We start from the raw sequence: 55532 nt of genomic DNA, 5'->3' as shown, positions 1-55532 counted from the left end.
ATGGAAACCCTGCTGGTGGACGCGGCCGTGGCCGCCGACTTCCTGCCGGCCATGGCTGCCCAGTTCGCCGAGAAGGGCGTGGAGCTGCGCGGCTGCGAGCGCACCCGCGACATCATCCAGGCGCTGCCGGCCACCGAGGCCGACTGGCACACCGAATACCTGGCGGCGATCCTGTCGATTCGCGTGGTCGACGGCCTGGACCAGGCCATCGAGCACATCAATCACTACGGCTCGCACCACACCGATTCCATCGCCACCGAGAACCTGGCAGAGGCCCGGCGGTTCACCGCCGAAGTCGACTCCGCCTCGGTGATGATCAACACCCCGACCTGCTTCGCCGACGGCTTCGAGTATGGCCTGGGTGCGGAAATCGGCATTTCCACGGACAAGATCCACGCCCGTGGCCCGGTAGGCCTGGAAGGCCTGACCTGCGAGAAATACATCGTGGTCGGCGACGGCCAGCTGCGCGGCCAGGAGCCTGCCTGACTTGGGCGACCTGAGCCAGCCAGGCAGCAAACCCGCGCCACGCCGTATCGGCGTGCTGGGGGGCACCTTCGACCCGGTGCACATCGGCCACCTGCGCAGCGCGCTGGAAGTGGCCGATGCGCTGCGCCTGGACGAACTGCGCCTGACGCCCAACGCCCGGCCGCCGCACCGCGGCACCCCGCAGGTGACGCCGCAGGACCGCCTGGCGATGGTGCAGTGCGCGGTGCAGGGCGTGGCGCCCTTGACGGTGGATGCCCGGGAGCTGCAACGGGACAAGCCGTCCTACACCATTGATACGCTGGAGCTGATGCGCGCGGAACTCGCCGCCGATGACCAGCTGTTCCTGCTGCTGGGCTGGGATGCCTTTTGTGGCCTGCCTTCCTGGCACCGCTGGGAAGAACTGCTGCAGCACTGCCATATCCTGGTATTGCAGCGGCCTGACGCCGACAGCGAGCCGCCGGATGCCTTGCGCAACCTGCTGGCCGCGCGGTCGGTCAGCGACCCGCTGGCCCTTGAAGGGCCTGGCGGGAATATTACTTTCGTCTGGCAGACCCCCCTCGCGGTGTCGGCCACCCAGATCCGTCAACTGCTGGCCAGCGGGAAGTCGGTACGTTTCCTGGTGCCTGACGCGGTACTGGCCTACATCGAGGCGCACGGGCTGTACCGTGCGTCCAATTGAACTGAACGAGTTTTATATGACTAAGCAAAAAATCAGCGTATCCGGCGAAGAGCTGGTCGAACTGGCCAAGGCCGCACTGGAAGACGTCAAGGCCCAGGACATCCTGGTCATCGACGTGAAGGACAAGCACAGCCTGACCGACTACATGGTCATCGCCACCGGTACCTCCAGCCGCCAGATCAACGCCATGCTGGACAAGGTTCGCGAGAACGTGAAAGCCAAGGGCGCGCAGCCACTGGGCGAAGAAGGCAAGGGCGAAAGCGACTGGGTGCTGCTGGACCTGGGCGACGTCATCGTGCACATGATGACCGCCGCTGCCCGCCAGTTCTACGACCTGGAACGCCTGTGGCAGGGCGCCGAGCAGAGCCGTGCCGCCAGCGGCGCGCACCACACCCCGGGCAACGAATAAGGCCGGGCCATGCGTCTGCGTCTGATTGCGGTCGGCTCGCGCATGCCGAAGTGGGTGGAAGACGGTTGGCAGGAATACGCCAAGCGTCTGCCGTCCGAGCTTGCCCTGGACCTGGTGGAAATTCCGCTCAACACCCGCGGCAAGAACGCCGACGTGGCGCGCTTCATCCGTCAGGAAGGCGAAGCCATGTTGGCCAAGGTTCAGCCGGGGGAGCGTATCGTCACGCTCGAAGTGCACGGCAAGCCGTGGAGCACCGAGCAGCTGGCGGTAGAGCTGGACAAGTGGCGGCTGGACTCGCGCACCGTCAACTTCATGGTGGGCGGCCCCGAGGGGCTGGCGCCTGAAGTGTGCGCGCGCGCCGACCAGCGCTGGTCGCTGTCGCCCCTGACCTTGCCGCACCCGCTGGTACGCATCCTGATCGGCGAGCAGTTGTATCGCGCCTGGACAGTCCTGTCCGGGCACCCTTACCACAAATAAGCGTACAAGCCGCCTTTCATGTCCCAGCCGATTCGCCTCAAGGATCACGAGAAAGACGCACGCCTGGTGCGTAGCCGCGTCGTGGTCGGCGCAATCGTGGTGATGGTGATGGTGTGTGCGCTGGTGGCTCGCCTGTATTACCTGCAGGTCATCCAGTACGAATATCACTCCACGCTGTCGGAGAACAATCGGGTGCATGTGCAGCCGATTCCGCCGTCGCGGGGGCTGATCTACGACCGTAACGGGGTGATCATCGCCGATAACCGGCCCAGCTTCAGCCTGAGCATGACCCGTGAGCGGGCCGGGGACTGGGCGCAGGTGTTGGACAGCATCGTCCAGATCCTCGACCTGGGCCCTGACGAACGCGCCATGTTCGAAAAGCGCATGAAGCAGGGCCGCCGGCCGTTCGAGCCGGTACCGATACTGTTCGAGCTCAACGAAGAACAGATCGCCCGAATTGCCGTGAACCAGTTCCGCCTGCCTGGGGTGGAAGTGGTCGCGCAGCTGGTGCGCCACTACCCCCAGGGGCCGCATTTCGCCCATTCGGTGGGCTACATGGGGCGCATCAACGAGAAAGAGCTGAAGAGCCTCGACGCCGTGGCCTACAGCGGCACCCACCATATCGGCAAGACTGGCATCGAACGCTTCTACGAGCCGCAGTTGCACGGCCAGGTGGGTTATGAAGAAGTCGAGACCAACGCCCGTGGCCGCGTGCTGCGGGTGCTCAAGCGCACCGACCCGGTGCCCGGCAAGGACATCGTCCTGAGCCTGGACATCAACCTGCAGGAAGCCGCCGAGGCCGCGCTGGCCGGCCGTCGTGGCGCCATCGTCGCCCTCGACCCGCAGACCGGCGAGGTGCTGGCCATGGTCAGCCAGCCGAGCTTCGACCCCAACCTGTTTGTCACCGGCATCAGCTTCAAGGCCTACGCCGACCTGCGCGACTCCATCGACCGGCCGCTGTTCAACCGCGTGCTGCGCGGCCTGTACCCGCCGGGCTCGACCATCAAGCCGGCGGTCGCCATCGCCGGCCTCGACACTGGCGTGGTCACTGCCAGCACCCGGGTGTTCGACCCCGGCTACTACCAATTGCCCAACTTCGACCACAAGTACCGCAACTGGAACCGCAGCGGCGACGGCTGGGTGGACCTGGACACGGCGATCATGCGGTCCAACGACACCTACTTCTACGACCTAGCGCACAAGATGGGCATCGACCGCCTGTCCAGTTACCTCAACCGTTTCGGCATCGGCCAGAAGGTCGCCCTGGACATGTTCGAGGAGTCCCCGGGCCTGATGCCGTCGCGGGACTGGAAGCGCGCTACCCGGCGCCAGGCATGGTTCCCGGGTGAAACCCTGATCCTGGGGATCGGCCAGGGCTACATGCAGGCCACCCCGCTGCAACTGGCCCAGGCCACCGCGCTGGTGGCCAACAAGGGCAAGTGGAACCGTCCGCACCTGGCGCGCACCATCGAAGGTGAACCGCCGGTGGACGAGAACCCCATGGAAGACATTGTGCTGCGCGACCCCAACGACTGGGACCGCGTCAACCACGGCATGCAGCAAGTGATGCACGGTGCCCGTGGTACCGCCCGCAAGGCTTCGGTCGGCGCCCAATACCGCATTGCCGGCAAGAGCGGCACTGCCCAGGTGGTGGCCATCAAGCAGGGCGAAAAATACGACCGCTCCAAACTTCAGGAACGCCATCGCGACCACGCCCTGTTCGTGGGTTTCGCGCCGGCTGACAATCCCAAAATTGTAGTTGCGGTGATGGTGGAGAACGGCGAGTCCGGTTCCGGCGTCGCGGCGCCCGTGGTGCGCCAGGTGATGGACGCCTGGCTGTTGGGCCCCGATGGCCGGCTCAAGCCCGAGTACGCCAGCAATACCGCAACGGAGATCACCGCACGTGAAGAGTAATTTCGATCGCATGCTCTCCAGCGAGGACGTGATGCGCCGCCGCGCCACCTTGCTGCAGCGCATCCACATCGACGGCCCGCTGTTGATCCTGCTGCTGACCCTGGCGGCCGGCAGCCTGTTCGTGCTGTATTCGGCCAGCGGCAAGAGCTGGGACCTGCTGATCAAGCAGGCGACCTCGTTCGGCATCGGCCTGGTGTCCATGCTGCTGATCGCCCAACTGGAACCGCGCTTCATGGCCCGCTGGGTGCCGCTGGCCTACTGCCTGGGGGTGATCCTGCTGGTGGCCGTGGACGTCATGGGCCACAACGCCATGGGCGCCACGCGCTGGATCAACATCCCGGGGGTGATCAAGTTCCAGCCCTCGGAATTCATGAAGATCATCATGCCGGCCACCATCGCCTGGTACCTGGCCAAGCGCACGCTGCCGCCCACGCTCAAGCATGTAGGGGCGAGCCTGATGATGATCGGCATCCCGTTCATTCTCATCGTGCGACAGCCGGACCTGGGCACCTCGCTGCTGATCCTGGCCTCGGGTACATTTGTACTCTTCATGGCCGGCCTGCGCTGGCGCTGGATCATCAGCGTGATCGCCGCGGCGGTGCCGGTGGCGGTGGCGATGTGGTTCTTCATCATGCACGACTACCAGAAGCAGCGAATCCTGACCTTCCTCGACCCCGAGAGCGACCCGCTGGGCACCGGCTGGAACATCATCCAGTCCAAGGCCGCCATCGGTTCGGGCGGGGTGTTTGGCAAGGGCTGGCTGCTGGGCACCCAGTCGCACCTGGACTTCCTGCCCGAAAGCCACACCGACTTCATCATCGCCGTGCTGGGCGAGGAGTTCGGCCTGGTGGGCATCTGCGCCTTGCTGCTGCTGTACCTGGCGCTGATTGGCCGTGGCCTGGTGATTACCGCCCAGGCGCAGACGCTGTTCGGCAAGCTCCTGGCCGGCAGCCTGACCATGACGTTTTTTGTTTACGTTTTCGTCAATATCGGTATGGTCAGCGGCCTATTGCCCGTCGTAGGCGTGCCGCTGCCCTTCATTAGCTACGGCGGAACTTCGCTGGTGACGCTGATGTCAGCGTTTGGGGTTTTGATGTCGATCCATACCCATCGCAAGTGGATCGCGCAGGTTTGATTAAGGTGAAGAATTTCATGCAAGCAGTATGCAACTGGGCCGCTCGGTGCATTCCCTGGGTCGGCCTGGTGGGCATCCTCGGGTCGTCGCAACAGGCGACGGCCGGCGACTACGACGGCACCCCGCAACTGGCCAAGTTCGTTGGCGAGATGACCCGTGACTACGGCTTCGCCGGCGAGCAGGTGATTGGCGTGTTCGAGGAGGTGCAGCGCAAGCAGGCGATCCTCGACGCCATCTCCAAGCCGGCCGAACGGGTGAAACCGTGGAAGGAATACCGCCCGCTGTTCATCACCGACGCGCGCATTGCCCGCGGCGTGGACTTCTGGCGCCAGCACGAGGTAGCGCTCAAGCGTGCCGAACAGGAATACGGCGTGCCGGCGCAGATAATCGTGTCTATTATTGGTGTCGAAACGTTTTTCGGCAGAAATACCGGCAACTACCGGGTGATCGACGCGCTTTCCACCTTGGCGTTCGACTACCCGCCACGGGCCGACTTCTTCCGCAAGGAGCTGCGCGAGTTCCTGCTGCTGTCGCGTGAGCAGCAGGTCGACCCGCTGAGCATCAAGGGTTCGTACGCCGGCGCCATGGGCCTGCCGCAGTTCATGCCCAGCAGTTTCCGCGCCTATGCCGTCGATTTCGACGGCGATGGCCACATCAACATCTGGAGTGACCCCGATGACGCCATCGGCAGTGTCGCCAACTACTTCAAGCAGCACGGCTGGGTGATGGGCCAGCCGGTGGTGAGCCGCGCCTCGGTGCGCGGCGAACACGTGGACGAAGGCCTGAGCCCGGGCATTGATCCGGTCAAGAACGTTGGACAGTTGCGAGCACTGGGCTGGTCGAGTCATGATGCGCTGCGCGACGATATGCCAGTGACTGCTTTCCGCTTCGACGGTGAGTTCGGTCCGGAATATTGGATGGGGCTTGGCAACTTCTACGCCATCACTCGCTATAATCGCAGCGCCATGTATGCCATGGCCGTCTATCAACTGTCGCAAGCACTGGTTCAAGCACGGGGCGTCAAGTAATGCGGACTACGCCGATTCGCACACCACTGAAGCTGATGGGCTACGCAGCCCTGGCCCTGCTCGTCGTCAGCTGCTCGTCGACCAGCCGTGCCCCGCAAAGCGGCGGTTATACCGTGCGCTCGCAGCCTGGCCTGGACATCAACCGGGCCCACAAGGACGGCGCGCCGTGGTGGGACGTGGACGTCTCGCGCATCCCTGACGCCGTGCCCACGCTGCACAGCGGCCCGTACAAGGCCAACCCCTACACGGTGCTGGGCAAGACCTACTTCCCGCTCAACGATGCCAGTAGCTACGTGGCCACCGGCACGGCGTCCTGGTACGGCACCAAGTTCCACGGCCAGAACACCGCCAACGGCGAGGTCTACGACCTGTACGGCATGAGTGCCGCGCACAAGACCCTGCCGCTGCCCAGCTACGTGCGCGTCACCAACCTGGACAACAACCGCAGCGTGATCCTGCGCGTGAATGACCGCGGGCCGTTCTACTCCGACCGCATCATCGACCTGTCCTACGCCGCCGCCAAGAAGCTGGGCTATGCCGAGATCGGCACCGCGCGCGTGAAGGTCGAGGGTATCGACCCGGCCCAGTACTGGGCCCAGCGCGGCCGCCCGGCGCCGCTGATGCTGGACCAGCCGCAGGTGGCGCAGGTGCCGCAGAAACCGGCCATCACCGCGTCGGCCGGCACCATCGAGCAATGGACGCCGCCGCCACAACAGCATGCCGCCGCCGTCCTGCCCGCGCAGATCGACGCAAAAAAAAACGCTTCTGTTCCAGTCTCTGGCCAGTTTCTCCAGGTGGGAGCGTTCGCCAATCCGGACGCTGCGGAGCTGCTGAGGTCGAAGCTGAGTTCGATGGTACGAGCCCCGGTGTTCGTCAGCTCGATCGTGCGCAACCAGCAGACACTGTATCGAGTGCGGATGGGGCCGATCGGCACGCCGGGTGAGGTGCAGCAGACCCAGGACAGCGTGCGCCTGGCCAACCTGGGTTCGCCCAGCGTGGTCACCGCCGAATGACTTTTCCGGCCTGGCAACAGGCCGGACCACGGCTGGCGCCTGTCCTTGGGGGCGGGTGCCAGCCGTTTGATTAACGGCCCGCAGAACGGCTGAGCAATAAACGGGGTCATAGGCCCCGACACAAAACAGATTTTGCCCGAGAGGGCATGTGCCCATTAGCAATTTCGAGAGACGGATGAACATCACCACCTTTGCCAAACGCCTGTGCCTGCCTGTACTGCTGCTGATCGCCCCAGTTGCCATGTCGGCCGAGCAAATGACGCCTGCGGCGCCGCAACTGGCTGCCAAGGCCTACGTACTGATGGAAGCGTCCAGCGGGCAAGTCCTGGTGGATAGCAACGGCGACCAGCGTCTGCCGCCAGCCAGCCTGACCAAACTGATGAGCGCCTACATCGCCACCCTGGAGATCAAGCGCGGCCAGATCGGTGAAAACGATCCGGTGACCGTCAGCGAGAACGCCTGGCGCACCGGTGGTTCGCGGATGTTCCTGAAAGTCGGCTCGCAAGTGTCGGTCAGCGACCTGCTGCACGGCATCATCATCCAGTCGGGCAACGACGCCACCGTGGCCCTGTCCGAGCACATCGCCGGCAGCGAAGACGCCTTCGCCGACATGATGAACAAGACCGCCGGCGACCTGGGCATGGAGAACAGCCACTTCATGAACCCTACCGGGCTGCCGAACCCGGATCACTACTCCACCCCGCACGACATCGCCAAGCTGGCCCGCGCGATCATCAACATCGACCCGGCCCACTACGCGATCTACTCGCAGAAAGAGTTCTTCTGGAACAACATCAAGCAGCCTAACCGCAACCTGCTGCTGTGGCGCGACAAGACCGTCGACGGCTTGAAAACCGGCCACACCGAAGAAGCCGGCTACTGCATGGCGGCCTCGGCCGTACGTGATGGCATGCGCCTGATCGCGGTCGTATTCGGTACCACCAGCGAAGCCGCTCGTGCCGCCGAGACCCAGAAGCTGCTGACCTACGGTTTCCGCTTCTTCGAAACCCAGACCTTCTACCAGAAGGGCGCCGAGCTGGCTAAAGCACCGGTTTGGAAAGGTGCTACCCACGAAGTGCGCGCCGGCCTTGCCGACGACCTGACCATGACCCTGCCAAAAGGCCAGCTGAAAGGCCTGACCGCCACCATGACCATGAAGCCACAGCTGACCGCGCCTATCGCCAAAGGTGACGTGATCGGTAAAGTGGAAGTCAAAAACGGTGACCAGGTGGTCCACAGCGCCGACCTGATCGCCCTCGACGCGGTCGAGGAAGGTGGCTTCATCCGCCGCATGTGGGATAGCATTCGTCTATTCTTCTACGGCTTGTTCAACTGATTACGTGAACAGCATGCCCCCTGGCTGCGCCGTGCGGCCAGGGGGTTTGTCCGTCTTCACGGCTTAAGAGGCCGTTACTGCTATGACAGACACAGAAGTCAAGGCTCCTAAAATCGAATTCCCTTGCGCCGATTATCCGATCAAAGTAATCGGTGATACCGGCGCGGGCTTCAAAGACAAAGTCATCGAAATTGTCACGCGTCACGCCGACATCGAACATGACAAGACCGCCGAACGCCAGAGCAGCAATGGCAAGTACACCACGCTGCAGCTGCACATCCTGGCCACCGGGCAAGACCAGCTCTACAACATCAACAGCGAACTGCGTGCCACCGGCGTAGTTAAAATGGTGCTCTGATGTCGCGGTGCCTGGGCTTTCGCGAACTGGGCCTTGTGGCCTACGAGCCGGTCTGGCACGCGATGCAACGTTTTACCGACCAGCGCACTCCGGAAACCGGGGACGAGGTCTGGCTGGTGCAGCACCCCGCGGTGTTCACCCAGGGCCAGGCGGGCAAGGCCGAGCACCTGCTGGTACCCGGCGACATCCCGGTGGTGCAGGTGGACCGTGGCGGCCAGGTGACCTACCACGGCCCCGGCCAGTTGGTGGCGTACCTGCTGCTGGACGTGCGACGGCTGGGCTACGGCGTGCGTGACCTGGTCACGCGCATCGAGCAGACCCTCGTCGCGCTGCTGGACGAGTATGGTGTACCGGCGGCGGCCAAGGCCGATGCCCCCGGTGTGTATGTCCAGGGTGCGAAGATCGCCTCGCTGGGCCTGCGGATCCGCAACGGGTGTTCCTTTCATGGCCTGGCCTTGAACGTGGACATGGACCTGGCGCCGTTCCGCCGTATCAACCCCTGCGGATATGCCGGGCTGGCGATGACCCAGTTGTGCGATCATGCAGGCCAGATTGAATATGCCGAGGTTGGTGCCCGGCTGCGCGCGCAGCTCGTCAAGCACCTCGACTACGCTGAGCAGACGACCCTGACGGGCGGAATCGATTGATATGACTACCGCGCAAGACACAGCTGAATCCGTGCAATCCATGATCCCGGTGACCAACGTGACCCCGCCCCGGCCAAAAGTCGAGGCCGGCGTGAAGCTGCGTGGTGCCGAGAAGGTCGCGCGTATTCCGGTGAAGATCATCCCTACCGAAGAACTGCCGAAGAAGCCTGACTGGATCCGCGTACGCATCCCGGTTTCGCCGGAAGTCGACCGCATCAAGCAGCTGCTGCGCAAGCACAAGCTGCACAGCGTGTGCGAGGAAGCGTCCTGCCCGAACCTGGGCGAGTGCTTCTCCGGTGGTACCGCTACCTTCATGATCATGGGTGACATCTGCACCCGTCGCTGCCCGTTCTGCGACGTCGGCCACGGCCGTCCGAAAGCCCTGGATGCCGACGAGCCAATGAACCTGGCCGTGGCCATCGCCGACCTGCGCCTCAAGTACGTGGTCATCACCTCGGTGGACCGCGACGACCTGCGCGACGGCGGTGCCCAGCACTTCGCCGACTGCCTGCGGGAAATCCGCAAGCTGTCGCCGGGCGTGCAGCTGGAAACCCTGGTGCCGGACTACCGCGGCCGCATGGACGTGGCGCTGGCCATCACCGCCGCCGAGCCGCCGGATGTGTTCAACCACAACCTGGAAACCGTGCCGCGCCTGTACAAGGCCGCGCGCCCGGGTTCGGACTACCAGTGGTCGCTGACCCTGCTGCAGAAGTTCAAGGAACTGGTCCCTCACGTGCCGACCAAATCCGGCCTGATGCTGGGCCTGGGCGAGACCGACGAGGAAGTGATCGAAGTGATGCATCGCATGCGCGAGCACAACATCGACATGCTGACCCTGGGCCAGTACCTGCAACCGTCGCGCAGCCACTTGCCGGTGCAGCGTTTCGTGCACCCGGACACCTTCGCCTGGTTTGCCGAGGAAGGCTACAAGATGGGCTTCAAGAACGTCGCCTCCGGCCCGCTGGTACGTTCCTCGTACCACGCCGACCAGCAGGCGCACGAGGCCAAGATCAAGCTCTGATCGACGCCTGAAGCACCCGTGCCGGCCGGCAGTTCACCGAACTGCGGCCGGCATTGTTGTTCATGGGCCATGACATTGGGATACAGGGGGTTACACGGCTATGCTGTTCTGTCACGGGGAACGCTCTAAAGTAGGCGCTTTCGATCCACGCAAGGAGCCCATCGAATGACACACCAAGCCGCTGCCACCCTGCCGCGCAGGGTACCCACCGAGGCGCAGATCGCCCTGATCGCGCCCGCCGGCCCCAAGGATTTCAGTGTCGAGGCCGCCGAACGCTGGGTCACCAGCCGAGGCCACCGGCTCAAGGTCTACCCTGGCGTGCTGCAGCACCAGGGCTACCTGGCCGGCAGCGACCAGACGCGCCTGCAGGACCTGCACGACGCCTTCGCCGACCCCGAGAACGACGCGATCATCTGCCTGCGCGGTGGCTACGGCACCCCGCGGCTGCTGGAACACATCGACTACGAGCTGATCGCCCGCCACGCCAAGCCCTTCATTGGCTACAGCGACATCACCGCCTTGCACCTGGCGTTCGCCCGGCACTGTAATTTCGTCACCTTCCACGGCCCCATGCTCACCTCGGACCTGCTGGCCAACCGCCAGGCGCCCACCGAGGACTCGCTGCGCCGCCTGCTGCGTGGCCAGCTGCGCGCCGGTGACCTGCTGGCGCACCCGGTGGCCCACCCGCTGACGTGCATCGAGCATGGCGTGGCCAGCGGGCGCCTGACCGGCGGCAACCTGTCGATGATCTGCGCCACCCTGGCTACCGACTACGAAATCGACCTGAACGGCGCCATCCTCTTCATCGAGGACGTTGGCGAGCCGCTGTACAGGGTTGACCGGCTGCTCACGCAACTGCGCCTTGCCGGGCGTTTCAAGGGCCTTCGCGGGGTATTGGTGGGGGACTTCTCGGGGTTGGACGTGCCGCGGCTGACGCCGTTGCTCAAGGAGGTCTTCGAGCCGATGGGCATCCCGGTGCTGGCGGGTTGGCGCAGTGGCCATTGCGACCCGAACCTGACCTTGCCGCTAGGCGCCCAGGTGCGCCTGGACGCGGGCCAGAAGACCCTGATGCTGGAGCAGGATGTGGTGCGGTAGAGTCTGGACGCGGCCTTGCGGCCGCTTGCTGCGTGTGCGTTGTGTGCGATTGCTGTAGCCGCTGCCGCCAGGCTGCGCTGGCCCCGGCGTGCACTGAAGATTTTCAGCGTGGCATAGGGCCAGCGCAGCCTTCGGCAGCGGCTACGCCGAACCTGCATAGCAGCTGCCGCCAGGCTGCGTCCGGCCTCTGCGCGGTCTGCCCGCCAATGCGCGGCGCCCGCATCGCGGCCAAGGCCGGCTCCTACCACGTAGGGCGTAGGAGCCGACTTTAGTCGCGATGAAGACGACGCCGTTTCAAAACAGTTGCTGCTACGGGGCGGGTGTAGCAGCGGCCGCAGGCCGCGTCCAGGGCTTACTGACCCCGCAAACTATCCAGCAGCTTGTGGTTGGCATACCCATCCGCCGGCCAGCCCAGCGCCTGCTGCGCCTGGCGGATCGACTTGCGGGTGTTGGCGCCGATGATGCCGTCCGGCGTGCCGGCGTCATACCCCTTGGCGGTCAGCAGCGTCTGCAACTCGATACGCTCGGTGCGGCTCAACGGCAGGTCATCGCGCGGCCATTCGCCGGTCACGTAGCCGCCGCCATCGAAACGCTGGGACAGCAGGCTCACCGCCAGCGCGTACGATGACGAGTTGTTGTACTTGAGGATGGCGCGGAAGTTGTCCAGCACCAGGAACGCCGGGCCACGGTAGCCCGCCGGCAACAGCAGCGACGCCGACAGTTGCTCGCTGCCGGTGGGCAGGCGGGTGCCCGGCGTGACCTTCACGCCCATCTGCAGCCATTCGCCCACCGGCTTGCGCAGGGTGCCGTCGGCCTGGGCGTAGTCGAAGCCTGGCGCCAGTTGCACTTCAAAGCCCCACGGCTGGCCACGCTGCCAGCCGGAGCTTTGCAGGTAGTGGGCGGTGGAGGCGAGGGCGTCCGGCGCACTGTTCCAGATATCCCGGCGGCCATCGCCGTCGAAGTCCACCGCGTGGGTGTTGTAGGTGGACGGGATGAACTGGGTCTGGCCCATGGCGCCCGACCAGGAGCCCAGCATGGCTTCTGGCTGGATATCACCGTTCTGCAGGATCTGCAGCGCGGCAATCAACTGGTCCTGGGCGAAGCTCTGGCGGCGGCCTTCGTAGGCCAGGGTCGCCAGGGAGCGGATCACCGACTTGTCACCCTGGAACTGGCCGAAGCTGCTTTCCATGCCCCACACCGCCACCAGTGCCTGGCGGTCCACCCCATAGCGCTGCTCGATGCGTTGCAGCACGTCGCCGTACTGGCTCATCAGCGCCTGGCCCTTGCGCACACGCACCGGCGAGATGGCGCCATCCAGGTATTCCCACACCGGCCGGGTGAATTCCGGCTGGCTGCGGTCGGCCTTGACCACGCTCGGGTCTGGGGTAACGCCGGCGAAGGCGCGGTCGAACACATCCGGACGAATGCCAGCTTGCAGGGCCTGCTGGCGGAAACCGTCCTCCCACTGCGCAAAGGTCTCGCTGGGCAACACCACGCCATCGGCATCCACCGGCGCGGCCGTGGTCAACGGGGCCTGTGGCGAGGTTTTCTGGGCGGGGACGGGCAGGGCATCGGCGGCGGCGGTCGGCTTTTCAGCGCAAGCGCCCAGCAGAACGAGAACGGAGGCAGCGAGCAGGTGACGCATGTGCACACGCTGGGGACGACGAAGAGGCATTCACAGGTCCAGGTATTTCGGGTTCAGGTGTGGACCATAACATGAGAGCAGGGGGGGAGGGGTAGCGCGGGGCAACGTTCGGGGTGAATGGGCTTTTCAGGCGGCCAGAAAAGGAGAAGCCTCCCAGTTTTTCGACTGGAAGGCTTCGCGTTTGTAGCTGCCCTTGCCCTTGGTGGGACGTTCCTGGCGGCTGCGGAACAGGGGCTGGGCGATGATGGACTTGGCCTTGTTGGGGCGCTTTTTGCTCATGGCGTGTCTCCTTGGTTGGAGCGCCGATCATACGCCTCTGCACACACCATGCAACCGTAGCAGCGGCCGCAGGCCGCGTCCCGGGCACTGCGCTTGTACCGCGTTGCCTGGGACGCAGCCTTCGGCAGCTGCTACGGGTTTCATTACTGGGCGGGGAGCACCGTTCGCTGGCCAGCCATCAACAGCGACAGCCGCGACAGGCTGATCCACACCGAACCCTGGGCCTGGCCCTTGATCTGCGCGTCGATGTGCTGGGCGTCCTGCAGCAGTTCGCCCCAGCGCTTGGCCGAGTGGCGTTGCAGGGCCTTGCTCATCAACGGCCGGCGCTTGTCCCACACCGGCGGCTTGGCGCTACTGAACGCCTTGTCCAGCGGCGTGCCCTGGCTGTATTGCAGCGAGATATTGGCCAGCGTGCGCAACTCCCGGGCCAGGGCCCAGAGGATGACCGGCGGTTCCACGCCTTCGCCACGCAAGCCTTCGAGCATGCGCAGGGCATGGGCGGCCTCGCCGTTGAGCACTGCGTCTACCAGGCCGAAGACGTCGAAACGCGCGCTGTCAGCCACCGCCGATTGCACGGTTTCCAAGGTAACCTGGTTGTTCTCGGCCAGCAGCTTGAGCTTCTCGATTTCCTGGGCGGCAGCCAGCAGGTTGCCTTCCACGCGGGCGGCAATTAGCTCCACCGCGTCCTGCTGCGCAGCCAGGCCGGCCTGGGACAGGCGCTGGCGAATCCATTGCGGCAGCTGGTTGGCGTCCACCGGCCAGATCTGCACGAACTGGGTCTGCTGGCCTTCGACCAGCGCCTTGCCCCACTTGGTCTTCTGCGCGCTGCCATCGAGCTTGGGCAGGCTGATCAGCAGCAGGGTGTCTTCGGCAGGGCGCGAGCAGTACTCGATGAGCGCCGCGGCGCCCTTGTCACCGGGCTTGCCCGAGGGCAGGCGCAGTTCCAGCAGGCGCCGCTGGGCGAACAGCGACAGGCTGGCGCCAGCCTGCAGCAGGGTGCCCCAGTCGAAGTTGGCGTCGGCGCTGAACACCTGGCGCTCGTCGAAACCTTGCTGGCGCGCAGCGGCGCGCACTGCGTCGGCGGCTTCCTGGCACAGCAGCGGGTCGTCGCCACTGATCACGTAGATCGGCGCCAGGCTGCCTTGCAGGTGCTTGTTGAGTTGGGCGGGGGTCAGTTTCATGGTGATGAAAGAAGGGGCGCCTGAGCGCCCCGTTCCTCTTTTACTTCGAAGGGATCTGGACAGGCGACTGTTGCGGCGTCGCGTCACGAATGCGTTGCGCTTCAGCTTCCTGCTCGGCCAGGGCCTTGGCCTTGGCTTCGGCGTCATCCTGCAGCTTGTCCAGCTGCTGCGGGGTGATCTGCTGGAGGCGAAGCATCAGGCGCTGGACGATTTCACGCCGGATCTCGTCGCGAGTCTCGTGAGCCACCTGGTCGGAACCCGCCAGGTTGTTGCCATCCTGAGTGTAGGTCTTGTCGACGACAATCTTGTCGCTGAGCAGGTTCAGGTTCTCGTGGCCGACAATGTCGTAGCTCAGGGTAGTGGTCAGCTCGTACTCAGCCGAACGCGTACCGCTGCTGTAGCTGGCGGTGCGCTGGTCTTCCTGCTCGCGGCTCAGCACCAGCTTGTAGGGGGCGCCGTCGTAGACCTTCACACCGCTGGCGGCGATCTGCTTGCGCAACTGCATCACGGTAGGGCCATAGGCATCACGGGCAGTGACATTCAGCTCCTTGAGAGCCATGACGCTGGTGCCGGTGCCGCGCAACTGGAAACCGCAGGCGCCCAGCAACACGGCCAGGCCCATAACCAGTAGATTGCGTTTGATCATCTTGTTGCTCCCTAGAAACCTTGTGGGCCGACTCTGTAAATGGCGCCCGGTTGCCCGGGCGCGCTGATCCGATCAGCTGGCGACGATATTGACCAGTTTCCCCGGCACGACGATGACCTTGCGGATCGTCAGGCCGTCGATGAAGCGCAGCACGTTCTCGTTGACCCGCGCAGCCGCCTCGATTTCCTCGCGGCTGGCGCTGGCCGGCATCTCGATCTGGCCACGCAGCTTGCCGTTGACCTGGATCACCAGTTGCAGGCTGTCCTGTACCAGGGCGCTTTCGTCCAGCACCGGCCAGCCGGCGTCGATGACGGCGCCGGCGTGGCCCAGCGCATTCCACAGCTCGTGGCAGATGTGCGGGGTGATCGGGGCCAGCAGCAGGGTCACGGTCTCCAGGCCTTCCTGGATCAGTGCACGGTCCTGCTCGGTAGCCTGCGGGGCCTTTTCCAGCACGTTCATCAGGGTCATCACCTGGGCGATGGCGGTGTTGAACTTGTGGTGCTGGCCGATATCCTGGCTGGCCTGGCGGATGGCCAGGTGCGTGGCGCGGCGGATAGCCTTCTGTTCGTCGTTCAGGCTGGCAACGTCCAGCGCGGCCGGCAGGCCCTGGGCCACGTGGGCCTGGGCCAGGCGCCAGACGCGACGCATGAAGCGGTGCGAGCCTTCGACGCCGGAGTCGGACCATTCCAGGCTCATGTCGGGCGGCGAGGCGAACATCATGAACAGGCGGCAGGTGTCAGCGCCGTACTGGTCGATCATGGACTGCGGGTCGACGCCGTTGTTCTTCGACTTCGACATCTTCTCGGTGCCACCGATTTCCACCGGCAGGCCGTCGCTGATCAGCTTGGCGCTGATGACCTTGGCCTTGCTGTCGCGCTCAAGCTCGACGTCGGCCGGGTTGAACCAGGTCTTGCCGCCGTTATCTTCCAGGCGGTAGTAGGTCTCGGCGACCACCATGCCCTGGGTCAGCAGGTTCTTGAACGGCTCGTTGGAGCTGACCAGGCCTTCGTCGCGCATCAGCTTGTGGAAGAAGCGCGCGTACAGCAGGTGCAGGATGGCGTGTTCGATACCGCCGATGTACTGGTCAACCGGCAGCCAGTGGTTGGCCGCGGCCGGGTCGACCATGCCTTGCTCGTACTGTGGCGAGGCGTAGCGGGCGTAGTACCACGACGACTCCACGAAGGTGTCCATGGTGTCGGTTTCACGCTTGGCCGGTGCGCCGCATTTCGGGCAGCTGCACTCGTAGAACTCGGGCATGCGCGCCAGCGGCGAGCCGGCGCCGTCCGGCACCACGTCTTCGGGCAGCTTGACCGGCAGCTGGTCTTCGGGCACTGGCACGTCGCCACAGGCGTCGCAGTGGATGATCGGGATCGGGCAGCCCCAGTAGCGCTGGCGGCTGATGCCCCAGTCGCGCAGGCGGAACTGGGTGCGCGACTTGCCCAGCTCTTTCTTGATCAGCGCCACTTCCATGGCGTCGAAGGCGCCCGCGAAGTCCAGGCCGTCGAACTCGCCGGAATTGATCAGCGTGCCGTGCTCGCCATAGGCTTCCTGCCAGGGGGCAGGGTTGGTGTCGCCGGCGCTGGTGCGTACCACCGACTTCACCGGCAGGCCGTACTTGTGGGCGAACTCGAAGTCACGCTCGTCGTGTGCAGGCACGGCCATGACCGCGCCGTCGCCGTAGTGCATCAGCACGTAGTTGGCGACCCACACTGGCAGCTTGTCGCCGGTCAGCGGGTGCTCGACGAACAGCGCCGTCGGCATGCCTTTCTTTTCCTGGGTGGCGACGTCGGCTTCGGCGACGCTGCCGCTCTTGCATTCGTTGATGAACGCCTGCAGCTCAGGGTTGTTCTGCGCGGCCAGGGTGGCCAGCGGGTGCTCGGCGGCCACGGCCACGTAGGTGGCGCCCATCAGGGTGTCGGGGCGGGTGGTGAACACTTTCAGGGTGCCGGCTTCGCCGATCGACGCCTGGTGGTACGGGAACTGCACTTCCATGCCGCGCGACTTGCCGATCCAGTTGCGCTGCATGGTCTTGACCTGTTCCGGCCAGCCAGTCAGTTCGTCCAGGCTTTCCAGCAGCTCTTCGGCGTAGGCAGTGATGGCGAAGTAGTACATCGGGATTTCGCGCTTCTCGATCAGCGCGCCCGAACGCCAGCCACGGCCGTCGATGACCTGCTCGTTGGCCAGCACGGTCTGGTCGACCGGGTCCCAGTTCACGGTGCCGTTCTTGCGGTAGATCACGCCTTTTTCGAACAGGCGGGTGAACAGCCACTGCTCCCAACGGTAGTAGTCAGGCTTGCAGGTGGTGACTTCGCGCGACCAGTCGATGGCCAGGCCCAGGCTTTTCAGCTGGGTCTTCATGTAGGCGATGTTCTCGTAGGTCCACTTGGCCGGCGCGACCTTGTTCTTCATGGCGGCGTTTTCCGCCGGCATGCCGAAGGCGTCCCAACCCATCGGCTGCAGGACGTTCTTGCCCTGCATGCGGTGGTAACGCGAGATCACGTCGCCGATGGTGTAGTTGCGCACGTGCCCCATATGTAGCTTGCCGCTGGGGTAGGGGAACATCGACAGGCAGTAGTAGGTCTCCTTGCCTGGTTGTTCACTTACTTCAAAGGACTTTTGCTCGTCCCAGAACGACTGGGCGGCGGCTTCGATTTCGCGGGGCTGATAGAGTTCGTGCATGGCTACTTTGCGCTGAGAAATGGGTGACCTTATCCAGGCAGCGTGAAATCCGCTACACCCGGCAATCCGGTGGCGATCTTTAAACGCCGTAGCATACATGACCCCGCTTCAAGGTGGGAAACCCATATTGCATCCAGGCATGCCCATCCAACCCGGCCAAAAGCCAGCAAAGCCCCGCAGGCATTGGCCGTTGGTCGCGGCAGCGGGCTGGTTTCGCCTGCGCCGCTAAGCTCATCAATGGGGAAGCTGTTTTATCTTCAATGAGGTGAACGGATGGTTGAGTCACATGTTAATGCTATGAAGCCGGAGCTGTTCGAGCGTCTGATCGATCGTCTCGGCCTGGCCCTCGACGTTGCCCGCACATCTGTACGTTTGCGCAACGAAGTGCCTGCCGAACTCGAGTTGCGTGGCTTGAGCCGCGCGGAAGTGGAACTGATCAATGCCTACCTGGACTCCATGCCAGTGGGCGTGCATGCCGGTGCCGTGGTGCGTGACCCCAGGGACGCCGCGCCCGCCACCAGCAACGTGGTGTGGATCAAGGACAAGACCGCGAGAAAGACCGGCGCCAAGGCAAGGGCCGCGCAGTTCAAATAATAGACCGGAGGCGCTGCTCATGCACCCAGACCGCCGGCGAGACTTGCGTACACACATTCAGATTGAGGCCGTGCGCCTTAACCCTTAGGCTTCGGGCATCCTGGGAGATGCTCGATGCCTTTTCGTTACTTCATCAAACAATTATTCCTGCCGCCTGGCGTGCTTTTCCTGTGCCTGCTGCTGGCCTGGTGGCTGCGCCGCTCGCGGCCGCGCCTGGCCCTGGCCTGCTTCGTGGTGGGCCTGGCCGGGCTGTGGCTGATGAGCATGCCGCGGGTGGTGCAGCTGGCCGCCCACGGGCTGGAGCAGGAACCGGCCCTTAGCGCTGAACAGTGGCCGCAACTGGCCCAGCGCGCTGATGCCATCGTGATCCTGGGCGCCGGCCGCGAGCGTGGCGACCCGGCCTGGGGCGGTGAAGACCAGCCCACCGGCGTCAATCTCGAACGGGTGCGCTACGCGGCCCGGCTGGCCAAGGCCTCGGGCTTGCCGATACTCACCTCCGGCGGCCTGCACTACGGCTCGCCGCCCAGCGAGGCGTACATCATGGCCACCTCGCTGCGCGACGATTTCGGCGTGGCCACCCGCTGGCAGGAAGGCGCCAGCCGCACCACCTGGGAAAACGCCACCATGAGCGCCGAGATCCTCAAGGCCCAGGGCATCCACCGCGTGGTGGTGGTCACCCAGGCCTGGCACATGCCGCGGGCGCGCTGGAGCTTCGAACATGCGGGGCTTGAGGTGGTGAGCGCGCCGGTGGGCTTCCTGGGCATCGACAACGCCCGCCCGCTGGGCGGCTGGATGCCCGAGGGCAAGGCGTTCTGGCAGAGCGGGCAGTTGTTGAACGAGGCGGTGGGGTTGATTGGGTATCGCTTGTTCTACCGGTAGCGGTGGCTGGGACGCGGCCTACGGCCGCTGCTACACGGCCCCTGTAGCAGCGGCCGCAGGCCGCGTCACAGTTACACCGTCTTGGCGATGCGGCTGGCCAGTAGGGCCCAGCCGAACAGCACCAGGCACAGGATGATCAGCGGCCACGAGCGCCATTGCAGGTACGGCGTGAGCTGGTGCATGGGCACCACGTCGCCGTACAGGATGCCTTTCTGGAACTGCGGGATCTGCGCGGTGATCTGCCCGAACGGGTTGATCAGCGCGGTGACGCCGTTGTTGGTGGCGCGGATCATCCAGCGGCCGGCCTCAAGGGCACGCATCTGTGCCATCTGCAGGTGCTGCAGCGGGCCGATGGAGGTGCCGAACCAGGTGTCGTTGCTGATGGTCAGCAGCAGGTCGGCCTTGGCGGCTTCACCCGCGGCAAACTCGGGGTACACCACTTCGTAGCAGATGAACGGCGCGATCTGGTAGCCCTTGGCCTGCAGCAAAGCCTGGTCGGCCGGGCCACGGGCGAAGTCCGACATGGGCAGGTCGAAGAAGGTGATCAGCCCGCGCAGCAGGTCCTGCAGCGGCACGTATTCGCCGAACGGCACCAGCTTTTGCTTGAGGTAGGTGCCATCACCCTGGCCCACCACGGTAATGCCGTTGTAGTACTGGTTCTGGTGGCGCACCTGCTGGCGGATCGGCACGCCGGTGATCAGCGCCGCGTTATGGCTGGAGGCGAAGTTGCCCATCATGTCCAGGTAGCCCTGGGCGTTGTCCATCAGCACCGGCACGGCGGTTTCCGGCCAGATGATCAGGTCGGTCTTCTTCGCCGTGAAGGTCATGTCGCGGTACAGCGCCAGCTGCGCGTCGACCTGGGCCGGGTCCCATTTCATTTCCTGCTCGATGTTGCCCTGCACGGCCGCCACGCTCAGCGGCTGGCCCAGGGGCTCGGTCCAGGCGTGATGCTTGAGCGCCAGGCCGATGCCCCAGGGGGCCAGTAGCAGGACGATGCCGGCCACCAGGAAGGAGGCGCGCTGGCGCAGGCGATGCAGGTTGCACAGCAGGGCTGCGGTCAGGGCCAGCACGAAGGAGATCAGCCACATGCCACCCACCGGCGCCAGTCCGGCCAGGGGGCCGTCAAGTTGGCTATAACCGGCGTACAGCCACGGGAAACCGGTCAGGAACCAGCCGCGGAAAGCCTCCTGGGCCACCCACAGGGCGCCGAAGGCCAGGGCGTCGGCCAGTGGCGCCTCGTTGCGGCGCAGCCAGCGCGCCCACAGCCAGGTGGGCAGGGCGAAGAACAGCGCCACCGCAATGCTGAACAGCAGCATCAGGAAGCCGGCCAGCAGCACCGAGGCGCCGCCGAAGTTGTGAATGCTGACGTAGATCCAGCTGGTGCCTGCGCCGAACAGGCCGAAGCCGTAGGCCCAGCCACGCATGAACGCCTGGCGCGGGCTTAGCCCGCGCAGGCCCAGGTACAGCAGCGCCAGCGACAACAGTGACAACGGCCAGATGTTGAACGGCGCCAGCGCCAGGGGAGTCAGGGCACCGGCCGCCACGGCCAGCAGGTTACCGGGCCAGCCGGGGCGGGTGATCCAGCGCATCTTGATCCTTAATGCGTTTTCAGCGGGAAATGGGGGTCAGGCGCAGCAAGTGTATCCGGCGGCTGTCGGCGTTGAGAATGCGGAAGCGGTAAGCACCTATTTCCGTGGTCTCGTTGCGCTTGGGCAGGTGGCCGAAAGCACTCATCACCAGGCCACCGACGGTGTCGAACTCGTCGTCGGAGAACTCGCTGTCGAAGAACTCGTTGAAGTTCTCGATGGGCGTCAGGGCCTTGATCAGGAAGTCGCCGCTGGGCAGAGGCTTGATGTAGCTGTCCTCTTCCACGTCGTGCTCGTCCTCGATGTCGCCGACGATCTGCTCAAGCACGTCTTCAATCGTCACCAGGCCTGCCACGCCGCCGTATTCGTCGATGACGATGGCCATGTGGTTGTGGTTGGCGCGGAACTCGCGCAGCAACACGTTCAGGCGCTTGGACTCGGGCACGAAGGTGGCCGGGCGCAGCAGGTCCTTGATGTTGAAGTTGTCGCCGTTCTCCTTGAGGATCAACGGCAGCAGGTCCTTGGCCAGCAGCACGCCAATCACGTCGTCGTGGCTGTCACCGATCACCGGGTAGCGGGAGTGGGCGGCGTCGATCACCGCGGGCAGGAATTCGCGAGGTGTCTGGGTCGACTTGATGCTGATCATCTGCGAGCGCGGCACCATGATGTCGCGCACTTGCAGGTCGGCAACCTGGATAGCGCCTTCGACGATGGTCAGCGCTTCGCTGTCGAGCAGCTTGTTCTGGTGGGCTTCGCGCAGCAGCTCCAGCAGCTCCTGGCGGTTTTTCGGCTCATGGGCAAAAGCCTGGGTGATTTTACCCAGCCATGACTTCTGCCCGTTGCTCGATCGATCTTCGCTCATGGCCCTTTTCTCGTGATCCTTGCTGTTTCGGTGGTGAATATTAGTGTTCATCGTCGTCTGCATAGGGGTCGGGATGACCCAGTTTGGCAAGCAACTCTCGTTCCAGCGCTTCCATCTCCTCGGCTTCCTCGTCCTCTTCATGGTCGAAACCAAGCAGGTGCAGGCAGCCGTGGATGACCAGGTGCGCCCAATGCGCTTCCAGCGACTTGCCTTGTTCGGCCGCTTCGCGCTCCACCACTGCCACGCAGATCACCAGATCGCCGAGCAGGGGGATGTCGAGCATGTCGTCAGGCACGTCTGCCGGGAAGGATAAGACGTTGGTGGCGTAATCTTTATGACGGTAGGTGTTGTTCAGCTCGCGCCCTTCGGGCACGTCCACCAGGCGGATGGTCAGCTCCGAATCACCCTTGCGCATGCCCAGCGCCGTCTCGCACCATTGCTGGAAGAGCGTTTCGCTGGGCACCGGGTCATTGGTGGCAACCTGCAGGTCCAGTTCAACCATTGCGCACGTTGTCCTTTTCTGCCGGGCGGGCATCGAAGCGCTCGTAGGCTTCGACGATGCGCTGCACCAGCGGATGGCGCACCACGTCCTTGGGCTTGAAATGGGTGAAGCTGATGCCTGGCACGCCATCGAGCACTTCGATGACGTGCGCCAGGCCCGACTTGGTGCCCTTGGGCAGGTCGACCTGGGTGATGTCGCCGGTGATCACGGCGGTGGAGCCGAAACCGATACGGGTGAGGAACATCTTCATCTGCTCGACGGTGGTGTTCTGGCTTTCGTCGAGGATGATGAAACTGTTGTTCAGGGTGCGACCGCGCATGTAGGCCAGCGGGGCAATCTCGATCACCTGGCGCTCGATGAGCTTGGCCACGTGCTCGAAGCCCAGCATCTCGTACAGCGCGTCGTAGAGCGGGCGCAGGTACGGGTCGATCTTCTGGGCCAGGTCGCCGGGCAGGAAGCCCAGCTTCTCACCGGCTTCGACCGCCGGGCGCACCAGCAGGATGCGACGCACCTGCTCGCGCTCCAGCGCGTCCACCGCGCAGGCCACGGCCAGGTAGGTCTTGCCGGTACCGGCCGGGCCGATGCCGAAGTTGATGTCGTTGCCCAGGATTTCCTTCACGTAGCGCTGCTGGTTCAGCCCGCGCGGGCGAATCATGCCCTTGCGCGTGCGCAACGACACCGGCACTTCGTTGGAAGACGGGTTGTCCAGCTCTTCGATGGCCGACTCCTGCAGGTACAGGTGCACCAGGTCCGGGGACAGCTCGGTGGCCTTGGTCTCCCGGTACAGGCGACGTAGCAGGTGCTCGGCAGAGGTGGTGTGCGTGGGTTCGCCAATCAGCTCGAACTGGTTGCCGCGGTTGCGGATCTCGATCTCGAGACGTTGTTCGATCAGGCGCAGGTGTTCGTCGAACTGCCCGCAGAGGTTGGCGAAGCGGCGAGCCTCGAAGGGCTCGAGGATGAAACGATGAGGTTCTATGGGTGCGTTCAAGGTCGTTTTTAGCCGCCCGACGGCAATTGAGTTGGATTCAAGGATAACCCCAGCAGGCCAGCGGCGAAAGGCCCCAGATGTCCAGTGGTCATGTAATGCACGCGCCCACCCCGGTAACAACCGCCCTGCCATCGGTCGGCTCATCTTCGAGCGGGGTTCCTGGCATTGCCGGGCGGGCGCCTGTGCTATAGTTTTCGCCCTCTTTACCACCCCCGACTGTTGCCCTCCCAAGATGACCAAACGCGAAGCTCCAATCTACAAAGTGATTTTCCTCAACCAGGGCCAGGTGTTCGAGATGTACGCCAAGCAGATCTTCCAGAGTGATCTGTGGGGCTTCCTGGAAATCGAGGAATTCGTCTTTGGCGAGCGCACCCAGGTGGTCGTGGACCCTAGCGAAGAAAAACTCAAGGCCCAGTTCGAGGGCGTGGTGCGCAGCTTCGTGCCCATGCATTCGATCGTGCGCATCGACGAAGTGGAGCGCCTGGGCACGCCGAAAATCAGCGAAGCCCGCGGCGTCAGCAACGTGATGCCATTCCCCATGCCGATGCCGGAGAAGTAACGGCGTCAGCTCAGGGCAGCGGCGAGAAGGGCGAGCGCCCGTCGGCGGTCTGCAGTTCCAGCAGGTATTTGCGGAAAATCTGCCCCAGCACCTGGGTGGCCATTTCCAACTGGTCGCGCGGCATCTGCGCGGCCACCTCGTCGGCGCTGTCCAGGGCGTCTTCCTGGCCGTTCACGGCGGCCATCTTCAGCACAATGTAGGCCTGCACGTTGTTGGCCGGCACGCCTTCGCCGTGGAAGAACATCAAGCCCAGGTGGTATTGCGCGTCGGCATGGCCTTGCAGCGAGGCCTGCTCGAAGTAATTGAGCGCCTGGTTCAGGTCGCGGGGGGTGGCGGTACCGTCGTAGTAGAACTGCCCCAGCTCGTATTGCGCCTGGGCGTCGCCGGACTTGGCGGCCGCCTGGCAGCTGGCCAGGGCCTGTGGCAGGTCCTGGGGCTGGGTGTTGAGCGTGCAGCGACCCATCGCCGGAATCAACAGCGAATTGCCGCCTGCCGAGGCCAGCAGGGGCTGAAGAAGCAACAGGCAGCCCAGGGCAAGGGCGCGGCCGGTGCGGTTCATGGGGATCGACTTACCTCAACAGGAAACGGGCGGACCCGGCCAGAACAAGGACTGGTGGCACATTATGAAATAAGCCGGCCCGTCCTTACAAAGTCTTTACTCGTTTTTCTGCTCTGTGGGCCAGGACGCGGCCTGCGGCCGCTGCTACAGCAGCTGCCGAAGGCTGCGTCCCGACGCCTTATTTCAACGCTGCGAAGGCGCGCTCGGCCGCATCCAGGGTGATCTTCAGCTCGGCGTCGCCATGGGCGATGGAGGTGAAGCCTGCCTCGAACGCGCTTGGCGCCAGGTACACGCCGCCTTCCAGCATCAGGTGGAAGAAGCGCTTGAAGCGCTCGGCGTCGCTGCTCATCACGTCTTCGAAGGTGACGATGTCGTCGGCACCGCTGAAGTACAGGCCGAACATGCCGCCCGCCTGGGTGGTCACGAACGGGATGCCGGCGGCGTCGGCGCGCTGCTGCAGGCCGTCGAGCAGGCGCGTGGTGTAGTCGCTCAGCTCGTCATGGAAGCCGGGGCGGCTGATCAGGTTCAGGGTGGTCAGGCCTGCGGCCATGGCCAGCGGGTTGCCCGACAGGGTGCCAGCCTGGTACACCGGGCCCAGCGGCGCGATGTGCGACATGATCTCGCGCTTGCCGCCGAAGCAGCCTACTGGCATGCCGCCGCCGATGATTTTGCCGAAAGTGCTCAGGTCCGGGGTGACGCCGTAGTAGGCCTGGGCGCCGCCCAGGGCCACGCGGAAGCCGGTCATCACTTCGTCGAAGATCAGCACCACGCCGTGCTGGGTGCACAGCTCGCGCAGGCCTTGCAGGTAGCCTGGGGCAGGCGGCACGCAGTTCATGTTGCCGGCCACCGGCTCGACGATGATGCACGCCACTTCCTCGCCCACTTCAGCCAGCATCTCGGCCACGGCCTGCAGGTTGTTGAACGGCAGGGTCAGGGTGTGCTTGGCGAAGGCCGCGGGCACGCCCGGCGAGCTCGGCACGCCCAGGGTCAGGGCGCCGGAGCCGGCCTTCACCAGCAGGCTGTCGGAGTGGCCGTGGTAGCAGCCTTCGAACTTGATGATGCTGTCGCGGCCGGTGAAACCACGGGCGAGGCGAATGGCGCTCATGGTGGCCTCGGTGCCCGAGCTGACCATGCGCACCATTTCCATGGATGGCACCAGCGAGCAGACCAGGTCGGCCATCTGGGTTTCCATCTCGGTCGGCGCGCCGTACGACAGGCCGTGCTCCAGCTGCTTGCGCACCGCGTCCAGCACGTCGGGGTGGCTGTGGCCCAGGATCATCGGGCCCCAGGAACCCACGTAGTCGACGTAGCGCTTGTCGTCTTCGTCGGTGACGTAGGCGCCGGCGGCGTGCTTGAAGAACAGCGGCGTGCCGCCCACGCTCTTGAAGGCACGCACGGGCGAGTTGACGCCACCGGGGATGTGTTTCTGGGCGTTGGCAAACAGCGTTTCGGAGCGGGACATAATCAGGGTCTCGTTAATCAGGCGGATTCGAACAGGGCGTTGAACGCGCGGGCGCGAGCGGTCACTTCCTGGGCGGTGTCAGCGCCAAACAGGGCATTGACCACGGCCAGCAGGTCGGCGCCCTGTTCCAGCAGCAGCGGGGCGTTGGCCAGGGTGATGCCGCCGATCGCGCAGATCGGCAGCTTGAACTGGGCGCGGGCCTGGCTGAGGGTGTCCAGGGGCACCAGGCCGGCGTCGGGCTTGGTGCTGGAGTCGAAGAAGGCACCGAAGGCCACGTAGCTGGCGCCTTCGCGGGCCGCTTGTTCAGCCAGGTCGAGGCGGCCGTGGCAGGTGGAACCGATGATGGCGTTGCGGCCCAGCAGCGCACGCGCCGGGGTCAGCGGGCCGTCGGTCTGGCCCAGGTGCACGCCCACGCCCAGGCGGGCGGCCAGTTCGGCGTCATCGTTGATGATCAGTTGGGTCTTGTACGGTTCGCACAGCTTGCGCAGCGCCTCGGCCTCGCGCAGGCGGCGGGCCTCGTCGGTACTCTTGTCGCGGTATTGCAGCAGCAGCACGCCGCCGTCCAGGGCCGCCTTGACGTAGTCAAGGAAACGGCCGGCCAGCAGCTTGCTGTCGGTAATGGCGTAAAGGCCACGTAATTTCATCACACTTACCTCTATGGCGCGGCGTTACGAGCAGAAATCCAGTGGCAGGCGGCGGGGCACGTACTGGCCCTTGCCGAGCTGCTCGGCGTCACGCAGGGTGCGCCAGGTGTAATCGAGGGCCGACTGCACGGCGCTCTCCAGTTGCTCGCCCAGGGCCAGGCGGCCGGCCAGGGCGCTGGCCAGGGTGCAGCCAGAACCATGATAGCTGCCGGGCAGGCGCTGGCAGATGAAGGTCTGGCGGCGGCCGTCGCGGCTGTACAGGCGGTTATGGATTTCGGTTTCGTCACCGTGGCCGCCGGTGATCAGCAGGTGGCGCACGTAGGGCAGCAGTTTTTCCGCGCATTCATCGGCGCTGCCTTCGGGCAGTTCGGCCAGGATGCGGGCTTCGGGAAGGTTGGGGGTGGCGATGATGGCCAGGGGCAACAGGCGCTCGCGCATGGCGTAGCCGACCTCGTCCTTGCCCAGGCGGCCGCCGCCACCGGCGCGCAGCACCGGGTCGCAGACCATCGGCAGGTGCGGGTGCTGGCTGAGCAGCTCGACCACGGTATCGACCATTTCCAGCGAGCCGAGCATGCCCAGCTTGACCGCGGCCACCTCGGAGTCGTTGAGCACGGCATTGGCCTGGGCCAACACCCACTCGCGGTCGAGCACGCGGAAGTCGGTGACATTGACAGTGTCCTGCACGGTCAGGGCGGTCACGGCCGGGGCGGCGTGGCAACCTTGGGCGATCAGGGCTTCGATATCTGCCTGCAGGCCGGCGCCGCCACTGGGGTCGTGGCCGGAGAGACAGAGGACAACGGGGCGGGAGCTATAGATATTCATGGTGCGCGAGCTTACCACCAAACGCTTTTGCCGGGACCGGGCGGCATTGGCTGTTTTTTTGTCGCAATAGTCAGGCAGTTTTTCCTGGTAATGGCTGAAAGCGCCGACCTAGAGCCTTCGATACAATTTTTTACAGCCGCTGCGCTAGTGGCAAGAAGCTATGCTAGAGTGCTTCGAAACCGATAACAGGCACTGCCGGACGACGTCGTCTCAAAGGGAATGGGGGCTTCCTGACGCGCTCGGACAGGCTACGCTGGGGCTGTATGCGCTATTTCCTGATTTTACTGGTGGGCTGGCTACCGCTGCTGGCCTGCGCGCTCGATTTTGACGAGTCCACGCGCACCCTTCCCCTGGGGCACGTGATGCAAGTCTATGAAGATGTCGATGGCTCGGCCAGCATCGAGCAGGTTTCGTCCGCGGCCTTTGCCGATCGTTTTCATCGGCAAAGCGAAGCCGTGCTCAACGCCGGCTACTCGCGCTCGGTGTTCTGGCTGCGCGTGGACTTGCGCTACGTGCCCAAGGACCCTGAGGCCGTGGGCAACTGGCTGCTGGAGCTGGCGTACCCGCCCATGGACAGCATCGAACTGTTCCTGGCCGACCCCAACGGCAAGTTCCGCCTGACCCAGAGCACGGGCGACGAGCTGCCGTACTCGGTGCGCGAGATCAAGCAGAACAACTACGTGTTCGCCATCCCGTTCCCGGCCAACCAGACCACCACCGCCTACCTGCGCATTCACAGCGAAGGCTCGGTGCAGGCGCCGCTGAACCTGTGGTCCTATACCGCTTACCTTGAAGATCAGCCCACCCGTCTGTATGTGCTGGGGCTGATCTACGGCGTGCTGCTGGGGATGCTGGTCTACAACCTGTTCATCTACTTGAGCGTGCGCGACCGCAGCTACCTCTACTACATCCTCTATATCGCCTCCTTCGGCCTGTACCAGGTGTCGGTGAACGGTGCCGGCGTGCAGTATTTCTGGCCCGAGAACCCCTGGTGGGCCAACGCCGCCACGCCGTTCCTGATCGGCTCGGCCGCGCTGTTCGGCAGCCAGTTCGCCCGCAGCTTCCTGCAGACCGCCGAGCACAGCCGCTGGCTCGACCGCCTGCTGATGGTGCTGATGGGCGTGGGCGTGGTGACGATGATGCTGTCGCTGACCGCCACCTACGGCATGGCCTTGCGCCTGGCCACCGCACTGGCGCTGGTGTTCACCGTGGTGATCTTCAGCGCCGGCCTGATCGCCTGGTGGCGCGGCCTGCGCCTGGCACGCTATTTCATCATCGCCTGGACCGCGTTCCTGGCGGGCGGCATCGTCAACACCCTGATGGTGCTGGGCTACCTGCCCAACGTCTTCATCACCATGTACGCCAGCCAGATCGGTTCGGCGCTGGAGGTGGGGCTGCTGTCCCTGGCCCTGGCCGACCGCATCAACTCCATGCGCGAGCAACAGGCGCGAGTGCTGCTGGAAGCGGGCCAGAAGCTGGAGCTGCTCAACCAGCAACTGGCCAACAGCAACCGCCTCAAGGACGAGTTCCTGGCCACTGTCACCCACGAGCTGCGCACGCCCATGAACGGCGTGATCGGCTCGCTGGAGCTGATGCAGACCGTGCCCATGGACACCGAACTCGAACAGTATCAGCAGACCGCGGCCGGCTCGGCGCGGGACATGATGCGCATGGTCGACGACATCCTCATCCTCACCGAACTGCAGGCCGGCAAGCTTTACCCGCGCCACGAACCGTTCGGTGTGCAGGCCCTGCTCGACGGCCTGCAGATGCAATTCGGCCGGGCGGCCCAGGCCAAGCACCTGGCGTTCTCGGTGGAAACCGACAGCGACCTGCCCGAGCGCCTGCAGGGCGACTCGAAGAAGCTGGCGCTGTGCCTGGGTTGCCTGCTGGACAACGCCATCAAGTTCACCCGCCAAGGCTCGGTGGGGCTGCGGGTGCGCGTCGGCGAGCGCACGGCGGACGGCCTGGCGCTGAGCTTCAAGGTCAGCGACACCGGCATCGGCTTCAGCCAACTGGCCGACGCTACCCTGTACCAGCGGTTCTTCCAGGTCGACGGCTCCATGACCCGTGAATACGGCGGCCTGGGCATTGGCCTGGCGATCTGCCGGCAACTGGCCGACCTGATGGGCGGCGAACTCAGCCATCACTCCGAACCCGGGCGTGGCAGCTGGTTCGAGCTGCACGTGCAATTGGGCCTGGTGGACGACCTGGGGCCCACACCGGCCGGGCCGCGTACCGAGCACCAGCGCACCCAGCGTTCGCCCCACGACTGCACGGTGCTGCTGGTGGATGACAACAGCATCAACCAGCTGGTGATCCGCGGCATGCTGCTCAAGCTGGGCTACCGCGTGCGCACGGCCGACGATGGCATTACCGCGCTGGAGCTGTTGCACCGCGAACGGTTCGACGCCGTGCTGCTGGACTGCCAGACGCCGCTCACCGACGCCTTCGCCACCTGCCGGCGCCTGCGTGAACTACCCGGTTGCGCGCGCCTGCCGGTGCTGGCGGTGGTGGGCCAGCGCCAGGAACGGGAACGTTGCCTGGAGGCCGGCATGAGCGATTGCCTGAACCGGCCGGTGCGTTTCGAAGAGCTGCAAGCCACCTTGCACCGTTGGTTGCTGGTCAAGGTGCAGGGCGAAAGCGCCGACATTTAGGCCGATATGTCACTTTGACAGGGGCGGGTAGCGTGATTCACTGGGGTATGAACCTGCCCCAGGAGCCCGCCATGAACCTGCACCAGTTCGCCGAGACCCACGAAGTCAGCAACCAGCCGCCGCCCCTGGACGGGGCCAACCTGTGGCGCATCGACCTGCCGCTGCAGGCCTGGGCCAAGCGCTTCGGTGGCGGCTGGGCCGAGGCGCGCATCGACGCCTACGGTGCCCTGGCCGGTGGGCCGCTGATGGCGGCGGGGTTCCTGGCGAACCAGAACAAGCCGGTGTTCAGCAGCCACGACCGCTACGGCCACCGTATTGACCTGGTGGAGTTCCATCCCGCTTATCACGAGCTGATGCGCGCGGCCGTCGAGCACGGCTTGCCGTCCCTGCCGTGGACCGATCCGCGCCCCGGCGCCCACGTGGCGCGCGCCGCCATGACCTACCTGCACACCCAGGCCGAGGCCGGCAGCGGCTGCCCGCTGACCATGACCTTCGCCAGCGTGCCGGCGCTGCGCCTGCAACCGGACCTGGCCGAGCAGTGGCTGCCCAAGGTGCTGGCCACCGAGTACGACCCGCGCAACGTCGGCATGGCGCACAAGGCCGGGGTCACCCTGGGCATGGCCATGACCGAGAAACAGGGCGGCACCGACGTGCGCGCCAACACCACCCGCGCCTTCCCCGTGGGCGCCCCGGGCCCGGGCCAGGCCTATGAACTGGTGGGGCACAAGTGGTTCTGCTCGGCGCCCATGTGCGACGCCTTCCTGACCCTGGCCCAGACTGACAAGGGCCTGACCTGCTTCCTGCTGCCGCGCCACCGCCCGGATGACACCCGCAACGAGTTCTACATCCAGCGCCTGAAGAACAAGCTGGGCAACTGCTCCAACGCCTCCAGCGAGGTGGAGTTCCGTGGCGCCCTGGCCTGGATGGTGGGCGAGGAGGGCCGCGGCGTGCCGACCATCATCGAGATGGTGGCCATGACCCGTTTCGATTGCATGGTCGGCTCCAGCGCGCTGATGCGCCAGGCGCTGACCCAGGCGGCGCACCACTGCGCCCATCGGCAGGTGGGCGGGCGAGTGCTGGCCGAGCAGCCGTTGATGCAGAACGTGCTGGCTGACCTGGCGCTGGAAAGCGAGGCGGCGCTGGCGCTGAGCCTGCGCATGGGCCAGGCCCTGGACCATCTGGATGACGGCCAGCAGGCACGCTTCGCCCGGCTGATGACCGCAGTGGGCAAGTATTGGATCTGCAAGCGCGCCCCGGCCATGATCAACGAAGCAGCCGAGTGCATGGGCGGCGCCGGCTATGTCGAGGACAGCATCCTGCCGCGGCTGTACCGCGAGGCGCCGGTCAACTCCACCTGGGAAGGCTCGGGCAATGTCCAGTGCCTGGACGTGCTGCGCGCCCTGTCCAAGGAGCCGGGCGTACTCGATGCCCTGTTCGCCGAGCTGGGTGATGGCCATGGCGACCGTCGCCTGGCGGCGCACATCGATGGGCTGAAAGCGGCGTTCCAGGACACCAGCGACATCCAGTACCGCGCCCGCCATCTCACCGAGGACATTGCCCTGGCGGTGCAGGCCAAGCTGTTGCTGGAGGCCGGCAATGCGGTGGTCAGCGACGCCTTCATCGCCAGCCGCCTGAGCGGTGGCGGCCGTGCCTACGGCGCGCTGCCGCGCGGCCTCGACGTCGAATCACTGGTCCAACGCTCAACCCCCCACCTCCCGTAGCAGCGGCCGCAGGCCGCGTCCCGGGGCAACGCAGATCGGCCGCCTGGCCGCGTCACGGGCAACACGTGCCTTTATGTGTTGTTACAGGCAAGATGGAGGTCTGCAAGATCAGACAGGAAGCGCACCGTGACTCGAACTGCCGAAGCCTTTGTTGTTGTCGAAACCGCCGAACAAGCCGTCGATCGTCTGGCTGAATTGCACGAGCGGGGTACCAAGGCCCTGAGCCAGGCGCTCAAGCAATACCTCAAGGACCGCAGCGAACCCGACGCGGCCCAGCGCGCGCTGTTCCACTACCCGGAACTGCGCGTCACCTACACCTACAGCGGCGAAGTCCCGCCCATTACCCGCGCCTACGCCAAGGTGCAGTCGCCGGGCACCTATTCGGTCACCGTCACCCAGCCGGCCGCGTTCCGCACCTACCTGCTGGACCAGCTCAAGCCGCTGATGCGCGACTTCTCCGTCACTGTCGAAGTGGGCGTCAGCGAGCAGAACATCCCGTACCCCTACGTGGTCGAGCAGGGCGATGAGCTGGCCGGCAGCGGTGTCACCGCCGCGGCCCTGGCCCGCGTGTTCCCCAGCACCGACCTGTCCGCCGCCACCGATGGCGTGGCCGACGGCCTGTATGACTGGGCCACCGCCGACCCGATGCCGCTGGCGTTGTTCGACGCCGCCCGCGTCGATTTCTCCCTGCGCCGCCTGATCCACTACACCGGCAGCGACTGGCGCCACGTGCAGCCGTGGATCCTGCTGACCAACTACCACCGCTACGTCGACCAGTTCGTCAGCCACGGCCTGGAACAGCTGCAAAGCGATCCGCGTTTCGTGCGCCTGGTCATGCCCGGCAACGTGGTGATCGAGAAGGGCATGGCCAGCGAGCAGGCCCAGGCCCTGGTGGACAGCGTGGTGTGGCACCGCTACCAGATGCCGGCCTATCACCTGATCGCCGCCGATGGCGACGGCGTGACCCTGGTCAACATCGGCGTGGGCCCGTCCAACGCCAAGAACATCACCGACCACCTGGCCGTGCTGCGCCCGCACTGCTGGCTGATGATCGGCCACTGCGGCGGCCTGCGGCAGTCGCAGACCATTGGCGACTACGTGCTGGCCCACGCCTACATGCGCCAGGACGGCATCCTCGACCGCGTGTTGCCGCCGAACATCCCGATCCCGGCCTTGGCCGAGGTACAGATGGCCCTGCAGGAAGCGGCCGCGCAGATCACCGGCGAGCGTGGCGACGAGCTGAAAAAGCGCCTGCGCACCGGCACCGTGCTGACCTACGACGACCGCAACTGGGAGCTGCGCTGGGCCCAGGAACGGCCGCTGATCAACCTGTCGCGCGCCGTGGCCGTGGACATGGAAAGCGGCACCATCGCCGCCCAGGGGTACCGCCTGCGCGTGCCGTACGGCACCTTGCTGTGCGTGTCCGACAAGCCGCTGCACAGTGAGATCAAGCTGCCGGGTTCGGCCAACGCGTTCTACAACCGCGCGGTCAGCCAGCACCTGAAGATCGGCATCGCCGCCCTGGACCTGCTGCGCACCGAGCTGACCTCGCTGCACTCGCGCAAACTGCGCAGCTTCGACGAGCCGCCGTTCCGCTGAGGTTTGCCCAAAGGCGCCGGGCCCACTAGCATAGTCGGCCCAGCTGCCTTGAAACCTTGCCCCCATGCCTTTGCCACCCCGCACCAACGCCCGCCGCCCGGGCGCCAAACCCTTTGCCAAACCCGGGCAGCCACGGCGCGTGGCCAAGGCGCCGCCGGCCGAGCCGCGGTTGATCCTGTTCAACAAGCCGTTCGACGTGCTGACCCAGTTCAGCGACGGCGAAGGCCGCGCGACGCTCAAGGATTTCATCGACATCCCCGGTATCTACCCGGCCGGGCGCCTGGACCGTGACAGCGAAGGCTTGCTGCTGCTGACCAACGACGGCCAGTTGCAGGCGCGCATCGCCGACCCCAGGCACAAGCTGGCGAAAACCTATTGGGTACAAGTTGAAGGCGAGCCTACCGAAGAGCACCTGCAGCGCCTGCGCCAGGGCGTCGAACTCAACGACGGCATGACCCTGCCGGCCCAGGCCCGCCTGCTGGAAGAGCCAGACCTGTGGCCACGCGACCCACCGGTTCGCTTCCGCAAGAGCGTGCCCACCCACTGGCTGGAACTGATCATCAAGGAAGGTCGCAACCGCCAGGTACGGCGCATGACCGCCGCCGTGGGCCTGCCCACCCTGCGCCTGGTGCGCGTGCGCATTGGCGACTGGGCACTGGATGGCCTGGAGCAAGGCAAATACCGCGAAGTCCCGGCTCCCCGCCCGTAGCAGCGGCCACCGGCCGCGTCCCGGCGCGCCGCGATCAATGGGCCTCAATCACCGCAATCACCACGCTCTTGATCACGAACGCGAGGATCCCCAGGCCCAACACCGCAAACAGGATAAGGGTGCCAAACCGTCCGGCCTTGGACTTCTTCGCCAGGTCCCAGACGATAAACCCCATGAACCCGATCAGCACGGTCACCAGTATCGTCATCATCCATTCTTCGAATACCGCCGGGTCCATGGGCAGCCTCCGTCAGGTGCGCAGGTGGGTGAGGGGCAGCTCGGTGCTGGCCAGTACCTGGTTCAGCACGAAGCTGGAGCGCACGCTGGTGACGCCGTCGATACGCGTCAGGTGGCCCAGCAGCAGTTTCTGGTAGTGGTCCATGTCCGGCACCACCACCTTCAACTGGTAGTCGGCTTCCATCCCGGTCACCAGGCTGCATTCCAGCACCTGGGGCAGGGCGCGCACTGCGGCCTCGAAGTTCTCGAAGCGCTCGGGGGTGTGGCGGTCCATGCCGATGTGCACGTAGGCGGTAAGGCTCAGGCCCAGCATCTTGCGGTCCAGCAGGGCGACCTGGCGGGTGATGTAGCCGTCGTCCTCCAGCTGCTTGACCCGGCGCGAGCACGGCGAGGGCGACAGGCCGATGCGCTCGGCCAGTTCCTGGTTGGAAATACGAGCATCGCGCTGCAATTCAGCCAGAATGCTCAGGTCATATCGGTCCAGCTTGCTCATGGATCTGCCCTTGATCTTTAATATTGCTGCAAATTATCCATCTGAAGGCAAAAATTGCGCAAGTGATGTTTTCGTCAGCAATCTTAGCAATCCCCTGCCGCCGCCTTCGACGTATTCTTTTACCCAGAATCACTACCCGGACACGAGTCCACTGCAACCAGACCCAAGCAGGCAGGTTGCGGCCACCACCCCCACAGGGGCTGTGCTGGCCCCCGGGTTGCACACTGCCCAGAAGGCGGCGTGAGGTGAGCCGGCGCCACAAGCGTCGAGCAGGACAGAAGACACTCAAGGGAGGCCGACGGGCCTCCCTTCTTTATTTGTGCGCGGGGAAAATCTGCCGCGCGCCCAGGTGTCCGGCGATATTGCTTTGTTGCCGCGTCAATCGCGCGCCGCCCGCGCGGCGCTTCGCAGCCTTCGGCAGCTCCTACATCGGTTGCAACGTGCCACAGCCTGTCCGAGAGGCGTTGCCTGCCTGGTGTCCACGCTGGATTCCGTCGAGCCCACATGGCTAAGGCCTCGGTCGATCAGGCCATGGTACGTTTAAGCAAATGTAGGAGCTGCCGAAGGCGGCGAAGCGCCGCGCGGGCGGCGCTCGATTTCATGAATAACCAAAGAGCATCGACTAGCGCCTCTGCGCCAACCCAATCTAATGCCTGGAACCAACCGCGCAGGAAAATCGTGTCCCCGCCGATACCCATCGCATACAGGCTGATAAACTTGAAGAACCGAGGGCGGTTTTTCCAGTCTTATTTATACGCCCCAACCCATCCCCCGTGAGGAACAACATGAAGTCGCGCATCTGGCATTTGGCAGGTGTTGGTCTGCTTTGCGTGAGCGCCAGCGCTCAAACCCTGGCCGAAGGTCCGAACTCGCAGCAGGAACAGCGGGGCCCCCAAGGGCAGCAGCATGGCGGTGGCCAGCAGCAAAACCATCCGCAGCCACAACAACAGCAGCCACAACAACCGCCGCAACAGCAGCAGCGTGCCCCGCAACAAAGCGGCCAGTACCAGTTCCACCAACAGAACTTCAACCGCGAGCAGCCCGGCAACGCCCGGCCGCAGAACGCGCAGCCGCAGTTCCATCAGCAGCAGGACACGCCCACGCAGTTCCACCAGGAACAGCAGCGTGCGCCGCAGCAGAGCGGCCAATACCAGTTCCACCAGGAGCCGCGCCAGCAGCAGGTCGAGCAGCCGCCGATTCGCCCGCATCCGGATGAAGTGCGCCAGACCCAGCCGCCTATCCGTGGCAACTACGCCGACATGCCCAACCGCGACCGCCACGACGACCACCGCTGGCCGGGCCGCCCGGGTGGCTACGGCAACGGCTGGGGCTCGGGCCCGCAGTTCCGGCCGGGGCAGTATGTCGATCGCTTCCCGGGGCAGTCCTACCGCGTGCCGTACCGCGGCGGTGACTACTTCTTCTCCAATGGCTACTGGTACCGCCCGGATGGCCCGCGCTACGTGGTCGTACGGCCGCCCTACGGCATCCGTACCCGCTACCTGCCCGACTACGCCAGCGAAGTCTGGATTGGTGGCGCGCTGTTCTTCATGGCTGCCGGCAGCTATTACCAGTGGGCGGACGACAGCCAGGACTACGTGGTGGTGAACCCGCCGGTGGCCCAGGAGCAGATCCAACCGCCGCCTGAACCAGAGCCGCAGCCCCAGCCCGCCGCCGACCCTTATGACGTGGCGGTGTACCCGGCCTACGGCCAGAGCCCGGAGCAGATTCAGCAGGACAGGTACGAGTGCTATCGCACTGCCGTGCAGCAGACCGGCTTCGACCCCGCCAACGCCACCTACCAGCCTGACCCGGCGGTGGTCTACAGCTACCGCAATGCCATGGCGTCCTGCCTGAGCACCCGGGGCTACAGGGTGAACTGAGGGGTGTGGGCCTTGCCGGCCTGCACCACTTCCTCCGGGTCGGCGTGCACCAGTACCTCGGCCTTGGGGTACTGCGCCATGATCGCCGCTTCCGCCTGTTCGCACAGGGCGTGGGCGGCAGTCAGGCTCAAGGTGCCGGGCAGTTCCAGGTGCAGTTGCACGAACCAGTGGTTGCCCGACACCCGCGTGCGCAGGTCGTGGGCACCCAGCACGCCGGGCACCGCGCAGGCCAGCGCCAGCATCTGCGCGCTGACGTCGGTGGGCAGTTCCTCGTCCATGAGGATGGCCACGCTTTCGCGGGCGATCTGGTAGGCGCTCCAGAGGATGTACAGGGAAATACCCAGGCCGAAGAAGGCGTCCATCTGCCCGAAGCCGAACTGCGCCAGCAGCAAGGCCACCAGGATGCTGCCGTTGAGCATCATGTCCGAGCGGTAGTGCAGCGAGTCTGCGCGAATGGCCGTGGAGCCGGTTTCGCGAATGACCTTGTACTGGATGGCCAGCAGCCCCGCGGTCAGCACCAACGACAGCACCATCACGGCGATGCCGATGCCGGCCTGCCCCAGCGGCTGCGGGTTATGCAGCCGTTCCACCGCCTGGTAGGCGATGAGCACCGCACTGAAGCCGATGAACAAGGCCTGGGCCATGCCCGCCATGGCCTCGGCCTTGCCGTGGCCATAGCGGTGGTCTTCATCGGCCGGGCGCAGCGCATAATGCACCGCCAGCAGGTTGAGGAACGAGGTGGCGCCGTCCAGCACCGAGTCGGTGAGGCCGGCCAGCAGGCTGACCGAGCCGCTCAACCACCAGGCGATGGCCTTGGCGACGATCAGGATGGCCGCCGTGGCCAGGGAAGCACGTGTGGCCAGGCGCAGCAGCTTGATGTGGTGAGCGGATGTGGTCATGGTGGCCTGTGCTTAAGCGGCGGGCTTGAGGCCGTACATGGCCAGTTGTTCCGCGCTGCCACGGCTTTCGATCAGGCGCGGGTCGTTCAGGGGCAGGGTGCGGCCCAGTTCGTTCTGCAGGATAGCCTCCAGTTTCGCGCGGTCCACCTTGCCGTCGGCGCTCACCGCCTCGTGCAGTTTTTCCGGCGCTACCTGGGCGATCTTGCCATGGGGGAAGTAGATGGCGCCGGTGGCGAAGTCGACACCGAACGCGATCAGGCCCGGGATAATGTAGAACAGCAGCCCGACGGCGTCGGCCACGGCAATGACCGGGTCGATGCGGCCTTCGATCTGGCCGCGACGCTCAGGGTAGAACAGGCTGCCGCAGGCCGTAACCTGGGTGAGCAGGGCGCCCACCAGCACACCGCCAATCAAACGCGAAGGAATACGCATGGGAATCTCCGAAATGGTGAATGCAACCCTACAGGGGTGCTGATACTAAGACCATGATTATAAGGCTCTAGTTCGCCGTTATACTTGCCGGCTTGCCTGGGAGCCACCATGATTTCATTGCCGATTGATGCCGTTCTGCCCGACCTGCGCCAGGCGCTTGCGGCGCGCCACGAAGCTGTCCTCGAAGCCCCGCCCGGCGCCGGTAAAACCACCCGCGTGCCGCTGGCGTTGCTGGGCGAGCCGTGGCTGGCCGGGCAGACCATCCTCATGCTCGAGCCCCGGCGCCTGGCCGCACGTGCTGCGGCCGAGCGGCTGGCCAGCGAGCTGGGCGAGAAGGTCGGGGAGACCGTGGGCTACCGCATTCGCCTGGACAGCCGGGTGGGCCCCAAGACGCGCATCGAGGTGGTCACCGAGGGCATTCTCACCCGCCGCCTGCAGGAGGATCCAGCGCTGGAAGGCGTTGGCCTGGTGATCTTCGACGAATTTCATGAACGCAGCCTCGACGCCGACCTGGCCCTGGCCCTGAGCCTCAACGGCCGCGCGCTGCTGCGCGACGAGCCGCCGCTGAAGATTTTGCTGATGTCGGCAACCCTGGAGGGCGAGCGCCTGGCGGCCATGCTCGACGATGCGCCGGTGGTGCGCAGCGAAGGGCGCATGTTCCCGGTGGCCATGCGCTGGGGACGGCCGTTCCAGCCGGGCGAGTTCATCGAGCCGCGGGTGGTCAACACCGTGCTGGAAGCGCTCAACGACGAGAGCGGCAGCCTGCTGGTGTTCCTGCCCGGCCAGGCCGAGATCCGTCGCGTGCACCAGCAGCTGGCCGAAGCCCTGGGTGAAGACAGCAACGTGTTGCTATGCCCCTTGCACGGCGAGCTGGACCTCAACGCCCAGCGCGCGGCCATCGACCCGGCGCCGGCGGGCAAGCGCAAGGTGGTGCTGGCCACCAACATCGCCGAAACCAGCCTGACCATCAACGGCGTGCGCGTGGTGGTCGATGCCGGCCTGGCGCGGGTGCCGCGCTTCGACCCCGGCAGCGGCATGACCCGCCTGGACACCCAGCGCATCTCCCGCGCCAGCGCCACCCAGCGCGCCGGCCGGGCCGGGCGCCTGGAACCGGGCGTGTGCTACCGCCTGTGGTCCGAGACCCAGCATGAGCAACTGGCGGCCTATGGCGCGGCCGAGATCCTCCAGGCCGACTTGGCCGGGCTGGCGCTGCAGCTGAGCCGCTGGGGCGTGACCCCGGAACAGCTGAGCTGGCTCGACCTGCCACCGGCGGCGGCCTACGGCCAGGCGCTGGACCTGCTGGTGCGCCTGGGGGCGCTGGCGGAACCGGGCGCCACGGCGCTGACCAAACACGGCGAGGCCATGGCGCAACTGCCAGCCCACCCGCGTATCGCCCATCTGCTGCTGCGTGGGCAGGCCTTGGGCCTGGCGGGGCTTGCCTGTGACGTGGCGGCGCTGCTGGGCGAGCGCGACATCCTGCGTGGCGCCGGTGCCGACCTGCACAGCCGCCTGGGCCTGGTGTCCGGCGAGCAGCGCGGTGCGCGCGGCAGCCAGGGCGGGGTGCAGCGAGTGCGCCAGCTGGCACGGCAATACCGTGGTTACCTGCGCGGCAACGCCAGCGCGCCGGTGGCCGATCCCGATCACCCGCGCTGGCTGGGGGCGCTGTTGGCGCTGGCCTATCCCGACCGCGTGGCGCAACAGCGACGTGCCGGTGGTGGCGAATACCGCCTGGCCAACGGCCGCGCCGCGCAGTTTGGCGAGCCGGATGCGCTGATGAAGCACGAGTGGATTGTCATCGCCGACCTGGGCAGCCGCCAGGGCCAGCGCGAAGAGCGCATCTACCTGGCCACCGACTTCGACGCCGGGCTGCTCGACGGCGTGCTGGCCGAGCAGGTGCGCCAGGTCGACCAGTTGGAGTGGGACGAGCGCGAGGGTGTGTTGCGCGCCGAGCGCCAGCGCAAGGTCGGTGAGCTGGTGCTCAGCCGCGAGCCGTTGCCGGGCCTGGACGACGCCGCGCGGGCCAGGGCGCTGGTGGGCCTGGTGCGGCGCAAGGGCCTGGAGCTATTGCCATGGACCCCGGAGCTGCGCCAGTGGCAGGCGCGGGTGAACCTGCTGCGCCAGCTGGACCTGGCCGGCAGCGGCAGCAGCGAATGGCCGGACGTCAGCGACGTGGCATTGCTGGCCACCCTCGAAGCCTGGCTGGAACCCTACTTGGGCAAGGTCACGCGCCTGAGCCACTTCGGCAACCTGGACCTGTCCTCGATCCTGCGCAACGCCTTGCCGTGGCCGCTGCCCCAGCGCCTGGACGAACTGGCGCCGCAGCATCTGACCGTGCCGTCGGGCAGCAATGTGCGGCTGGACTACAGCGAAGTGCCGCCGATCCTGGCGGTGCGCCTGCAGGAACTGTTCGGCCTGGCCGAAACCCCGTGCATCGCCAACGGCCGCCAGCAGGTGCTGTTGCACCTGTTGTCGCCGGCACGGCGGCCGGTGCAGGTCACCCAGGACCTGGCCAACTTCTGGCGCAGCACCTACGCCGAGGTGAAGAAAGACCTCAAGGGCCGCTACCCCAAGCACTACTGGCCGGACGACCCGCTGATCGCCGAAGCCACCGCCCGCATCAAACCCCGCAAATAACCCCGGAACGCGGCGAACCCACGTAGCAGCTGCCGAAGGCGGCGTCCGGCGGCGGGCCTGCGTCGCGCCGGGACGCGGCCTGCGGCCGCTGCTACGGGGGCATGGGCGACCCGCTGATCGCCGAAGCCACCGCCCGCATCAAACCGCGCAAATAACCCCGGCACGCGGCGAACCCGCGTAGCAGCTGCCGAAGGCTGCGTCCGGCGGCGGGCCTGCGTTGCGCCGGGACGCGGCCTGCGGCCGCTGCTACGGGGGCATGGGCGACCCGCTGATCGCCGAAGCCACCGCCCGCATCAAACCCCGCAAATAACCCCGGCACGCGGCCAATCCCCGTAGCAGCTGCCGAAGGCTGCGTCCGGCGGCGGCCCTGCGTTGCGCCGGGACGCGGCCTGCGGCCGCTGCTACGGGGGCATGGGACAACCCGCTGATCGCCGAAGCCACTGCCCGCATCAAACCGCGCAAATAACCCCGTCACGCGGCGAACCCACGTAGCAGCTGCCGAAGGCTGCGTCCGACGGCGGCCCTGCGTTGCGTCGGGACGCGGCCTGCGGCCGCTGCTACGGGGGCATGGGACGACCCGCTGATCGCCGAAGCCACCGCCCGCATCAAACCCCGCAAATAACCCCGGCACGCGGCCAACCCACGTAGCAGCTGCCGAAGGCTGCGTCCGGCGGCGGGCCTGCGTTGCGCCGGGACGCGGCCTGTGGCCGCTGCTACGGGGGCGGCAGCAACAGCCGCGCCGTCAGCGGCAGGTGATCCGAGATCTCCTCGGTGTCATCCTGCCGCACCCGCGCCTCGATGCGCTTGAGCTTGGGGCTGTGGAACAGGTAGTCCAGGGTGCGGTCGGGCGCCGGTATCGCCGGGTCGTTGGGGTAGTGGGTGAACCAGCCGCTGCGGTCCTCGCCGCTGGCTTCGGTGTTGGCCGGGATCATCGGATAGCGGTCCCACAGCAGATGCAGGGGGCTGTCGGCCGGGTAGGCGTTGCGTTGCGCGGGTGGCAGGCGCAACGCCTGGCCCAGGGGCAGGGCGTTGAAGTCGCCGCCCAGCAGCCACGGCGTGCCGTGGCTTTCCATGCGGTCGATACGCTTGAGAATGGCCTGCATCTGCCGGCCCTGGGTATCCTCGCCCGGTACAGGGCCCTCCAGGTTGGTGTTGAGCACTGCCAGCTGGCCGCCGTTCTGGATCGGCAGGTAGCTGGTCAGCAGCGCGCGGCGCGGGGCAAAGGGCGCGGTCAGCCAATGGCCTTCGGCCTGGGGCAGTTGCTGGCGCTCGGCCTGCACGATCTGGAAGCGGCTCAGGGTCGCCAGCTTGCGCCCGACGCTGCCGAGGATATGCGGGTTGGGGATGAAGTCGGCTTTCCAATCGAAGGCCTCGACGCTGCACGGGTACAGGTCGACGATACGTGCGCGCAGCAGGGTCAGCTGGTCCTGGTAGTCGCTGGCCTTGGCGCCGTCGTCCAGCTCTTGTAGCAGCACCAGGTCGGGCTGTTCATCGCGAATGACCCGTGCCACCTCATCGAGGTTGTAGGCCAGGTCCTCGGCGGTGGCGCGGTCGTCCGGGCCGCTGCCATCGGGCAGGTCGTTCCAGAACACGTACTGCTTGCCCGCCAGGTGCTGCACGTTCCAGGTCATCACCTTCACGGCCTGGCCCGGCACCAGCTGTGGCGCCGGCCCGCGGCACATATTGGCGAGCTTCTCGCGCTGGGGCGGGTGCCAGGTCAGGGTGTAGGCCAGGATGCCCAGCAGCAGCGCCAGGGCCACCAGTACCAGCAGGGTGTTGCGCAGGAGTCGGGTCATGGGCTCGGCTTTGGCTTCGCGGTATCACCGGAGCATAACCGAGCCAGGCGCCGCGCCCAAGCCTCAGGGCTGGGTCGTGTCGCCCACGCGCAGCATGAACAGGCGGTACAGCACCACGCTGGTGAACAGTTGCAGGAAGCCGTTGACGCTATCCAGCAGCAGCGCCTGCCAGTTGCTGGGCTCGGGCCACACCGAATTGCTGACCAGGTCGATGGCCCACAACGGTATCAGCGCGCCGAACACGCAGAGCAGGATGCGCACGAAGTGCCCCTGGGTCAGCTGGAAGCTGTCGCGCATCGCCGCCATGGGCGTCAGGCCGCGCAACACCAGCAGGTACTCGGCAAACACCAGCCGGATCATGACGTAGACGCCCGGCAGCACGAACAACGACAGGCCGAGCATGATCAGCACGGTGCTGCTCGCCGCCAGCACGGCGAAGAATGGCCACAGGCGCAGGGTCACGGCCAGCAGGTTGCGCTTGAGCGGCTGCAGGCCCTTGCTGCGGGCGTCGAGGAACAGAATCAGCGCACCGGTGTACAGCGGGTAGAACAGCAGGCCCACGATGATGTCATACATGGGAGAGGCGTCTTCGCCCACCGTGTGCTGCACCATCTGGGTGGCCAGGGCTTCCAGCACCACCAGTGGCAGGCACAGCTGGGCAATGGCCAGCAGGTTGCGGCGGAAGAAATACAGGGAATCGCGCAGTACGCTCAAGGGGTTCATCAGTCGGTATCGCAGTAGTCAAAGCAGGCCGACACTTTAGCCCATGCGCCAGGTGGCTCCAACCGCGCTGGCGTGTCGCTGCCTGAAGGAAGTTTCATGGGGCGCTACCATTGAAACCGTCATGCACGTGCCCCATTTTGTACGCAGGCCGCCCATACCGGGCCGGGCCGAATTTTTACCGGCAATCTAACGAGGTCGCCATGAACAGCGAAGAGCAAACCCTGATCGATGGTCTGTTTACCCGGCTCAAGCAAGCCGAAACGGGAGCAGCCCCACGCGACGCCCAGGCGTTCGAGCGGATCAAGGAACATGTGGCCGCGCAACCGGCAGTACCTTATTACATGGCCCAGGCCATCCTGGTACAGGAAGCGGCCCTCAAGCGCATGGACGAGCAGGTGAAGAAACTGCAGGCCGACCTGGCGCAAGCCCAGGCCCAGGCCGCTGCCGCCCAGCAACAGCCGCAACAGAGCGGCGGTTTCCTGTCGAGCATTTTCGGTGGCGGTTCCCGTGAACCGGCCCCGGCCCCGCAGTCGTCCGGTGGCTGGCGCGAACCTGGCAACCAGCAGTACCAGCAACCGCCACAACAGCCGCAGTACGCGCCACCACCACCGCCACAACAGGCGGCTCCAGCCGCTGGCGGCTTCATGCGTGGCGCCCTGCAGACCGCAGCCGGCGTGGCCGGTGGCGTGATGCTGGCCGAAGGCATCAGCAGCCTGTTCCACCACAACAACCAGCCCCAGGAAATCGTCGAAGTGCTGCAAGAGCCAGTGCCGATGCAGGACCAGGGCGGTTGGGGCAACGAGCCCGAGCGTTTCGCCAACAACGATTCGTGGGGCGGCAACAATAACGGCGGCGGCTTCGCTGACTCCGACTTCAACGACGACAGCGGCGGCAGCTTCTTCGACGACGACGACACCTTCGTCTGACCCCCTCGGCAGACGGCCCGCCACCCCCTGGCGGGCCGTTTCGCCAGACAATTCCCAGCACCCGCGTTGCAACTGGCATACTGACGGCCTGATCAAGGTCGAGCGCTTTGGCGCCACGAGGATGTGCGGTGAAAAGAATCGCGGTGTTCGCCGATGTACAAAACCTCTACTACACCGTTCGTCAGGCGTATGGTTGCCACTTCAACTATGCCGCCCTGTGGGCTGACATCAGCAAGGGCGGGCAGATCGTCGAGGCCTACGCCTATGCCATCGACCGTGGTGACAGCAAACAGCAGCAGTTCCAGCAGATCCTGCGCAACCTGGGCTTCACGGTAAAACTCAAACCGTACATCCAGCGCAGCGACGGTTCGGCCAAGGGCGACTGGGACGTGGGCATCACCATCGATATCATGGACGCCGCCGACCGCGTCGACGAAGTGGTGCTGGCCTCCGGCGACGGCGACTTCGACCTGCTGCTCGAACGCATCATCAGCAAGCACGGCGTCACCGCCGTGGCCTACGGCGTGCCGGGGCTCACCGCCAATTCACTGATCCGCGCCGCCAGCCGCTACGTGCCCATCGAAGGCGCGTTGCTGCTCAAGAACTGAACCCTGGAGTTGTTTTTGGAACGTATTGCCGTCATCGACTTTGAAACCACCGGCATCTCGCCGAACGCGTACTGCCGCGCCACCGAAATCGCCGTGGTAATGCTCGAGGGCGGGCAGATCGTGGACCGTTACCAGAGCCTGATGAACGCCGGCGTCGCGGTGCCGGGCTTCGTCGCCAGCCTGACCGGCATTACCACCGCCATGGTGCGCAGCGCGCCGCCGGTGGCCCAGGTGATGAACGAGGTGGCGGATTTCGTCGGTGACACGCCGCTGCTGGCCCACAATGCCTCATTCGACCAACGGTTCTGGGACTTCGAACTGGGCCTGCTGCGCCGCGAGCGCCGCCAGCGCTTCGCCTGCTCGATGCTGCTGGCCCGCCGCCTGATGCCGGCCGCGCCGAACCACAAGCTCGGCACCCTGACCCAGTGGGCCGGCCTGCCGAACACCGGCACCGCCCACCGGGCCATGGCCGACGCCGAGATGGCCGCCAACCTGATCCAGCACCTGGCCGGCGAGCTACGCAGCACCCACGGCCTGAGCAACGTCGGCCACGACCTGTTCTGCACCTTGCAGAAGATCCCCGCGGCGAAGATCGGCGAGGCCCTGCGCAAGCAGCGCGGTTGAACGCCGGCGAACCGCAACAGGCGCCGACAAGGTAAACTGCGCACCATTGCAGAACTTGACCTTACGGTACCCCTGATGACATTCGCCACCCTTGGCCTGATCGAACCCCTGCTGCGCGCCCTGGAAACCCTCGGCTACCAGACCCCGACGCCAGTACAGGCCCAGGCCATCCCGGCCGTGCTGGCCGGCCGCGACCTGATGGCCGCAGCCCAGACCGGCACCGGCAAGACCGCCGGCTTCGCCCTGCCGATGCTGCAGCGCCTGACCATGGAAGGCCCGAAAGTGGCCAGCAACTCGGTGCGCGCCCTGGTGCTGGTGCCGACCCGCGAGCTGGCCGAGCAGGTGCACGCCAACATCCAGGAATACGGCCAACATCTGCCGCTGAGCACCTACGCGGTGTACGGCGGCGTCAGCATCAACCCGCAGATGATGAAGCTGCGCAAGGGTGTCGACCTGCTGGTGGCCACCCCGGGCCGCCTGCTCGACCTGTACCGCCAGAACGCGGTCAAGTTCAGCCAGCTGGAAACCCTGGTGCTGGACGAGGCCGACCGCATGCTCGACCTGGGCTTCGCCGAAGAGCTGCGTGACATCTACGCCGCCCTGCCGAAGAAGCGCCAGACCCTGCTGTTCTCCGCCACCTTCTCCGACGCCATCCGCCTGCTCGCCGGGCAGATGCTCAACAACCCGCTGAGCATCGAAGTCAGCCCGCGCAACGTCGCCGCCGCGTCCGTGAAGCAGTGGGTGGTGACCGTGGACAAGAAGCGCAAGCCCGAGCTGTTCATCCACCTGCTCAAGCGCCTGAAGTGGAAGCAGACCCTGGTGTTCGCCAAGACCCGCAACGGTGTCGACGCGTTGGTGGAGCGCCTGCAGGGCCTGGGCATCAACGCCGACGGCATCCACGGCGACAAGCCCCAGGCCACGCGCCAGCGCGCCCTGGACCGCTTCAAGGCCAATGAAGTGCAGATCCTGGTGGCCACCGACGTCGCTGCCCGCGGCCTGGACATCGATGACCTGCCTACCGTGGTCAACTTCGACCTGCCTATCGTGGCCGAAGACTACGTGCACCGCATCGGCCGCACCGGCCGTGCCGGCCTGACGGGCGAGGCGATCTCGCTGGTGTGCGCCGACGAAGTGCAGCTGCTGTCGGCCATCGAAGTGCTGACCCGCCAGACCCTCAAGCGCACCGAAGAGCAGGGTTTCGAGCCTGATCACCGGGTGCCGGAAACCAACGCCAGCGGCGAAGTGCTGAAGAAACCGAAAAAGCCGAAGAAACCCAAGGTCACCGGCGGCAAGCGCACCCTGGGCAAGTGGCTGGACAGCGGCGACACCCCCACCGAAAACGTCGCCCCGGCGGCCAAGCCGGTGCGCAAGGTGCCCGCGTTCAACACTGGCCCGCGCAAGCGCAAGCCCTGACCTATCGCAGCGCCTTCGGCCTCTCTGCGTAGCAGCTGCCGAAGGCTGCGTCCGGCGGCCGTCCTGCGTTGCTTCGGGACGCGGCCTGGCGGCCGCTGCTACGGGGTGTGTGGGGTGTTCAGCCAGGTAAGGGCGCCCTCGGCGGCGCGGCGGCCGCTAGCGAAGCACGCGGTCAGCAGGTAACCGCCGGTCGGCGCTTCCCAGTCCAGCATTTCCCCCGCGCAGAACACGCCAGGCAGCGCCTGCAGCATCAACCCCGCGTCCAGCGCTTCGAAACGCACGCCACCGGCGGTGCTGATGGCTTCATCCAGCGGCCGTGGCCGCACCAGCACGATCGGCAGCGCCTTGATCGCCTGGGCCAACGCCTGCGGGTCATCGAAGGTGGCCTTGTCGGTCAGCTCGCGCAGCAGGGCCGCCTTCACGCCATCCAGGCCAAGCACGCTGTGCAAATGCTTGGCCATGGAACGCGAGCCGCGCGGCCGGGCCAGGGCGGCAGCCACTTTATCCACAGCCTTGTTCGGCAGCAGGTCGAGGTACAGCGTCGCCTGGCCGCTGGCGTTGATCTGCTCGCGCACCTGCGCCGACAGCGCATACACCAGGCTGCCTTCGATACCGCCGGCGGTAACGATGGCCTCGCCCAGGCGTGGCGTTGCCCCGGCCAGGTACATTGCGACGTTCTTCAGTGGCGCACCGGCGAATTTCTCGCGCAGCAGCTCACTCCAGCCCGCCACCTCAAAGCCGCAGTTCGCCGCCTGCAACGGCGCGGTCGCAACGCCCCGGGCCTGCAACCACGGCAGCCAGGCGCCATCCGACCCCAGCCGCGCCCAACTGGCGCCCCCCAGCGCCAGCAGCGTGGCGTCGGGGCGCAGGGTCAATTCACCCTCAGGATGGGTTATGCACAGGCTGCCGTCCGCGCGCCAGCCCTGCCAGCGGTGCCGGGTGTGGATAACCACGCCCTGCTCGCGCAGGCGCTTGAGCCAGGCGCGCAGCAACGGCGCGGCCTTCATGTCGGTGGGGAATACGCGGCCAGAGGTGCCGACGAAGGTCTCGATGCCCAGCCCGTGAATCCATTGGCACAGGTGCTCGGCGTTGAAGCCTTCAAGCAGCGCGGCCACTTCGTCGCGGCGTTCGGCGTAGCGGCCGACAAAGGCGGCATAGGGTTCGGAATGGGTGATGTTCATGCCACCCACGCCGGCCAGCAGGAACTTGCGCCCCACCGACGGCATGGCGTCGAACACCTCGACGCGCACGCCGGCCTGGCTCAGGACTTCCGCTGCCATCAACCCGGCAGGGCCGCCACCGATGATGGCGACGTGGTGGACAGGGGCGGGCAGGGAGTGAGACATGGGCGGCCATCGGGTGCGAAATAAGCCGACCATTGTAGCTCATCACCGGTGGATAAAAAACGTACAACGGGCTGCAGGCCGCGCCGATACTGGCGTGGCAGAGCTTGCCCGCAGGTTATCCACAGGCGGCTCCACAGCCGATGTGGGTAAGTTACAGCCCCAGGTCCGTCCACACCCGCTGGGCGCTGTGGTGCAGCAGGCCGTGGCGGCGGGCCAGGGCCTGGCGGTCCTTGCTGTAGCCGCCGCCGATCACGCCCATCACCGCAATGTCGCGGCCCAGGCAGTGCCGCAGCACCGCCTCGTCGCGGGCCGACACCCCGGCGTCGGTCAATTGCAGGTAGCCTAGGGCGTCGTCCTTGTGCACGTCCACGCCGGCGTCGTACAGCACCAGGTCGGGCTGGTACAGCGGCAGCAGGTAATTCAGCGTGTCGTGCACCACTGCCAGGTAATCGGCGTCGCCCATGCCCATGGGCAGCGGAATGTCCCAGTCGCTGTCGGCCTTGCGCGCAGGAAAGTTCTTCTCGCAGTGCAGGGAGACGGTGATGGCGTCCGGGGTGTCGGCGAGAATTCGCGCGGTGCCGTCGCCCTGGTGCACGTCGCAGTCGAAGATCAGCACCCGGCTCACCCGGCCGCTGCCCAGCAGCGCGTGGCTGATGATGGCCAGGTCGTTGAAAATGCAGAACCCGGCAGGGTGGTCATAATGAGCATGGTGGGTGCCGCCGGCCAGGTGGCAGGCCAGGCCGTGCTGCAACGCCTGCTCGGCGGCCAGCAGCGAGCCGCCCACGGCGCGCACGGTGCGCCGCGCAAGGGCCTCGCTCCAAGGCAGGCCCAGGCGGCGCTGGTCTTCGCGGGCCAGTTCGCCGCTCATGAAGCGCTCGATGTAGTCGCGGTCATGGGCCAGCGCCAGCACGTCGTTGGGGCACAATTCCGGGCGCAGCAAGTCCGCGTCCTGCACCAGGCCGCTGGTCACCAGGTGGTCACGCAGTAGGCGGAACTTGTCCATGGGGAACCGGTGTTCGGGCGGGAAGGGCGGGCTGTAGTCGTCGTGATAAATCAGTGGCAGCGGCATGAGCAATTCGCGGCAGGTGGATGTCCGATTCTTGCCACGCTCACGATAAACTTCAAGGACTGCACGGGGGAATGCACCGATGAAGCCGATTTTGCAGCTGGAAAGCGCGCGCCTGGTGCTGCGCCAGTGGCGCGACGAGGACCTGCCGGAGTTCGCCGCCATGTCGGCCGACCCGCAGGTGATGCGCTACTTCCCGGCCTTGCTCACGCGCCTGGAAAGCGCCGCCCTGATTGGCCGCGTGCGCGGCCATTTCAATGAGTACGGCTTCGGCCTGTGGGCGCTGGAGCGCAAGGACACCGGTGCCTTCATCGGCTTCACCGGCCTCAGCCACGTCAACTTCGAGGCACCGTTCACCCCGGCGGTGGAAATCGGCTGGCGCCTGGCGCGCCGCCACTGGGGCCTGGGGTTCGCCAGCGAGGCGGCCTGGACCAGCCTGCGCGTGGCGTTCGGGCAGCTGGGCCTGGAGGAAGTGGTGTCGTTCACCGCCCAGTGCAACCTGCCCTCGGAGAAGGTGATGCAGGCCATCGGCATGCAGCGCGACCCCAGGGGCGATTTCGATCACCCGCGCCTGCCTGCCGGCCATGAGCTGCAGCGCCACCTGCTGTACCGCATCGACCGCGACGAGTGGCGTCACACCCTGCACGGCTAGACCAACGTCGCGACGGTGGGGTTTGCCCCTGTAAAGCCTGTATCATTTCCCCGGTTGGCTCGTTTCACGGGCACTGTCAGCGTTTTTTGGAGAGTTCGTATGAGCCATGTGTTGGACGACCTGGTCGACCTGTTGACCCTGGAACCCATCGAGGAAAACCTGTTTCGCGGGCGCAGCCAGGACCTGGGTTTCCGCCAGCTGTTTGGCGGCCAGGTACTGGGCCAGTCGCTGTCGGCGGCCAGCCAGACCGTGGAAGACGCCCGCCACGTGCACTCGCTGCATGGCTATTTCCTGCGCCCGGGCGACGCCCAGCTGCCGGTGGTGTACATGGTCGACAAGGTGCGCGACGGCGGCAGCTTCAGCACCCGCCGGGTGACCGCGGTGCAGAAGGGCCAGCAGATCTTCACCTGCAGCGCCTCCTTCCAGTACGACGAGGAAGGCTACGAGCACCAGGCCTCGATGCCCAACGTGGTGGGCCCGGAAAACCTGCCCACCGAGCTTGAGCTGACGCAGAAGAACGCGCACCTGCTGCCCGAGCACATCCGCGACAAGCTGCTGTGCCCCAAGCCCATCGAGGTGCGCCCGGTGACCGAGCGCGATCCCTACAACCCGGTGCCTGGCGACCCGGTGAAGTACGTGTGGTTCCGCGCCGACGGCACCCTGCCGGACATCCCGGCGCTGCACAAATACATCATGGCGTACGCCTCGGACTTCGGCCTGCTGACCACCTCGCTGCTGCCCCACGGCAAGTCGGTGTGGCACAAGGACATGCAGCTGGCCAGCCTCGACCACGCCCTGTGGTTCCACGGCGACCTGCGCGCCGATGACTGGCTGCTGTACGCCATGGACAGCCCCTGGGCCGCCAACGCCCGCGGTTTCTGCCGTGGCAGCGTGTACAACCGCGCCGGCCAGCTGGTGGCGTCCGCGGCCCAGGAAGGCCTGATCCGCCAACGCAAGGACTGGGCATGAGCCTGCGGGATATCCGCCACTGGGTGTTCGACATGGACGGCACCCTGACCGTGGCGGTACACGACTTCGCGGCCATTCGCGTGGCCCTGGAGATTCCGCCCGAGGACGACATCCTCACCCACCTGGCCGCCTTGCCGGCCGAGGTGGCAGCGGCCAAGCACGCCTGGCTGCTGGAACACGAGCGCGAACTGGCGGTGGCCTCCCGCGCCGCCGATGGTGCGGTTGCGCTGGTGCGCAGCCTGGCAGCGCGCGGGCATACCCTGGGCATCCTGACGCGCAACGCGCGGGAGCTGGCGCACATCACCCTGGAAGCCATCGGCATCGCCGACTGTTTTGCCGTTGCAGACGTGCTGGGCCGTGACGACGCGCTGCCCAAGCCCAACCCCGACGGCCTGCTCAAGCTGGCCCGCGCCTGGGGCGTGGCGCCGGCGCAGATGGTGATGGTCGGCGATTACCGATTCGACCTCGACTGCGGCCGTGCAGCGGGCACCCACACCGTATTGGTCAACCTGCCCGAAAACCCCTGGCCCGAACTGGCCGACTGGCACGCCCCCACCTGCACCGACCTGCTCAACCTCGCCTGATTCCCACTACCCCGTAGCAGCTGCCGAAGGCTGCGTCCTCCCCCGTCATGCATGGGGCCGGGGACGCGGCCTTCGGCAGCTGCTACGGGATACGGTTGCCCCCGGCGGACCTTCGCACACCAGCAGATGAAACTAAACTAACTATTCCGATCATTTTCTTAAATTTTGAAATAGTTTTTTGCTACCATTGGTCTTAATCCTTGCAGGGTGCGTCATTATGATGCACCCCTCGCACTAGGCTAGAAATGCATTGCCTGCCGATACACCCCCAGAACCAATTCAAATCGTAGAGAATCATGCTGATCAAATCCTCGCGTTGCATTAAGACTTCGGGCCTGGTGGCCGGCCTGTCGCTGGGCTCCCTGGTGGTTGCGGCCCCGGGCATGGCCCTGGCTGACGACTCGACCATGACCGGTAACTGGGGCGGCGAGCGTACCCGCCTCGAGAACGAAGGCATCAAGATCACCAGCGACTACGTTTCCGAAACGTTCGGCACCGTGCACGGCGGCGAGAGCCATGGTGCTCGCTACGCCCAGCAGCTGCGTATTGGCGCGCGTTTCGACCTGAGCAAGATCCTGGGTATCGACAACGGCGGCGTCGTGCAGGTCATGGTCACCGACCGTCGCGGCAACAGCGCCTCGGCCGACCTGGTGGGCAACCGCCTGCCGGTGCAGGAAATCTACGGCGGCCAGTACACCCGCATCAGCGAGGTCAGCTACGAGCGCACCATCTTCACCCCGAACCTGGACATGAAAGTGGGCTTCATGCCCATGGGTAACGACTTCGGCGGCATGAGCATCCTCACCAACTTCGTCAACGCCGGCTTCTGCGCCCACCCGTTGTCGATGTCCGGTGGCAGCGGCTGGACCAACGCCCCGACCGGCCACTGGGGCGGCATGCTGAAGTACAAGATCAACGACGAGTGGGCTATCCAGACCGCCGCGTTCGAGGTCAACCCGATCACCAACAGCGAGTCCAAGTACGCGCTGCGCATGAGCCCGGACCACTACACCGGCACCATCATGCCGATCGAAGCCATCTACACCCGTGGCGGCACCTACGACGGCCAGTACAAGTTCGGCTGGTACTACGACACTTCCGACACCGCGCGCATCGCCGGCAATGGCACCGCTGCCGGCCGTTCGGGCTCCTACGTGCTGGCTGACCAGGCCGTATGGCGCTCCGCCACCGACCCCAAGCGCAACCTGCACGTGTTCGGCCAGGCCACCCAGACCGACGCCGCCACCTCGCCGTTCCGTCACTGGTACTCGGCTGGCGTAGTGCTGCACAAACCGTTCGACAGCCGTCCTGACGACGCCATCGGCCTGGCCTATGGCCGCGCCGTGCTGAACGAGCGCACCCGCGACAACCAGATCGCCGCTGCCACCACTGCTGCCGCAGCTGATGACATCGACAACCTGGACAGCGGCGAGCAGCTGATCGAGCTGAGCTACACCGCGCAAGTCACCAAGTGGCTGACCGTGCGTCCTGACGTGCAGTACATCAAGGAACCAGGCGCCTTCTACGGCGTGAACACCCAGAACGCGCTGATGGCTGGCGTGCAGGTCAAGGCCGCGTTCTGATCACAGGTTCTTCGTCCCGAAGGTATCGCACTGGTTGATCTGACCCTGGGCGAAACCGGTCTTGAACCAGCGCACGCGCTGGGCTGAAGTACCATGGGTGAACGAGTCGGGGACCACGCGTCCCTGGCTCTGCTGCTGCAAGCGATCGTCGCCAATGGCATTGGCGGCGTTCAGCGCCGACTCAACGTCGCCGGGCTCCAGCCAGTGCAGCCGCTGTTGCGCATGGAACGCCCACACCCCCGCCAGGCAATCGGCCTGCAACTCCTGCCTTACCGACAAGCCATTTGCGCCTTCCATCTGTTCGCCACGCTGGCGCGCGGCCTGCACTTTCGCCGGTATGCCCAGCAGGTTCTGCACGTGGTGGCCCACTTCATGGGCGATCACGTAGGCGTCGGCAAACTCGCCGGCGGCGTGGAAGCGCTGGTCCATTTCCTTGAAGAAATCCATGTCCAGGTACACCTGGCGGTCGCCCGGGCAATAGAACGGGCCGGTGGCCGAGGTGGCGAAGCCGCAGGCCGAATTGACCTGGCCGCGGAACAGAATCAGCTTGGGGTCCTGGTACTGGCGGCCGGCCTTCTGGAAGATCTGCCCCCAGGTGTCCTCGGTGTCGCCCAGTATTGCCCGGACGAAATCGGCCTGCTGGTCGTTGGCAGGCGGGGCAGGGCGGCTGCGGGTGTCCACCGGGGCGGTCTGCGGCTGGCTCAGTTGCCCGGTCAGTTGTCCAAGAATCTGCATGGGGTCCTGGCCGGTCAGCAGGCCGAAGCCGACGATCAGCACCACCGCGGTCAGGCTCAGGCCCTTGCCGCCAATGCGCAGCCCGCCGCCTCCGCCGCCTGCGCCAGGGTCATCGTCGCGGGCGTCCACCACGTTGTCACTGCGCCGGCCTTTTTTCCACAGCATGGTGAGCACCCTCCACGATCACTATTCAGATAACCATTTGGATATGTATCCGACTGGTATATTCAATTTTCGTTGTGGGAATTTTCATTGAGACTAGTCCGAAGCCTGTCCGCAGGACCCAATAAATCAAATAATAGGAGAACGGCATGTCTTCCCAAGACACCAGTCGCTTCGTTATCCGTGATCGCAATTGGCACCCCAAGGCCCTGACCCCCGACTACAAGACCTCCGTGGCCCGTTCCCCGCGCCAGGCGCTGGTGAGCATCCCGCAGTCGGCCAGCGAGTCTACCGGCCCTGATTTTTCCCACCTGAAATTCGGCAAGTACGACAACGACCTGCTGCTGAACTTCAACAATGGTGGCCTGCCCATCGGCGAGCGCATCATCGTCGCCGGCCGTGTGTGCGACCAGTACGGCAAGCCGATCCCCCACACCCTGGTGGAAATCTGGCAAGCGAACGCCGGCGGCCGCTACCGTCACAAGAACGACCGCTACCTGGCGCCGCTGGACCCCAACTTCGGTGGTGTCGGCCGCATGGTCACCGACAGCGAAGGCTACTTCAACTTCCGCACCATCAAGCCGGGCCCGTACCCATGGCGCAACGGCCCGAACGACTGGCGCCCGGCGCACATTCACGTGTCGGTCAGCGGCCCGTCGATCTCCACGCGCCTGATCACCCAGCTGTACTTCGAAGGCGACCCGCTGATCCCGATGTGCCCGATCGTCAAGTCGATCGCCGACCCTGAAGCCGTGCAGAGCCTGATCGCCAAGCTCGACATGAACCACGCAAACCCGATGGATTGCCTGGCTTACCGCTTCGACATCGTGCTGCGCGGCCAGCGCAAGACCCACTTCGAGAACTGCTGAGGAGAGCGCCACCATGCCTATTACCTTGCTCAAGGAAACACCTTCGCAGACCGCTGGCCCGTACGTGCACATCGGCCTGGCCCTGTCCGCTGCCGGCAACCCGCCGCGCGACGAGGAAATCTGGAACCAGATGGCCAAGCCCGGTGCACCCGGCGAGCACATCATCCTGCTGGGCGACGTCTACGACGGCAACGGCCACAAGGTGCGCGATTCGTTCCTGGAGTTCTGGCAGGCTGACGCCAACGGCCACTACGACACGGACTACAACCTGGAGAAGCCGTTCAACAGCTTCGGCCGCACCGCCACCACCTTCGACGGCGGCGAGTGGGACCTGCACACCATCAAGCCGGGCGTGGTCAAGAACGCCGCCGGCGTGCCGATGGCGCCGCACATCAACGTCAGCCTGTTTGCCCGTGGCATCAACATCCACCTGCAAACCCGCCTGTACTTCAGCGACGAAGCCGAGGCCAACGCCAAGGACCCGGTGCTGAACCTGATCGAGCAGCCGGCCCGTCGCGAAACCCTGATCGCCACCCGTTGCGAAGTGAACGGCAAGACCGCCTACCGCTTCGACATCCGCATCCAGGGTGAAGGCGAGACGGTGTTCTTCGACTTCTAAGCCTGTTTGCAGCCACAAAAAAACCGCCCTTCAAGGCGGTTTTTTTATTTCATCCCCCGTAGCAGCGGCCGCAGGCCGCGTCAGGGCCTATGACGCGGCCTGCGGCCGCTG

At 65.6% G+C, this 55532-nt stretch carries 54 protein-coding genes (1 of these 54 cut by a window edge); 32 read left to right on the top strand and 22 right to left on the bottom strand.

Annotated features, from left to right (window positions below; translation table 11 throughout):
• The 13 genes from AC0Z2B_RS19520 to AC0Z2B_RS19460 form a co-directional block, all read left to right on the top strand.
• On the top strand, positions 1-486 hold the 3' portion of the coding sequence (locus AC0Z2B_RS19520; protein ID WP_473004608.1) for a glutamate-5-semialdehyde dehydrogenase. 786 nt of this gene lie to the left of the window's left edge; only the last 486 of its 1272 coding nucleotides appear in the window; the start codon falls outside the window, past its left edge; its stop codon occupies positions 484-486.
• Between the two features lie 10 nt (positions 487-496).
• On the top strand, positions 497-1165 hold the full coding sequence (gene nadD, locus AC0Z2B_RS19515) for a nicotinate-nucleotide adenylyltransferase (RefSeq protein WP_476298847.1): 669 nt from the start codon (positions 497-499) through the stop codon (positions 1163-1165).
• 16 nt (positions 1166-1181) lie between these two features.
• Entirely contained in the window at positions 1182-1574 is a 393-nt protein-coding gene (rsfS, locus tag AC0Z2B_RS19510) for a ribosome silencing factor (RefSeq protein WP_027981076.1), read from the top strand.
• A 9-nt stretch (positions 1575-1583) separates the two neighbouring features.
• Positions 1584-2051, top strand: a complete 468-nt coding sequence (gene rlmH, locus AC0Z2B_RS19505) for a 23S rRNA (pseudouridine(1915)-N(3))-methyltransferase RlmH (protein WP_027981077.1) — start codon at positions 1584-1586, stop codon at positions 2049-2051.
• A gap of 18 nt (positions 2052-2069) precedes the next feature.
• Positions 2070-3965 (top strand): penicillin-binding protein 2, encoded by a 1896-nt coding sequence (mrdA, locus tag AC0Z2B_RS19500; protein ID WP_416427065.1) that lies wholly within the window; start codon positions 2070-2072, stop codon positions 3963-3965.
• A 31-nt stretch (positions 3966-3996) separates the two neighbouring features.
• Complete coding sequence (gene rodA / locus AC0Z2B_RS19495; protein ID WP_416427476.1) at positions 3997-5100, top strand: rod shape-determining protein RodA; 1104 nt, start codon at positions 3997-3999, stop codon at positions 5098-5100.
• Positions 5101-5117: 17 nt separating this feature from the next.
• On the top strand, positions 5118-6128 hold the full coding sequence (gene mltB / locus AC0Z2B_RS19490; RefSeq protein WP_416427064.1) for a lytic murein transglycosylase B: 1011 nt from the start codon (positions 5118-5120) through the stop codon (positions 6126-6128).
• Positions 6128-7141, top strand: a complete 1014-nt coding sequence (locus AC0Z2B_RS19485) for a septal ring lytic transglycosylase RlpA family protein (protein WP_416427063.1) — start codon at positions 6128-6130, stop codon at positions 7139-7141. The genes mltB and AC0Z2B_RS19485 overlap by 1 nt, the downstream gene beginning before the upstream one ends.
• A gap of 175 nt (positions 7142-7316) precedes the next feature.
• On the top strand, positions 7317-8477 hold the full coding sequence (locus AC0Z2B_RS19480; RefSeq protein ID WP_476298823.1) for a D-alanyl-D-alanine carboxypeptidase family protein: 1161 nt from the start codon (positions 7317-7319) through the stop codon (positions 8475-8477).
• A gap of 82 nt (positions 8478-8559) precedes the next feature.
• Entirely contained in the window at positions 8560-8835 is a 276-nt protein-coding gene (locus AC0Z2B_RS19475) for a DUF493 domain-containing protein (RefSeq protein WP_027981082.1), read from the top strand.
• Positions 8835-9482, top strand: coding sequence for a lipoyl(octanoyl) transferase LipB (lipB, locus tag AC0Z2B_RS19470; protein WP_476298822.1), 648 nt, complete (start codon positions 8835-8837; stop codon positions 9480-9482). The genes AC0Z2B_RS19475 and lipB overlap by 1 nt, the downstream gene beginning before the upstream one ends.
• A gap of 40 nt (positions 9483-9522) precedes the next feature.
• Positions 9523-10503 (top strand): lipoyl synthase, encoded by a 981-nt coding sequence (lipA, locus tag AC0Z2B_RS19465; protein ID WP_416427474.1) that lies wholly within the window; start codon positions 9523-9525, stop codon positions 10501-10503.
• A gap of 165 nt (positions 10504-10668) precedes the next feature.
• Positions 10669-11598, top strand: a complete 930-nt coding sequence (locus AC0Z2B_RS19460) for a S66 peptidase family protein (protein WP_476298820.1) — start codon at positions 10669-10671, stop codon at positions 11596-11598.
• Positions 11599-11950: 352 nt separating this feature from the next.
• Here AC0Z2B_RS19460 and AC0Z2B_RS19455 read toward each other — a convergent pair whose 3' ends face one another.
• The 5 genes from AC0Z2B_RS19455 to leuS all read right to left on the bottom strand — a co-directional run bounded on the left by AC0Z2B_RS19455 (position 11951) and on the right by leuS (position 18028).
• A complete protein-coding gene (locus tag AC0Z2B_RS19455) occupies positions 11951-13273 on the bottom strand; it encodes a lytic murein transglycosylase (RefSeq protein WP_476298818.1) in 1323 nt (440 codons plus the stop codon).
• Between the two features lie 96 nt (positions 13274-13369).
• On the bottom strand, positions 13370-13522 hold the full coding sequence (gene arfA, locus AC0Z2B_RS19450) for an alternative ribosome rescue factor ArfA (RefSeq protein ID WP_027981087.1): 153 nt from the start codon (positions 13520-13522) through the stop codon (positions 13370-13372).
• A 143-nt stretch (positions 13523-13665) separates the two neighbouring features.
• Positions 13666-14703, bottom strand: coding sequence for a DNA polymerase III subunit delta (gene holA / locus AC0Z2B_RS19445; RefSeq protein ID WP_416427058.1), 1038 nt, complete (start codon positions 14701-14703; stop codon positions 13666-13668).
• A 40-nt stretch (positions 14704-14743) separates the two neighbouring features.
• Positions 14744-15349 (bottom strand): LPS-assembly lipoprotein LptE, encoded by a 606-nt coding sequence (locus AC0Z2B_RS19440; RefSeq protein WP_476298816.1) that lies wholly within the window; start codon positions 15347-15349, stop codon positions 14744-14746.
• 72 nt (positions 15350-15421) lie between these two features.
• Positions 15422-18028, bottom strand: a complete 2607-nt coding sequence (gene leuS / locus AC0Z2B_RS19435; RefSeq protein WP_476298814.1) for a leucine--tRNA ligase — start codon at positions 18026-18028, stop codon at positions 15422-15424.
• Positions 18029-18301: 273 nt separating this feature from the next.
• Here leuS and AC0Z2B_RS19430 point away from each other — a divergent pair, with 273 nt between their 5' ends.
• Both AC0Z2B_RS19430 and AC0Z2B_RS19425 read left to right on the top strand, forming a co-directional pair.
• Positions 18302-18622, top strand: a complete 321-nt coding sequence (locus AC0Z2B_RS19430; RefSeq protein ID WP_476298812.1) for a hypothetical protein — start codon at positions 18302-18304, stop codon at positions 18620-18622.
• 114 nt (positions 18623-18736) lie between these two features.
• Positions 18737-19501: a YdcF family protein gene (locus tag AC0Z2B_RS19425; protein WP_476298810.1), complete on the top strand. Its 765-nt coding sequence runs from the start codon at positions 18737-18739 to the stop codon at positions 19499-19501.
• 71 nt (positions 19502-19572) lie between these two features.
• Here the strand turns inward: AC0Z2B_RS19425 and lnt are convergent, their stop codons facing one another.
• From lnt to AC0Z2B_RS19405, 4 genes are read right to left on the bottom strand one after another with little or no spacing between them, the layout of a single operon-like run.
• Positions 19573-21090, bottom strand: coding sequence for an apolipoprotein N-acyltransferase (gene lnt, locus AC0Z2B_RS19420; protein ID WP_416427053.1), 1518 nt, complete (start codon positions 21088-21090; stop codon positions 19573-19575).
• 19 nt (positions 21091-21109) lie between these two features.
• A complete protein-coding gene (locus tag AC0Z2B_RS19415; RefSeq protein WP_416427052.1) occupies positions 21110-21949 on the bottom strand; it encodes an HlyC/CorC family transporter in 840 nt (279 codons plus the stop codon).
• A 40-nt stretch (positions 21950-21989) separates the two neighbouring features.
• A complete protein-coding gene (gene ybeY, locus AC0Z2B_RS19410) occupies positions 21990-22451 on the bottom strand; it encodes an rRNA maturation RNase YbeY (protein ID WP_416427051.1) in 462 nt (153 codons plus the stop codon).
• Positions 22444-23439 carry a PhoH family protein gene (locus AC0Z2B_RS19405; RefSeq protein WP_476298807.1) on the bottom strand — a complete coding sequence of 332 codons (996 nt, stop codon included), beginning with the start codon at positions 23437-23439 and terminating at the stop codon, positions 22444-22446. Before AC0Z2B_RS19405 ends, ybeY begins: the two co-directional genes overlap by 8 nt.
• 232 nt (positions 23440-23671) lie before the next feature.
• Here AC0Z2B_RS19405 and AC0Z2B_RS19400 point away from each other — a divergent pair, with 232 nt between their 5' ends.
• Complete coding sequence (locus AC0Z2B_RS19400) at positions 23672-23998, top strand: DUF1820 family protein (protein ID WP_008374706.1); 327 nt, start codon at positions 23672-23674, stop codon at positions 23996-23998.
• A gap of 10 nt (positions 23999-24008) precedes the next feature.
• On the opposite strand, the gene AC0Z2B_RS19395 is transcribed toward AC0Z2B_RS19400, so the two are convergent.
• The 4 genes from AC0Z2B_RS19395 to AC0Z2B_RS19380 all read right to left on the bottom strand — a co-directional run bounded on the left by AC0Z2B_RS19395 (position 24009) and on the right by AC0Z2B_RS19380 (position 27485).
• A complete protein-coding gene (locus AC0Z2B_RS19395; RefSeq protein ID WP_416427049.1) occupies positions 24009-24557 on the bottom strand; it encodes a tetratricopeptide repeat protein in 549 nt (182 codons plus the stop codon).
• A gap of 178 nt (positions 24558-24735) precedes the next feature.
• Positions 24736-26019 carry a glutamate-1-semialdehyde 2,1-aminomutase gene (gene hemL, locus AC0Z2B_RS19390; RefSeq protein WP_416427048.1) on the bottom strand — a complete coding sequence of 428 codons (1284 nt, stop codon included), beginning with the start codon at positions 26017-26019 and terminating at the stop codon, positions 24736-24738.
• Positions 26020-26036: 17 nt separating this feature from the next.
• Complete coding sequence (gene thiE / locus AC0Z2B_RS19385; RefSeq protein ID WP_476298804.1) at positions 26037-26663, bottom strand: thiamine phosphate synthase; 627 nt, start codon at positions 26661-26663, stop codon at positions 26037-26039.
• 24 nt (positions 26664-26687) lie between these two features.
• Positions 26688-27485, bottom strand: a complete 798-nt coding sequence (locus AC0Z2B_RS19380) for a hydroxymethylpyrimidine/phosphomethylpyrimidine kinase (protein WP_416427046.1) — start codon at positions 27483-27485, stop codon at positions 26688-26690.
• 263 nt (positions 27486-27748) lie between these two features.
• On the opposite strand from AC0Z2B_RS19380, the gene AC0Z2B_RS19375 reads away from it, so the two are divergent.
• From AC0Z2B_RS19375 to AC0Z2B_RS19360, 4 genes are all read left to right on the top strand, one after another.
• Positions 27749-30142, top strand: a complete 2394-nt coding sequence (locus AC0Z2B_RS19375) for a hybrid sensor histidine kinase/response regulator (RefSeq protein WP_476298801.1) — start codon at positions 27749-27751, stop codon at positions 30140-30142.
• Between the two features lie 71 nt (positions 30143-30213).
• Entirely contained in the window at positions 30214-31863 is a 1650-nt protein-coding gene (locus AC0Z2B_RS19370) for an acyl-CoA dehydrogenase family protein (RefSeq protein WP_476298799.1), read from the top strand.
• A 126-nt stretch (positions 31864-31989) separates the two neighbouring features.
• Positions 31990-33462 (top strand): AMP nucleosidase, encoded by a 1473-nt coding sequence (gene amn / locus AC0Z2B_RS19365; RefSeq protein ID WP_476298797.1) that lies wholly within the window; start codon positions 31990-31992, stop codon positions 33460-33462.
• A 139-nt stretch (positions 33463-33601) separates the two neighbouring features.
• Positions 33602-34171: a pseudouridine synthase gene (locus AC0Z2B_RS19360; RefSeq protein WP_416427473.1), complete on the top strand. Its 570-nt coding sequence runs from the start codon at positions 33602-33604 to the stop codon at positions 34169-34171.
• Positions 34172-34205: 34 nt separating this feature from the next.
• Here AC0Z2B_RS19360 and AC0Z2B_RS19355 read toward each other — a convergent pair whose 3' ends face one another.
• Positions 34206-34409, bottom strand: a complete 204-nt coding sequence (locus AC0Z2B_RS19355) for a DUF2788 domain-containing protein (protein ID WP_416427042.1) — start codon at positions 34407-34409, stop codon at positions 34206-34208.
• Between the two features lie 12 nt (positions 34410-34421).
• On the bottom strand, positions 34422-34901 hold the full coding sequence (locus AC0Z2B_RS19350; protein ID WP_416427041.1) for an Lrp/AsnC family transcriptional regulator: 480 nt from the start codon (positions 34899-34901) through the stop codon (positions 34422-34424).
• Positions 34902-35686: 785 nt separating this feature from the next.
• Between AC0Z2B_RS19350 and AC0Z2B_RS19345 the strand changes: the two genes are divergently transcribed.
• A complete protein-coding gene (locus tag AC0Z2B_RS19345) occupies positions 35687-36781 on the top strand; it encodes a DUF6515 family protein (RefSeq protein ID WP_476298794.1) in 1095 nt (364 codons plus the stop codon).
• Here the strand turns inward: AC0Z2B_RS19345 and AC0Z2B_RS19340 are convergent.
• Positions 36766-37680, bottom strand: coding sequence for a cation diffusion facilitator family transporter (locus AC0Z2B_RS19340; protein WP_476298792.1), 915 nt, complete (start codon positions 37678-37680; stop codon positions 36766-36768). The two genes, AC0Z2B_RS19345 and AC0Z2B_RS19340, sit on opposite strands and share 16 nt — an antisense overlap.
• 12 nt (positions 37681-37692) lie before the next feature.
• Positions 37693-38112 carry a polyribonucleotide nucleotidyltransferase gene (locus AC0Z2B_RS19335; protein WP_476298790.1) on the bottom strand — a complete coding sequence of 140 codons (420 nt, stop codon included), beginning with the start codon at positions 38110-38112 and terminating at the stop codon, positions 37693-37695.
• 108 nt (positions 38113-38220) lie between these two features.
• Between AC0Z2B_RS19335 and hrpB the strand changes: the two genes are divergently transcribed.
• Positions 38221-40746: an ATP-dependent helicase HrpB gene (hrpB, locus tag AC0Z2B_RS19330; RefSeq protein WP_476298788.1), complete on the top strand. Its 2526-nt coding sequence runs from the start codon at positions 38221-38223 to the stop codon at positions 40744-40746.
• A gap of 713 nt (positions 40747-41459) precedes the next feature.
• On the opposite strand, the gene AC0Z2B_RS19325 is transcribed toward hrpB, so the two are convergent.
• Both AC0Z2B_RS19325 and AC0Z2B_RS19320 read right to left on the bottom strand, forming a co-directional pair.
• Positions 41460-42542: an endonuclease/exonuclease/phosphatase family protein gene (locus AC0Z2B_RS19325; protein WP_476298786.1), complete on the bottom strand. Its 1083-nt coding sequence runs from the start codon at positions 42540-42542 to the stop codon at positions 41460-41462.
• 63 nt (positions 42543-42605) lie between these two features.
• A complete protein-coding gene (locus AC0Z2B_RS19320) occupies positions 42606-43265 on the bottom strand; it encodes a YciC family protein (RefSeq protein ID WP_416427035.1) in 660 nt (219 codons plus the stop codon).
• Positions 43266-43465: 200 nt separating this feature from the next.
• On the opposite strand from AC0Z2B_RS19320, the gene AC0Z2B_RS19315 reads away from it, so the two are divergent.
• From AC0Z2B_RS19315 to AC0Z2B_RS19300, 4 genes are all read left to right on the top strand, one after another.
• A complete protein-coding gene (locus tag AC0Z2B_RS19315) occupies positions 43466-44191 on the top strand; it encodes a DUF2076 domain-containing protein (RefSeq protein ID WP_476298784.1) in 726 nt (241 codons plus the stop codon).
• Positions 44192-44319: 128 nt separating this feature from the next.
• On the top strand, positions 44320-44799 hold the full coding sequence (locus tag AC0Z2B_RS19310; RefSeq protein WP_416427033.1) for a LabA-like NYN domain-containing protein: 480 nt from the start codon (positions 44320-44322) through the stop codon (positions 44797-44799).
• A 15-nt stretch (positions 44800-44814) separates the two neighbouring features.
• Positions 44815-45423, top strand: coding sequence for a 3'-5' exonuclease (locus tag AC0Z2B_RS19305; RefSeq protein WP_416427032.1), 609 nt, complete (start codon positions 44815-44817; stop codon positions 45421-45423).
• A 75-nt stretch (positions 45424-45498) separates the two neighbouring features.
• On the top strand, positions 45499-46836 hold the full coding sequence (locus AC0Z2B_RS19300; RefSeq protein ID WP_476298781.1) for a DEAD/DEAH box helicase: 1338 nt from the start codon (positions 45499-45501) through the stop codon (positions 46834-46836).
• Positions 46837-46934: 98 nt separating this feature from the next.
• Here the strand turns inward: AC0Z2B_RS19300 and AC0Z2B_RS19295 are convergent, their stop codons facing one another.
• Positions 46935-48182 carry a TIGR03862 family flavoprotein gene (locus AC0Z2B_RS19295; RefSeq protein WP_476298779.1) on the bottom strand — a complete coding sequence of 416 codons (1248 nt, stop codon included), beginning with the start codon at positions 48180-48182 and terminating at the stop codon, positions 46935-46937.
• A gap of 151 nt (positions 48183-48333) precedes the next feature.
• Positions 48334-49251, bottom strand: coding sequence for a histone deacetylase family protein (locus tag AC0Z2B_RS19290; RefSeq protein ID WP_476298777.1), 918 nt, complete (start codon positions 49249-49251; stop codon positions 48334-48336).
• Between the two features lie 79 nt (positions 49252-49330).
• Between AC0Z2B_RS19290 and AC0Z2B_RS19285 the strand changes: the two genes are divergently transcribed.
• The 4 genes from AC0Z2B_RS19285 to AC0Z2B_RS19270 all read left to right on the top strand — a co-directional run bounded on the left by AC0Z2B_RS19285 (position 49331) and on the right by AC0Z2B_RS19270 (position 53036).
• Positions 49331-49900: a GNAT family N-acetyltransferase gene (locus AC0Z2B_RS19285; RefSeq protein ID WP_473004565.1), complete on the top strand. Its 570-nt coding sequence runs from the start codon at positions 49331-49333 to the stop codon at positions 49898-49900.
• A 99-nt stretch (positions 49901-49999) separates the two neighbouring features.
• Entirely contained in the window at positions 50000-50869 is an 870-nt protein-coding gene (gene tesB, locus AC0Z2B_RS19280; protein WP_416427027.1) for an acyl-CoA thioesterase II, read from the top strand.
• Positions 50866-51453: an HAD-IA family hydrolase gene (locus AC0Z2B_RS19275; RefSeq protein ID WP_473004564.1), complete on the top strand. Its 588-nt coding sequence runs from the start codon at positions 50866-50868 to the stop codon at positions 51451-51453. The genes tesB and AC0Z2B_RS19275 overlap by 4 nt, the downstream gene beginning before the upstream one ends.
• A 296-nt stretch (positions 51454-51749) precedes the next feature.
• Positions 51750-53036: a carbohydrate porin gene (locus tag AC0Z2B_RS19270; protein WP_416427025.1), complete on the top strand. Its 1287-nt coding sequence runs from the start codon at positions 51750-51752 to the stop codon at positions 53034-53036.
• Here the strand turns inward: AC0Z2B_RS19270 and ypfJ are convergent, their stop codons facing one another.
• Complete coding sequence (gene ypfJ / locus AC0Z2B_RS19265) at positions 53037-53936, bottom strand: KPN_02809 family neutral zinc metallopeptidase (RefSeq protein ID WP_416427024.1); 900 nt, start codon at positions 53934-53936, stop codon at positions 53037-53039.
• A 146-nt stretch (positions 53937-54082) separates the two neighbouring features.
• Between ypfJ and pcaH the strand changes: the two genes are divergently transcribed.
• Together pcaH and pcaG are read left to right on the top strand one after the other, a co-directional pair.
• Positions 54083-54802, top strand: a complete 720-nt coding sequence (pcaH, locus tag AC0Z2B_RS19260) for a protocatechuate 3,4-dioxygenase subunit beta (protein WP_027981145.1) — start codon at positions 54083-54085, stop codon at positions 54800-54802.
• Between the two features lie 13 nt (positions 54803-54815).
• Positions 54816-55421 (top strand): protocatechuate 3,4-dioxygenase subunit alpha, encoded by a 606-nt coding sequence (gene pcaG / locus AC0Z2B_RS19255; RefSeq protein WP_027981146.1) that lies wholly within the window; start codon positions 54816-54818, stop codon positions 55419-55421.
• The last annotated feature ends 111 nt before the right edge of the window (positions 55422-55532 follow it).

The organism is Pseudomonas sp. GYB4201 (genome assembly GCF_056312595.1).
This window is presented reverse-complemented; position numbering and strand designations above follow the sequence as displayed.

Bases quoted from the DNA above. Each gene is read 5' to 3' on its own strand.
- AC0Z2B_RS19335 (WP_476298790.1), bottom strand. From the start codon at position 38,112: ATGCGTATTCCTTCGCGTTTGATTGGCGGTGTGCTGGTGGGCGCCCTG.
- rodA (WP_416427476.1), top strand. From the start codon at position 3,997: ATGCGCCGCCGCGCCACCTTGCTGCAGCGCATCCACATCGACGGCCCG.
- AC0Z2B_RS19460 (WP_476298820.1), top strand. From the start codon at position 10,669: ATGACACACCAAGCCGCTGCCACCCTGCCGCGCAGGGTACCCACCGAG.
- rlmH (WP_027981077.1), top strand. From the start codon at position 1,584: ATGCGTCTGCGTCTGATTGCGGTCGGCTCGCGCATGCCGAAGTGGGTG.
- pcaG (WP_027981146.1), top strand. From the start codon at position 54,816: ATGCCTATTACCTTGCTCAAGGAAACACCTTCGCAGACCGCTGGCCCG.
- AC0Z2B_RS19285 (WP_473004565.1), top strand. From the start codon at position 49,331: ATGAAGCCGATTTTGCAGCTGGAAAGCGCGCGCCTGGTGCTGCGCCAG.
- AC0Z2B_RS19290 (WP_476298777.1), bottom strand. From the start codon at position 49,251: ATGCCGCTGCCACTGATTTATCACGACGACTACAGCCCGCCCTTCCCG.
- AC0Z2B_RS19355 (WP_416427042.1), bottom strand. From the start codon at position 34,409: ATGGACCCGGCGGTATTCGAAGAATGGATGATGACGATACTGGTGACC.
- thiE (WP_476298804.1), bottom strand. From the start codon at position 26,663: ATGAAATTACGTGGCCTTTACGCCATTACCGACAGCAAGCTGCTGGCC.
- ybeY (WP_416427051.1), bottom strand. From the start codon at position 22,451: ATGGTTGAACTGGACCTGCAGGTTGCCACCAATGACCCGGTGCCCAGC.
- AC0Z2B_RS19270 (WP_416427025.1), top strand. From the start codon at position 51,750: ATGCTGATCAAATCCTCGCGTTGCATTAAGACTTCGGGCCTGGTGGCC.
- leuS (WP_476298814.1), bottom strand. From the start codon at position 18,028: ATGCACGAACTCTATCAGCCCCGCGAAATCGAAGCCGCCGCCCAGTCG.
- AC0Z2B_RS19320 (WP_416427035.1), bottom strand. From the start codon at position 43,265: ATGAACCCCTTGAGCGTACTGCGCGATTCCCTGTATTTCTTCCGCCGC.
- AC0Z2B_RS19380 (WP_416427046.1), bottom strand. From the start codon at position 27,485: ATGAATATCTATAGCTCCCGCCCCGTTGTCCTCTGTCTCTCCGGCCAC.
- hrpB (WP_476298788.1), top strand. From the start codon at position 38,221: ATGATTTCATTGCCGATTGATGCCGTTCTGCCCGACCTGCGCCAGGCG.
- AC0Z2B_RS19325 (WP_476298786.1), bottom strand. From the start codon at position 42,542: ATGACCCGACTCCTGCGCAACACCCTGCTGGTACTGGTGGCCCTGGCG.
- AC0Z2B_RS19455 (WP_476298818.1), bottom strand. From the start codon at position 13,273: ATGCCTCTTCGTCGTCCCCAGCGTGTGCACATGCGTCACCTGCTCGCT.
- AC0Z2B_RS19440 (WP_476298816.1), bottom strand. From the start codon at position 15,349: ATGATCAAACGCAATCTACTGGTTATGGGCCTGGCCGTGTTGCTGGGC.
- lipB (WP_476298822.1), top strand. From the start codon at position 8,835: ATGTCGCGGTGCCTGGGCTTTCGCGAACTGGGCCTTGTGGCCTACGAG.
- AC0Z2B_RS19395 (WP_416427049.1), bottom strand. From the start codon at position 24,557: ATGAACCGCACCGGCCGCGCCCTTGCCCTGGGCTGCCTGTTGCTTCTT.
- AC0Z2B_RS19425 (WP_476298810.1), top strand. From the start codon at position 18,737: ATGCCTTTTCGTTACTTCATCAAACAATTATTCCTGCCGCCTGGCGTG.
- lipA (WP_416427474.1), top strand. From the start codon at position 9,523: ATGATCCCGGTGACCAACGTGACCCCGCCCCGGCCAAAAGTCGAGGCC.
- mrdA (WP_416427065.1), top strand. From the start codon at position 2,070: ATGTCCCAGCCGATTCGCCTCAAGGATCACGAGAAAGACGCACGCCTG.
- pcaH (WP_027981145.1), top strand. From the start codon at position 54,083: ATGTCTTCCCAAGACACCAGTCGCTTCGTTATCCGTGATCGCAATTGG.
- lnt (WP_416427053.1), bottom strand. From the start codon at position 21,090: ATGCGCTGGATCACCCGCCCCGGCTGGCCCGGTAACCTGCTGGCCGTG.
- AC0Z2B_RS19400 (WP_008374706.1), top strand. From the start codon at position 23,672: ATGACCAAACGCGAAGCTCCAATCTACAAAGTGATTTTCCTCAACCAG.
- holA (WP_416427058.1), bottom strand. From the start codon at position 14,703: ATGAAACTGACCCCCGCCCAACTCAACAAGCACCTGCAAGGCAGCCTG.
- AC0Z2B_RS19350 (WP_416427041.1), bottom strand. From the start codon at position 34,901: ATGAGCAAGCTGGACCGATATGACCTGAGCATTCTGGCTGAATTGCAG.
- AC0Z2B_RS19315 (WP_476298784.1), top strand. From the start codon at position 43,466: ATGAACAGCGAAGAGCAAACCCTGATCGATGGTCTGTTTACCCGGCTC.
- AC0Z2B_RS19345 (WP_476298794.1), top strand. From the start codon at position 35,687: ATGAAGTCGCGCATCTGGCATTTGGCAGGTGTTGGTCTGCTTTGCGTG.
- AC0Z2B_RS19340 (WP_476298792.1), bottom strand. From the start codon at position 37,680: ATGACCACATCCGCTCACCACATCAAGCTGCTGCGCCTGGCCACACGT.
- AC0Z2B_RS19415 (WP_416427052.1), bottom strand. From the start codon at position 21,949: ATGAGCGAAGATCGATCGAGCAACGGGCAGAAGTCATGGCTGGGTAAA.
- tesB (WP_416427027.1), top strand. From the start codon at position 50,000: ATGAGCCATGTGTTGGACGACCTGGTCGACCTGTTGACCCTGGAACCC.
- mltB (WP_416427064.1), top strand. From the start codon at position 5,118: ATGCAAGCAGTATGCAACTGGGCCGCTCGGTGCATTCCCTGGGTCGGC.
- AC0Z2B_RS19485 (WP_416427063.1), top strand. From the start codon at position 6,128: ATGCGGACTACGCCGATTCGCACACCACTGAAGCTGATGGGCTACGCA.
- AC0Z2B_RS19480 (WP_476298823.1), top strand. From the start codon at position 7,317: ATGAACATCACCACCTTTGCCAAACGCCTGTGCCTGCCTGTACTGCTG.
- AC0Z2B_RS19275 (WP_473004564.1), top strand. From the start codon at position 50,866: ATGAGCCTGCGGGATATCCGCCACTGGGTGTTCGACATGGACGGCACC.
- AC0Z2B_RS19300 (WP_476298781.1), top strand. From the start codon at position 45,499: ATGACATTCGCCACCCTTGGCCTGATCGAACCCCTGCTGCGCGCCCTG.
- AC0Z2B_RS19430 (WP_476298812.1), top strand. From the start codon at position 18,302: ATGGTTGAGTCACATGTTAATGCTATGAAGCCGGAGCTGTTCGAGCGT.
- ypfJ (WP_416427024.1), bottom strand. From the start codon at position 53,936: ATGCTGTGGAAAAAAGGCCGGCGCAGTGACAACGTGGTGGACGCCCGC.
- AC0Z2B_RS19475 (WP_027981082.1), top strand. From the start codon at position 8,560: ATGACAGACACAGAAGTCAAGGCTCCTAAAATCGAATTCCCTTGCGCC.
- hemL (WP_416427048.1), bottom strand. From the start codon at position 26,019: ATGTCCCGCTCCGAAACGCTGTTTGCCAACGCCCAGAAACACATCCCC.
- arfA (WP_027981087.1), bottom strand. From the start codon at position 13,522: ATGAGCAAAAAGCGCCCCAACAAGGCCAAGTCCATCATCGCCCAGCCC.
- AC0Z2B_RS19295 (WP_476298779.1), bottom strand. From the start codon at position 48,182: ATGTCTCACTCCCTGCCCGCCCCTGTCCACCACGTCGCCATCATCGGT.
- AC0Z2B_RS19370 (WP_476298799.1), top strand. From the start codon at position 30,214: ATGAACCTGCACCAGTTCGCCGAGACCCACGAAGTCAGCAACCAGCCG.
- rsfS (WP_027981076.1), top strand. From the start codon at position 1,182: ATGACTAAGCAAAAAATCAGCGTATCCGGCGAAGAGCTGGTCGAACTG.
- AC0Z2B_RS19375 (WP_476298801.1), top strand. From the start codon at position 27,749: ATGCGCTATTTCCTGATTTTACTGGTGGGCTGGCTACCGCTGCTGGCC.